Genomic DNA, 57,671 nt, shown 5'->3' on the forward strand with positions numbered 1-57,671 from the left:
GGAACGCCATACGGGTCGGGATGTTGGCCTTGATCAGGCCGGTGATGACGTCAACCGATGGCCGTTGGGTAGCGAGGATCAGGTGAATACCTGCCGCCCGCGCCTTCTGCGCGATACGGGCGATCAGTTCTTCGACCTTCTTGCCGACGATCATCATCATGTCGGCGAACTCGTCGACCACCACGACGATGGTCGGCAAGGTTTTCAGGGTTGGCGGCTCGTCATCCATGCTCTCACGACGGTACAACGGGTCATGAATGACCTCACCAGCCTCCTGGGCGTCCTTGATCTTGCGGTTGAAGCCGGCCAGGTTCCGTACGCCCATGGCCGCCATCAGCTTGTAGCGGCGCTCCATTTCGGCAACGCTCCAGCGCAGGGCGTTGGCTGCGTCCTTCATGTCGGTAACAACCGGGCAGAGCAGGTGCGGAATGCCTTCGTAGATCGACAGCTCGAGCATTTTCGGGTCGATCATGATCAAGCGGGCGTCTTCCGGGCCGGACTTGAACAGGATCGACAGGATCATGGCGTTGACCCCCACCGACTTACCCGAGCCGGTGGTACCGGCCACCAGCAAGTGCGGCATCTTGGCCAGGTCGGTGATCACCGGCTTGCCGCCGATGTCGTGACCCAGGGCCAATGCTACTGGCGACTTGGCGTCATCGTACTGGGACGACGACAGCACCTCGGAGAAGCGCACCATCTGCCGGTTCTCGTTGGGGATCTCGATACCGACGGTGGTCTTGCCGGGGATCACCTCGACCACCCGCACGCTGGTTACGGCCAGGGAACGGGCCAGATCCTTGGCCAGGTTGGCGATACGGCTGACCTTGACCCCGGCTGCCGGCTGGATCTCGTAACGGGTGATCACCGGGCCAGGATGGATCGAGTCAACCGAGACCTCGACACCAAACTCCTTGAGCTTGATTTCCAGCAGATGGCCAACACCGGCCAGGGATTCTGGCGAGTATTCGATTTTCTTTTCTTCTGCCGGATCGAGGATCGAGATCGGCGGCAGAGTGCCTTCGACGGCACTGTCGACGAACAGCGGCGTCTGTTTTTCCTTGAGGATGCGTTTGCTCGGCTCCGGCGCCTTGACCGGGGCTGGCATGATCACCGGCGCCGGCTGCTGCACGCGCTGGGCAACGTGCTTGGTCAGCGCGTCGTCACGCTCGATGATGCGTTCGCGCGCCTTGAGCTGCTCGCGCTTGTCGGCCACCACCGGCGCTACGACCGTGTCGACCTGCTCGTCGACCTCACGCAGCTGCGCCACCAAGCGCTTGCGCTCGTTGCGAGCTTCCCACCAGCGATTGGCCGCACCTTGCACCAGCTCGAACAGGTCGAGGGTGATCTTGCCGGTCATGTCCATGACCTTGAACCAGGACAGATCGGTGAACACCGTCAGGCCGAACAGGAACAGGGCAATGAACATCAGGGTGCTGCCCTGCACATTCAACAGGCTGCGGGCCAGGTCGCCGAGGCTCTCGCCCAGCGCGCCGCCGGCCGAGAACGGCAGGCTTGCCGACGGGTGGAAATGGATATGGGCCAGGGCTGCACCCGACAACACCAGAAACACCAGACCAATCAGCCGCCAGGAGAACAACCAGCCACTCCACTGCCACGGCTGATGGCGCTCACGGAAGATCTGCCAGGTCTTGATCCCCAGCAGCAACGGGAAGATATAGGCGAAGTAGCCCAGCACCATGAACAGAATGTCGGCGAAGTACGCGCCAGCGCGGCCAGCCGCGTTCTGCACCTGATCGACATTGCTGGTGTGGGTGAAGCCTGGGTCGGCGGTGTCGTAGGTCAGCAGCGCCATCCACAGGTACAGGCACAGCGCGCCGACGGCGATCAGCGCACCTTCCTTGAGGCGATAATGCAACTGCTGGCGCCACATCGGTACCGGCAGAGGGGGCGGAGTTGCGGTGGATTTCTTCAAAACGCGTCTATTCCTGCGCTTGCTGCGCGTCCAGTAGTGATCGACCCGATTCCGGTCAATGAACCCGTACTTTTAACATTACTGCCCGCCAGCCGCCATGGCGGCGCGCCGGATGGGCGCGAACGGTGAGCAAACTTTCATGGGTGCAATTTGAGCACGCATTGCCTTGCGTGACAAAGGCTTATGCTGTGTTTTTGCACAGGTGTGACAACAAAGCCTCGGGTTGGTGCCGATTGCCTGAAAAATCTGCTGGCAATTGCCTTGGCGAGCGTCAGCGCTGCGGGTTGGCGTTGGATTGACCTGCTGACGAGGGCGGGCCATGCTGTCAGCCCTCCCCTCCCCCACTGCACATGACGCCCATGCTGACCTGGCTGACCCGCGACTCGCTGACCTTTCCGCCCCTGACAAAGGCTCTGCAGGAGCCCAACGGATTACTTGCCGCTGGCGGTGACCTGAGCCCTGAGCGCTTGGTTCAGGCCTATCGGCATGGCTGCTTTCCGTGGTTTCAGGATGGTCAGCCCATTCTCTGGTGGTCACCCGACCCACGCACGGTGTTGTTCCCCGACGAGCTGCACGTGTCACGCTCGCTGGCCAAGCTGATCCGCCAGCAGCGTTACCAGGTCAGTTTCGATACTGACTTCGAAACGGTAATTGCCGCTTGTGCAGCGCCACGCGACTACACCGACGGCACCTGGATCACCGACCCCATGCGCACAGCCTACTGCGAGCTGCACCGGCGCGGCTTCGCCCATTCGGTGGAAGTACGCGAGAACGGCGAGCTGGTCGGCGGCCTGTACGGCCTGGCCATGGGCCGGCTGTTTTTTGGCGAGTCGATGTTCAGCCGCGCCGACAACGCCTCCAAAGTGGGCTTCGTTACCCTGGTCGAGCATCTGCGTGCGGCGGGTTTCGTCCTGATCGACTGCCAGATGCCAACCAACCACCTGCACAGCCTCGGCGCCCGCGAAATCAGCCGCGCCAGCTTTGCCGAGCACCTCGCACGCGACCTCGACCAGACCGTCGACATCAGCTGGGTTCGCTAGGCGAGTTTGCCCAGCTGGCTTACACTTAGGACTACGTCTTGCCGAGGGGTCGATCATGACAGAGTTGGCGCGGTTGAAGTTCTATGCCACTCAGCCCCACTCCTGCAGCTACCTGCCCGATGAGCAGGCCACCACGCTGTTCCTCGACCCTAGCCAGCCGATGGACGTCGATGTGTATGCCGACCTCTCCGAAATGGGCTTTCGCCGCAGTGGCGACCACCTGTATCGCCCGCATTGCCAGAACTGCAACGCCTGCGTACCGGCGCGCATCCCCGTCGCCCGCTTCATCCCCAATCGCCAGCAGCGGCGTATCCTCAAGCGCAACAGCGACCTGCAGGTAACTGCCGCCCGGCCATCGTTCAAGGAGGAATACTTCGACCTGTACCGGCGCTACATCGAGCAGCGCCACAGCGACGGCGACATGTATCCACCCAGTCGCGATCAGTTTTCCACCTTTCTGGTGCGCGATCTGCCATTCTGCTGGTTCTATGAGTTTCGCCTGAATGGGCGGCTGCTTGCGGTGGCGGTATGCGATATGCTGCCCAACGGGCTGTCGGCGGTGTACACCTTCTACGAGCCGGATGAAGAACGCCGCAGTCTGGGGCGCTTCGCCATTCTCTGGCAGATCAGCGATGCACTGCGCCAGAACCTTGAGGCGGTGTACCTTGGCTACTGGATCAAGAACTGCAAAAAGATGAGTTACAAGACCCAGTATCGCCCCATCGAACTGCTGATCAACCAACGTTGGGTCAGCCTCAATTGAAAGCATTGGCTTGAAATACTCTTTTCGGGCATAATCCACGCCACTTTTTTGCCCGGTGCAGTTGCGCGTCGGGCCTACACTGGATACCGAGGGCTTTACTGCATGTCGAAAGAAGACAGCTTCGAAATGGAAGGCACTGTCGTCGACACCCTGCCCAACACCATGTTCCGCGTGGAGTTGGAAAATGGGCACGTCGTAACCGCGCATATCTCCGGAAAAATGCGCAAGAACTACATCCGTATTCTCACTGGCGACAAGGTCCGCGTCGAGCTGACGCCTTACGACCTGAGCAAGGGCCGCATCACCTACCGCGCCCGTTAAGCTCCAGTCATGAAAAAGCCCGGCCAATGTGCCGGGCTTTTTTGTGGCCAAAGAAAAAGGGCCGCCGAGGCGGCCCACTCTGCTCGATCACGCCACTTCGGCAGTGGTCTCGAAGTCGAACACCAACTCGCCATCACGTAGCTCGATGTGCACCACGCCGCCATGCTCGGCCAGCTCACCGAACAGGATCTCTTCAGCCAAGGGCCGCTTGATCTTGTCCTGGATAAGCCGTGCCATCGGCCGGGCACCCATCTGCACGTCATAGCCGCTGGCAGCCAGCCAGCCACGTGCCTCATCACTGACCTCAAGCAGTACACGCTTGTCTTCCAGCTGAGCCTGCAGTTCGATAAGGAACTTGTCGACGATGCTTTTGATCGTCTCGTGGCTCAGGCGACCGAACTGGATGATGGTATCCAGGCGGTTGCGGAATTCCGGCGTGAAGCTCTTGCGAATGACTTCCATCGCATCCGACGCATGGTCCTGATGAGTGAAGCCAATCGAAGCCCGGGCGGCGGTTTCGGCGCCGGCGTTGGTGGTCATGATCAGAATCACGTTGCGGAAATCCGCCTTGCGCCCGTTGTTGTCGGTCAGGGTACCGTGGTCCATCACCTGCAGCAGCAGGTTGAAGACTTCCGGGTGGGCCTTCTCGATCTCGTCGAGCAGCAGTACGCAGTGCGGCTGCTTGGTGATCGCCTCGGTGAGCAAGCCACCTTGGTCGAAACCGACATAGCCTGGCGGCGCACCGATCAGGCGCGACACAGTGTGCCGTTCCATGTACTCGGACATGTCGAAGCGCACCAACTCAACGCCCAGCGCCTTGGCCAGCTGACGCGCAGCCTCGGTTTTGCCGACGCCGGTAGGGCCAGCGAACAGGAACGAGCCTACGGGCTTGTCCGGGGCCTTGAGGCCGGCTCGCGACAGCTTGATCGCAGTCGACAGCGAGTCGATCGCTGGATCCTGACCAAATACGGTCAGTTTCAGGTCGCGCTCCAGGTTACGCAGCAGCTCCTTGTCGGAACTGGACACGTGCTTTGGCGGAATCCGAGCGATTTTCGCGACGATATCTTCGACCTGCGCCACTTCGATGCGCTTGACCCGATTGGCCTCTGGCTGCAGACGCTGGTAGGCGCCCGCCTCGTCGATCACGTCGATGGCCTTGTCCGGCATATGCCGATCATTGATATAGCGCGCAGCGAGCTCGGCAGCGGCGCGCAGGGCCTCGTCGCTGTACTCGATGTGGTGATGCGACTCGAAGCGGCCTTTCAGCCCACGCAGGATACCCACGGTGTCTTCTACCGACGGCTCCGACACATCGACCTTCTGGAAGCGCCGCGCGAGGGCCCGGTCCTTCTCGAAGATGCCACGAAATTCCTGGAAGGTAGTCGAGCCGATGCAGCGGATATCACCTGATGAGAGCAGTGGCTTGAGCAGGTTGGACGCATCCATTACCCCGCCCGAGGCCGCGCCGGCACCGATGATGGTGTGGATCTCATCGATGAACAGGATGGCCTGCGGACGTTTTTTCAGCTCACCCAACAGCGCCTTGAAGCGCTTCTCGAAGTCGCCACGGTACTTCGTCCCAGCCAGCAGTGCGCCGAGATCGAGCGAATAGACCACGCTCTGCGCCAGCAGATCAGGCACCTGACCGTCGACGATACGTTTGGCCAGGCCTTCGGCGATGGCCGTCTTGCCGACGCCCGCTTCACCGACCAGCAACGGGTTGTTCTTGCGCCGGCGAGCGAGAATCTGCGCTACGCGCTCAACTTCTTGCTCACGGCCCACCAACGGATCGATACGCCCCTGACGCGCCTGCTCGTTGAGGTTGCTGGCGTAGGTATCCAGCGGATTGCTCGAGGACGACGTTTCGCCACCCTCTTCATCCTGCATGTCCTGGTCGCTGTCGGCACTCGGCCCATGGCCTGGCACCTTGGAAATACCGTGGGCAATGAAGTTGACCACGTCGATACGGGCCACGCTCTGCTGCTTGAGCAGAAACACGGCCTGACTTTCCTGCTCGCTGAAGATAGCCACCAGCACATTGGCGCCGGTCACTTCACGCTTGCCCGAACTCTGCACATGGAACACCGCGCGTTGCAGCACGCGCTGGAAGCCCAGGGTTGGCTGGGTTTCGCGGTCTTCGTCGTGCACCGGGATCAGGGGGGTAGTGGAGTCGATGAACTCTTGCAGGTCGTGCTTGAGCTTGTCGAGATTGGCGCCACAGGCGCGTAGAACGGTTGCGGCCGCCTCATTGTCAAGGAGTGCCAACAGCAGATGTTCGACGGTCATGAACTCATGACGCTTCGAACGGGCCTCCTTGAAGGCCAGATTGAGGGTGACTTCGAGCTCGCGGTTTAACATAGCTTCACCTCATACCCAAGTGGTCGGCGATTAACCGTCCTTCTCGATTTCACAGAGTAGCGGATGCTGGCTCTCCCGGGCGTATTGGTTGACCTGCGTCGCCTTCGTTTCGGCGATATCGCGGGTAAACAATCCGCATACTGCCCGCCCTTCGGTATGGACGGTAAGCATGATCTTGGTCGCCAGCTCGCGGTTCAAACTAAAGAACGTCTCGAGCACTTCGACGACGAAATCCATTGGCGTGTAGTCATCGTTGAATAAAACCACCTTGTACATGGGTGGCGCCTGCAGGATCGGCTTGGCTTCTTGAACAGCCAGACCGGAGCCATCGTCCTCGTTGGTCTGAGGACCATCCTGATTGAATGTTAGTCGAATCTGACTGTGTGCATGCATGGAAAGAATTTCATCACATCGACAAGTTAAGGTTGTGGGTTGACCGCATAGAGCTGGCGCCGGCGCAGGCGCCGCATGACCTTGACTATCGGCAAAACGGTGTTACAACCAATAGAACCCACCGTGGGCGATAAAGATCCGCGCAGTCAACCAGATTTTTCGCAAGGTTCGTATGCGGATACGTGGATGATACTCCAGTGATGGAGTCCTTTGCAGAGGGACATAGGGATGACAAGCGGTAAAGTCAAGTGGTTCAACAATGCCAAGGGCTATGGGTTCATCAACGAGGACGGCAAGACTGAAGACCTCTTTGCCCACTATTCGGCCATCGTAATGGACGGATACAAGACGCTGAAGGCCGGCCAGCTGGTCAAGTTCGAAATCATCCAGGGCCCCAAGGGCCTGCATGCGGTGAACATCAGCGACGCCAAAGCCGAGGTCACAAGTTCAGCAGATCCGGCGACTGAACGCACGAAGGCCACTGTCTGACCATTTGTCTGCCGCTGAGATGTGAACGGGCCGATCGCCTCTTGAACGAGGCGATCGGTTTTTTCGTGTCTACATGTGTTTGATCATCTCATCGCCAAATCCTGAGCTACCCACCAGCGTGGCGCCGTCCATCAGGCGCTCGAAATCATAGGTAACGGTTTTCGCCGCAATTGCGCCGTTGGTCCCTTTTATGATCAGGTCGGCAGCCTCGGTCCAGCCCATATGCCGCAGCATCATTTCGGCCGAGAGGATAACCGACCCCGGGTTGACCTTGTCCTGGCCGGCATACTTGGGCGCGGTACCGTGCGTCGCTTCGAACATTGCCACCGTATCCGACAGGTTCGCCCCAGGCGCGATGCCAATCCCGCCCACTTCTGCCGCCAGCGCATCGGACAGGTAGTCACCGTTCAGGTTGAGAGTGGCAATCACGTCATACTCTGCCGGGCGCAGCAGGATCTGCTGCAGCATGGCATCGGCGATCGCATCCTTGACCACCACGTTCTTGCCACTCTTGGGGTTGGTGAACTGCATCCACGGCCCGCCATCGAGCAATTCAGCGCCGAATTCTTCCTTGGCCACCTCGTAGCCCCAGTCCTTGAACGCGCCCTCGGTGAATTTCATGATGTTGCCCTTGTGGACCAGGGTCAGCGACTCGCGGTCATTGTCGACCACATACTGCAACGCCTTGCGCACCAGGCGCTTGGTGCCTTCCTTGGAGACCGGCTTGACGCCGATGCCGCAGTCCTGGTCGAAGCGAATCTTGGTGACGCCCATTTCCTCCTTGAGAAACTTGATCACTTTGATGGCTTCGGGCGAACCGGCCTTCCACTCGATGCCGGCATAAATGTCTTCGGAGTTTTCCCGGAAGATCACCATATCGACGTCTCCCGGCTTTTTCACCGGACTCGGCACACCCTCGAACCACACCACCGGGCGCAGACACACATACAGGTCAAGCTGTTGGCGCAGGGCCACGTTCAGCGAGCGGATGCCGCCGCCGACCGGCGTGGTCAGCGGGCCTTTGATCGACACCACGTATTCTTTGACTGCGTCGAGGGTCTCTTGCGGCAGCCAGGTGTCCTGGTCATACACCTGCGTAGCTTTTTCACCGGCATAGACCTCCATCCAGGCGATTTTGCGCTTGCCGGCGTAGGCCTTGTGCACCGCGGCATCGACTACCTTGATCATCACCGGGGAAACATCGACCCCGATGCCATCCCCTTCGATATAAGGAATGATCGGGTTGTCGGGCACATTGAGTGAATGGTCGGCATTGACGGTGATCCTGGCGCCGTCGGTCGGCACCGTGATTTTCTGGTATCCCATGCTTGCACTACTCCGGAGTCGGGTGTGGTTGGACATCATGCGATCCAATCAGCCTAAACCACATCTGCCGACCTGCAAGGCCGGGCTTGTACCTGCGGCAATGCACCACATTGCAGGTAAGTCTTTGGTCTTATAAATGCGCTGATACCACTTGGCCTTGCTGATTAGCCCAAAGGGTTTGGTATACTCCGGCCCTGACCGTAAGGTCATGGGGGCGAATCCCCGGAAATCGCGGCTTGCCCCCGGCCCTCGAAGGCCACAAAGTCTGGGCTGTTACCGCATCCCAGCCGCTTGACGCTCGACTGATGCATCCACCATCACCGCTCGTAGCCTCTCGACCTTTTGCCCATGGCGCGCCGTGGGCGATGCGCCTACCCAGCGCACCCCGAGACTCGAGTACGCTCAGCAAAACAGAGAGTTAACCCGCATGCCCACCCGCTCTAAGATCATCTATACCTTCACCGACGAAGCCCCTGCCCTCGCCACCTATTCGCTGCTGCCGATCGTCGAAGCGTTCACCGCCTCGGCTGACATCGCCGTCGAAACTCGCGACATCTCCCTGGCTGGCCGTATCCTTGCGGCATTCCCGGAGCAACTCGGCGCAGACAAGCAGGTAAGCGATCATCTGGCGGAGCTGGGCCAACTGGCCACCACCCCTGAAGCCAACATCATCAAGCTGCCGAACATCTCGGCCTCGGTGCCTCAGCTCAAGGCTGCGATCAAGGAACTGCAAGCCAAGGGTTACGCCGTCCCTGACTACGCCGACGAGCCTGCCAGCGCTGCCGAAAAAGAATCCCGCGCGCGCTACGACCGCATCAAGGGCAGCGCCGTGAACCCGGTACTGCGCGAAGGCAACTCCGACCGCCGCGCGCCGCTTTCGGTCAAGAACTACGCTCGCAAGCACCCGCACAAAATGGGCGCCTGGGCTTCCGATTCGAAATCGCACGTGGCCCACATGAGCCAAGGCGACTTCTACGGCAGCGAAAAAGCCGCACTGATCGAAGCTGACGACAGCCTGCGCATCGAACTGCTGGACAAGAACGGCGCTACTACCGTTCTGAAGGAAAAAACCGCTGTCAAAGCCGCAGAAGTGGTTGACTGCGCGACCATGAGCCGCAAGGCCCTGAAAGCCTTCATCGCCGAGCAGATCGCCGATGCCAAGGCCAGCGGCGTACTGCTTTCGGTGCACTTGAAAGCAACCATGATGAAGGTTTCCGACCCGATCATGTTCGGCGTCATCGTCGAAGAGTTCTACGGTGAAGTGCTGACCAAGCACGCTGCAGCGCTGGCTGACATCGGCTTCAATGCCAACAACGGCATCGGCGACCTGTACGCCCGCATCAAGGACCTGCCAGCTGACCAGCAAGCGCAGATCGAAGCCGACATCCAGGCCCTCTACGCCGTACGTCCAGCCCTGGCCATGGTCAACTCCGACAAAGGCATCACCAACCTGCACGTGCCGAGCGACGTAATCGTCGACGCCTCGATGCCGGCCATGATCCGTGACTCGGGCAAGATGTGGAACACTGCCGGCGAGCTGCAAGACGCCAAGGCCGTGATCCCGGACCGCTGCTACGCCGGTATCTACCAGGCTGCCATCGAAGACTGCAAGGTCAACGGCGCCTTCGACCCGACCACCATGGGCAGCGTACCGAACGTTGGCCTGATGGCGCAGAAAGCCGAAGAGTACGGCTCCCACGACAAGACCTTCGAAATCAAGGCCGATGGCGTCGTGCGCGTCGTTGATGGCAAAGGCAACGTGGTTCTGCAACAGAACGTCGAAGCCGGCGACATCTTCCGCATGTGCCAGACCAAAGACGCGCCGATCCAGGACTGGGTCAAGCTGGCCGTCAACCGTGCCCGCCTGAGCGGTACCCCAGCGGTGTTCTGGCTCGACCCGGAACGCGCCCACGACGGCGTGATGATCGAGAAAGTCCAGAAGTACCTGAAAGACCACGACACCACTGGCCTGGACATTCGCGTCCTGCCGCCGGTCGAGGCGATCAAGTTCTCCCTGGCCCGTATCCGCGAAGGCAAGGACACCATCTCGGTGACCGGCAACGTTCTGCGTGACTACCTGACGGACCTGTTCCCGATCATGGAGCTGGGCACCAGCGCCAAGATGCTGTCGATCGTGCCGCTGATGAACGGCGGCGGCCTGTTCGAAACCGGCGCTGGCGGTTCGGCACCCAAGCACGTGCAGCAGCTGGTCGAAGAGAACTTCCTGCGTTGGGATTCGCTGGGTGAATTCCTCGCTCTGGCGGCCTCGCTCGAGCACCTGGGCGACACCTACGCCAACCCACGTGCCAAGGTTCTGGCCAACACCCTGGACCAGGCTACCGGCAAGTTCCTCGACAACAACAAGTCGCCTTCGCGCAAGGTTGGCGGTATCGACAACCGCGGTAGCCACTTCTACCTGACCCTGTACTGGGCTCAGGCCCTGGCTGCGCAGAGCGACGACGCTGCGCTGCAAGCGCGCTTCGCCCCGCTGGCCAAGACCCTGACCGAGAACGAAGCGACCATCGTCGCCGAACTCAACGCCGTACAGGGCAAGCCAGTCGACATCGGTGGCTACTACGCCCCGGATGCCGAGCTGACCGCCAAGGTGATGCGTCCAAGCCAGACCCTCAACAACGCGATTGCTGCGCTGTAAGGTTCACTTGAAGTAACCCCACAAACCCCGGCCACGCACCGGGGTTTGTGCTTTTCAGGATTCCACTATGACCTGGCACCCCCACATCACCGTAGCCACCGTGGTCGAAGACCAGGGCCGCTTCCTCTTCGTCGAGGAATTCAAAGCCGGCCAGCACGTCTTCAACCAACCGGCCGGCCACCTCGAGCCCAACGAAACCCTGCAGCAGGCCGCCCTGCGCGAAACCCTCGAAGAAACCGCCTGGGACGTCGAACTGACCGGCGTGGTGGGCATCTACCTGTACACCGCCCCCAGTAACGGCGTCACCTACCAACGCATCTGCTTCGCTGCCCGCCCCGTCCGGCACCATCCGCAACGCGCCCTCGACAGCGATATAACCCACGCGCTGTGGATGACCCGCGCTGAGCTGCTGGCCGAGCCACAACGCTGGCGCAGCGAGCTGGTGCCGCGCTGCATCGACGACTACCTGGCAGGCCCGCTGCACAGCCTCGCCTTGCTGCGCGACTGACGCGCACGAGCGGGCCTGATAGAATCGACCTTTTTCCCTGATACACATCGGTAGCCATGACCAGCCCAGCACTCAAAGACCCCGCCAAGACCCGCGTCATCGTCGGCATGTCCGGCGGCGTCGACTCTTCCGTCTCCGCCCTTCTGCTGATCGAGCAGGGCTACCAGGTGGAAGGTCTGTTCATGAAAAACTGGGAAGAGGACGACGGCACCGACTACTGCACCGCCCGCGAAGACCTGGCCGACGCCCAGGCCGTGTGCGATCGCATTGGCATCAAGCTGCACACGGCCAACTTTGCCGCCGAGTACTGGGACAACGTGTTCGAGCACTTCCTTGAAGAGTACAAGGCTGGGCGCACGCCAAACCCGGACATCCTCTGCAACCGTGAGATCAAGTTCAAGGCCTTCCTCGACTACGCGCTGTCGCTCGGCGCCGACCTGATCGCCACCGGTCACTATGTACGCCGGCGCGACACCGGCGAGCTGACCGAGCTGCTCAAGGGCCTGGACCCGAACAAGGACCAGAGCTACTTCCTGCATGCCGTCGGCGGCAAGGAAATCGCCCGCACCCTGTTCCCGGTCGGCGAGCTGGAAAAACCCGAAGTGCGCGCCATCGCCGAGAAACATGGCCTGGCTACTGCCAAGAAAAAGGACTCCACCGGCATCTGCTTCATTGGCGAACGACGCTTCAGCGACTTCCTCAAGCAGTACCTGCCGGCCCAGCCGGGCAACATCGAAACCACCGAAGGTGAAGTCATCGGTCGCCACCATGGCCTGATGTACCACACCATCGGCCAGCGCCAGGGCCTGGGCATCGGCGGCCTCAAGGACGCCGGTGACGACCCGTGGTACGTGCTGGTCAAGGACCTCGCCCGCAACGTGCTGGTGGTCGGCCAGGGCAACGAGCACCCATGGTTGTTCTCCCGCGCCCTGCTCGCCTCGGACATCTTCTGGGTCAACCCGATCGACCTCGCCACCCCGCGCCGCCTCACGGCCAAGGTGCGCTATCGCCAGGGCGACCAGGGCTGCACCCTGGAACGCACCGAAAGCGGCTACCGCGCCGTGTTCGACGAGCCGCAACGTGCGGTCACCCCCGGCCAGTCGGTGGTGTTCTATGATGGCGAGGTGTGCCTGGGCGGCGGCGTGATCGAGACTGCTGAGCCGTGGAGCCCGCGCCCATGAGCAACCTGCACGAGCAGTTGATTGCCCTGGGCGGCGTGTTTCAGGCTGCAGTGCTGGTCGACAAGCTGGCACGCACCGGCCAGTCCAATGACGCCGAGCTTGGCTGCATGCTTGGCAGCCTGCTGGTGATGGATCCCAAGGACACCCTCGAGGTGTTCGGTGGTGATGACCTTAACCTGCGCGACGGTTACCGCGCGTTGGTAGGCGCACTCGAGCGCGAGCCCAGCAGCCTGCAGCGCGAGCCGCTGCGCTATGCCCTGTCGATGCTCGGCCTCGAGCGCCAGCTGGCCAAGCGTGGCGACCTGCTGGAAACCATCGGCAACCGCCTGCCGCAAATCCAGGGGCAGGCCGATCACTTCGGCCTGACCCACGAGAATGTCATCGCTTCCAGTGGCGCCTTGTATCAGGACACCCTGAGCACCTTGCGCCAGCGCATTCAGGTGCATGGCGACATGCGCTTCCTGCAGCAAGCCAGCAACGCCTCGAAGATCCGCGCACTGCTGCTGGCCGGGATCCGCGCCGCACGCCTGTGGCGCCAGCTTGGCGGGCACCGCTGGCAGCTGGTATTCAGCCGGCGCAAATTGCTCAACGAGCTGTACGGCATGATGCGCACCAATTCCTGAATGCCGCGCATCCCCGCCTGGCGCGGTCCGTGTAGGAGCGGCCTGTGTCGCGAGAGGTGCGCGAAGCGTGCCCAGCAATTCTAGGGTGCGGCACAAATCTTGGGGCCGCTGCGCAGCCCTTTCGCGACACGAGGCCGCTCCTACAGCGACCGCGATAAGCTTTGAAACGGCTCGACCTTTGGTCAGCCACCCGACCTCGGCGCATTTTTCATGTATGATATGCGCCCTCCAAAAGCCTGACTGTCCGAGAACACCCCATGCAGCTTTCCTCGCTCACTGCGGTTTCCCCTGTAGACGGCCGCTACGCCGGCAAAACCCAGGCCTTGCGCCCTATTTTCAGCGAATACGGCCTGATCCGTTTCCGCGCCCTGGTCGAAGTGCGCTGGCTGCAACGCCTGGCCGCCCACCCGCAAATCGGTGAAGTGCCGGCATTCTCGGCCGAGGCCAACGCCGTTCTCGATACCCTGGCCAGTGATTTCCAGCTGGCCCACGCCGAGCGCGTCAAGGAAATCGAACGCACCACCAACCACGACGTCAAGGCCATCGAGTACCTGCTCAAGGAGCAGGCTGCACAACTGCCTGAGCTGGCCAACGTCAGCGAGTTCATCCACTTCGCCTGCACCAGCGAGGACATCAACAACCTGTCCCACGCGCTGATGCTGCGCGCGGGCCGTGATGACGTGCTGCTGCCGCTGATGCGCCAGATCGCCGAAGCGATCCGCGCGCTCGCCCACCAGCATGCCGACGTGCCGATGCTGTCGCGCACCCACGGCCAGCCAGCCTCGCCGACCACCCTGGGCAAAGAGATGGCCAACGTCGTCTACCGCCTCGAGCGCCAAATTGCGCAAGTCGCTGCCGTGCCGCTGATGGGCAAGGTCAACGGCGCCGTCGGTAACTACAACGCGCACCTGTCGGCCTACCCGCAGATCGACTGGGAAGAAAACGCCCGCGCCTTCATCGAAGACGAGCTGGGCCTGCAGTTCAACCCGTACACCACCCAGATCGAGCCGCACGACTACATTGCCGAGCTGTTCGACGCGATCGCCCGCTTCAACACCATCCTGATCGACTTCGACCGGGACATCTGGGGCTACATCTCGCTGGGCTACTTCAAGCAGCGCACCGTTGCCGGTGAAATCGGCTCGTCGACCATGCCGCACAAGGTCAACCCGATCGACTTCGAAAACTCCGAAGGCAACCTCGGTATCGCCAACGCCCTGTTCCAGCACCTGGCCAGCAAACTGCCGGTTTCGCGCTGGCAGCGTGACCTGACCGACTCCACCGTGCTGCGCAACCTGGGTGTGGGCTTCGCTCACAGCGTTATCGCCTATGAAGCCAGCCTGAAGGGCATCAGCAAGCTGGAAGTCAACACTCAGCGCATCGCTGCTGACCTGGACGCCTGCTGGGAAGTGCTCGCCGAGCCGATCCAGACCGTCATGCGTCGTTTCAACATCGAAAACCCCTACGAGAAGCTCAAAGAGCTGACCCGTGGCAAAGGCATCACCCCTGAGGCGCTGCTGACCTTCATCGATGGCCTGGACATGCCAGCCGATGCCAAGGCCGAGCTCAAGCAGCTGACTCCTGCGACCTACATAGGTAACGCAGTCGCGCAGGCCAAACGTATCTAAGATTACGCCTGCGTCTGACGCCCGGCCTAGCCGGGCGTTTTTATTCCCGGACGAAAATTACGTTTTTTCAATAGGTTGAACATGAATTCTGATACTCCACTTCAGCTGCTTGGCGGTTTGACTGCTCGCGAGTTCCTGCGTGACTACTGGCAGAAGAAGCCATTGCTGGTGCGCCAGGCGTTCACCGACTTCGAAAGCCCGATCGACCCTGACGAGCTGGCTGGCCTGGCCCTGGAAGAGGAAGTCGAATCGCGCCTGGTCCTCGAACACGGCGAACGCCCGTGGGAGTTGCGTCGCGGCCCGTTCACCGAGGACGACTTCGCCACCCTGCCAGAGCGCGACTGGACCCTGCTGGTGCAAGCGGTCGACCAGTTCGTGCCAGAAGTGGCCGAACTGCTGGAGAGCTTCCGCTTCCTGCCGAGCTGGCGCATCGACGATGTGATGATCAGCTATGCCGCGCCCGGCGGCAGCGTCGGCCCGCACTTCGACAACTACGACGTGTTCCTGCTGCAGGGCTACGGTACCCGCAACTGGAAAGTCGGCCAGATGTGCGACAGCGACAGCAAGCTGCTCGAGCACGCCGACCTGCGCATCCTGGCTGACTTCGAGCAGACCGACGAGTGGCGCCTGGAGCCGGGTGACATGCTCTACCTGCCACCACGCCTGGCCCACTTCGGCGTTGCCGAAGACAACTGCCTGACCTACTCGGTCGGTTTCCGCGCGCCAAGCGCTGCTGAAGTGCTGACCCACTTCACCGACTTCCTCAGCCAGTTCCTGCCGGACGAAGAGCGCTACAGCGACGCCGACGCCCAGCCGGTCAGCGACCCGCACCAGATCCAGCACGACGCTCTGGACCGCCTCAAGGCCCTGCTGGCCGAGCACATGGGTGACGAGCGCCTGCTGCTGACCTGGTTTGGCCAGTTCATGACCGAGCCACGCTACCCTGAGCAGGTCGCCGGCGAGCCGCTCAAGGAAGAAGAGCTGATCGACAGCCTGGAACAAGGCGCTATTCTTATCCGTAATCCAAGCGCACGCCTGGCCTGGTCGGAGGTCGATGACAATTTGCTGCTGTTCGCCAGCGGCCAGAGCCGTCTGCTTTCGGGCCACCTGCGCGATCTGCTGAAAATGATCTGCGCCGCCGATGCGCTGCACATCGAAAACCTCGGCCAGTGGCTCAAGGATGAAGAAGGTCTGACCCTGGTCTGCCAGCTGGTCGAACAAGGAAGTCTGGGTTTTGCCAATGAATAGAATCAGCGTTCGGCTTGCCGATTGGATCAAGGACAACAGTGACATCCGCCACATCCGCGATGCGGTGTTCGTTGCCGAGCAGCACATTCCGCCTGAGCTGGAATTTGACGCCGAAGACCCCCAGGCCGTGCATTTCCTGGCCCTTGAGGGTGACTACCCGATCGGCACCGCGCGCCTGCTGGCAGACGGCACCATCGGCCGCATCTCGGTACTCAAGGACTGGCGCGGGCTGAAAGTGGGCGACGCACTGATGCATGCGGTGATCGCCGAAGCCCAGGCTCGCGACCTCAAGCAACAGACCCTGAGCGCCCAGGTGCATGCCACGCCGTTCTATGAGCGGCTGGGTTTCAAGGTGGTCAGCGAGGAGTTCCTCGAGGCCGGCATCCCCCACGTGGAGATGGTGCGCGAGTCCTGCGACCTCTCCTGAGCAACCTCAGGGCCGCTTGAACCGGCCCTGTTTCGCAGCGGGCTGCAATGGCCCGCTGCGTGCTCTGCAACATTGGTTCACCAGCCAGCTGTATATGCATACAGATAAAACTTGCCTGGCGGCGCTTCTTTGTCCATCCTGACGCTCATCGTCTGCCCATGAAGCGTTCTCGGCCATGCGCCTGTTTCTCTGCGAAAAACCCTCCCAGGCCAAAGATATCGCCAAAGTGCTCGGCGCCACCCGCCGCGGTGACGGCTGCTGGCAAGGCACTGACGTGTGCGTGACCTGGTGCATCGGCCACCTGCTCGAAACCGCCCCGCCCGACAGTTACGACGCCCGCTACAAGCGCTGGAGCCTGGACGACCTGCCGATCATCCCGGGCCAGTGGAAAATGCTGGTCAAGCCAAAAACCGCCAGCCAGTTCAAGGCAGTCAAACGCCTGCTTGGCGAAGCGCGCGAACTGGTCATCGCCACCGACGCCGACCGCGAAGGCGAGATGATCGCCCGTGAGCTGGTCGAGCACTGCCGGTACCGCGGCCCGATCCAGCGCCTGTGGCTGTCGGCGCTGGACGATGCCTCGATCCGCAAGGCTCTGGCCAAGCTGCTGCCCGGCAGCGAGACCTTCAGCCTGTACCATTCAGCTCTGGGCCGTTCGCGTGCCGACTGGCTGATCGGCATGAACATGAGTCGGCTGTTCACCCTGCTCGGGCGTCAATCCGGTTATCAAGGCGTGTTGCCCGTCGGCCGTGTGCAAACCCCGACCCTGCGCCTGGTGGTAGACCGCGATCGCAGCATCGCTGACTTCGTGCCAGTTCCGTTCTGGGCCATCGACGTGCAGCTTGAGCATGCCGGCAGCCTGTTCAACGCACAGTGGCGCGCGCCTGAAGACGCCTGCGATGATCAGGCCCGCTGCCTTAACCAGAGCCTGGCCCAGCAAGCCGCCGCCGATATCGCTGCGGCTGGCAGTGCGCAGGTCAGCAAGCTGGTCACCGAGCGCGTGCGCGAAGCCGCACCACTGCCGTTCGATCTGGGCACCCTGCAGGAAATCTGCTCGAAGAAGTTCGGCTACGGCGCCCAGGAAACCCTCGACATCGCCCAGGCCTTGTACGAAACCCACAAACTGATCACCTACCCGCGCAGCGACTGCGGCTTTCTGCCAATGAGCCAGCACGCCGAGGCGCCGGCCATTCTCGCTGCATTGCAGCGCGCCGATGCCAGCCTGGCGCCGCTGCAAGCGCACCTGCAGCCGCAACGCCGCTCGCGCGCCTGGAACGACGCCAAGGTCAGCGCCCACCACGGCATCATCCCCACTGCCGCCGCCAGTGACCCGACGCGCCTGCCGCCCAAATACAAGGCCGTCTACACCCTGATCCGCGCGCGTTACCTGGCGCAATTTCTGCCCAACCATGAATACGACCGCACCCAGGCTGATTTCGATTGCGCTGGCCACGCCCTGCGCGCCGTCGGCAAGCAGATCGTCGAACCCGGCTGGCGCCGCGCCCTGCCAGAGGCGCTGACGCCGGCCAAGGGCCGTGAAGCGCCGCCGGCGCAGGTGCTGCCAGCCTTGCAGCAAGGCCAGGTCTGCGCAGTGCGCAACGTCCAGCTCAAGGACCTGTGGACCCAGCCGCCGAAGCCTTTCACCGAAGGCGACCTGATCAAGGCGATGAAAAACGTCGCCAAGCTGGTGGATGACCCCAAGCTTAAGCAAAAGCTCAAGGACACCACCGGCATCGGCACCGAGGCCACCCGCGCCAGCATCATCCAGGGCCTGCTCGACCGCGGTTATCTGGTCAAGAACGGCAAGGCCCTGGCCGCCACCCCAGCCGCGTTCAGCCTGATTGACGCCGTCCCACGGGCCATTGCCGACCCGGGCACCACGGCGATCTGGGAGCAGGCTTTGGACATGGTTCAGAGCGGCGAAATGACCCTCGAGGAATTCGTTGCCCGCCAATCGGCCTGGATGGGCAAGCTGGTGGAGCGCTGTAGCGGCATGCGCATGACCATCAGCGGCCCGCTGGCACCCGCCGGTGGCAAGAAGGCGCCCTGGAGCAAGAAGCGCCGCTCGGGCACCAAGGCCAAAGCGGCCGACGGCAAGCCCAAGGCGGCCAAGCCGAGGGTTGCCAGGCGCAAGGCCACTACCTGAGCCTCCGACCTGGCCTCAGGTGCCGCTCTTGAGTCGGCTGAAGGCTCGGGTCAGTTCGCGGTTGAATTGCTTGCCATTGTCGTTCTTGCTGTACAACCGCGCGCGCACCTCGGCCGGCGGATAGGTGCCGGGGGCGTTGCGGATCTGCGCATCGACCAGGTTGTCGGCGGCACTGATCGCATTGGCGTAGTGAATGGTGTCGGTGATCGGTGCGATCACCTCGGGGCGCATCAGGTAGTCCATCAAGGCCCAGGCCGCCTGCGGGTGCGGTGCGTCCTTGGGCACCACCAGCGCGTCGAGCCAGATCAACGTGCCCTCCTTGGGGATTCGGTAATCGAGGCTGTAGGTTTTGCCCGCCTGCTGCGCCTGGCCCTGGGCGATAGCCACGTTGCCGTTCCACGACATCGCCACGCAGGTCTCGCCGTTGGCCAGGTCGCTGATGTTGCGGTCATTGTCGAAGTAGCGGATGTACGGGCGGATCTTGCGCAGTTGTGCCTCGGCCAGCTTGAGGTCCTCGAGGCGCTGCTGATTGATGTCCAGGCCCATGTAGCGCATCACTGCGGCAAACACTTCGTTGGGGTCATTGAGCAGGCTCACCCCGCAATCGGCGAATTTCGCTACCACCGCCGGGTCGAACAGCATCGCCCAGCTGTCCAGCGGCGCATCGCTCAGGCGTGCGGTCACGGCCTGCTGCTGAAAACCGACCCCGGTGGTGCCCCAGGCGTAGGTCCCGGCATAGCGGTTGCCGGGGTCGAACACGGCCATGTGCTGACGAAACTCCTCGCCCACACCCTGCAGATGGGGCAGCCGGCTTTTATCCAGCGGCTGCAACGCGCCGCTGGCAATGGCCCGGCTCAGGTGCTGACCGGCGCTGAGCACCAGGTCATAGCCGCTGCGCCCGGTCAGCAGTTTGGTTTCGGCGGTTTCCAGCGAATCGAAGTGGTCGGCGACCACGCGGATGCCGGTTTCCTTCTCGAAATTGCTCAGCGTGTCTGGCGCCAAGTACTCGCCCCAGATGTACAGGTTGACGGTGTGCTGCGCCGCATCGGCGGCGTGCCCCGCCGCCGCGCTGCCGGCCAGCGCCAACCCAAGTGCCAGCACAGAGGCTTTCATCAGCGAGGCCCTCCGGCGTATTGCGGCATGGTGATGCAGGCAACGTTGCCGCCGCCGAGCAGAATCTCGCGCGAGTTTTCGATGCCGATGATGCGCTTGCCCGGGAACAGCTCTGCCAGGGTCGCCTGGGCCACACTGTCATTGCGGTCGCCGAACAACGGCACGACGATGGCCGAGTTGCCGGCGTAGTAGTTGATGTAAGACGCACAGATCCGCGTGCCGGCTTCGCGCACATGCGTGCCGTCGACCTGATCCAGCCCGGCGGCTTCGGCAGCGGTCCACTGCAGCACATCGGGTTGGGGCAGCTTGTGCACCTTGAGCTCACGGCCGCGGCTGTCGCGGGTGCTGCGCAGGATGTCGTAGGCTTCCTGGTATATCTCCCACTGCGGGTCATCGCGGTTGTCGGTCCATTGCAGCACCACCTCGCCGGGCCGTACAAAGCAGGCCAGGTCGTCGACATGGCCGTCGGTTTCATCGAACTTGCAGCCACGTGGCAGCCAGATCACCTGCTCGGCACCAAGGTAATCCTGCAGGCGCCGGGTCACTTCTGCTTTGCCCAGATGAGCGTTGCGATTGCGGTTGAGCAGGCATTGCTCGGTGGTCAGCAGGCTGCCTTGGCCGTCACTCTGGATGCCGCCGAGTTCTGCGATCAACGGCGCACGGTAGCGGTCCAGGTTTTCGATCTCGAGGACCTTGCGAGCGATCTGGTCGTCCTTGTCCCATGGGTAGTAGAGGCCACCGTCGAGGCCGCCATAGGCGTTGAATTCGAAGTCGACGCCGCGTACCTCGCCGCTGTCATCGTTGACCACGAAGCACGGTCCGCTGTCGCGAAACCAGGTGTCATTGCAAGTCATCTCCACTACCCGCACCGCCTCCGGTAGCAAGCGTCGGGCATTGGCGTATTGCGCGGCGGAGGCACACACAGTGACCGGCTCGCTGCTGGCAATCGCCTTGACGATCTCGACCCACACCTGCTGCGCCGGCTTGGCGCCATTGCGCCACACGTCCGGCCGCTCCGGCCAACCGAGCCAGCAGCCGGCCTTTGCTTCGAACTCGCCGGGCAAGCGGAAACCATCGGCCTTGGGGGTAGTGCTGAGCGAACGTGCCATGGGTCAACCTCGTCGTGACTGGGTGGGATGAGCCGAAGCTACGCCGCCAGCGGACGCACATCCAACGATGAAAACTCAGCGATTGGTGAATTGAATTCACGGTTCGCTGATCTGTTCGATGAACCAGTCAACGAAGTCGCCCACTGCACCGCGCTCCAGCCGCAAGCGTTCGCAGACCAGCGCGTACTGCCCCTGCGCGGTCACACTGGCGCTGAACGGGCGCACCAGCCGGCCACTTTGCAGGTCGGCCTGGCAGGTCAGGTTGTCGCCCATGGCTACGCCCTGGCCGAGCAGCGCCGCCTCCAGCGCCAACGCCGCATGGGGGAAGTACAGCTGGCGGTTGGGCTGGCCGTCTTCGGCGTGGGTGGACAGCCACGAGGTCCAGGTCTTGCCGTCCTGGTCGTCGTGCAACAGACAGTGGCGCAACAGGTCGCGCGGGCGCTTCATGGCGCTCTGGTTGAACAGGCCGGGGCTGCATACTGGAAAGAACTGCAGCAGCGGCAACGGCCGCACGAAGTGCGTGCTGGCGTCCAGCGCGCTGGTGCCGTAGGTGATCGCCAGGTCAACGTCCAGCGCTGGCGCCCCGGCATTGATCGGCTGTTCGAGTAGATGCAGGGTGATATGCGGGTAGCGGCTACTGAAGTCAGCCAGGCGATTGATCAGCCATTTCTGCGCCAGCTCTGCCGTAACCGCAACCCGCAGCACTGCCTGCGAAGCCGGGTCACGCAGCTCGTCACAGGCCTTGCCGATCAACTCGAACGCCTGTTGCAACTGCTGCAGCAGGCGCTCGGCTTCAGCACTCGGGCGCACCTGGCGGCCGACCCGCTCGAACAACGCCACGCCCAGTTGCGCTTCTAACTGGCGAATCTGGTGGCTGACTGCGCTGTCGGTGACGCACAGCTCGGCGGCGGCCCGGCCGAAATGGCCATGGCGAGCGGCGCACTCGAACGTGCGCAAGGCGGTCAGCGAGGGCAGACGGCGCATGGTTGAAGTCCTGACAGGCGGCTGATGGGCATCGCCAGCATCAGCCAGGCGTTGCAATAAATACAAGCTTGCTGGCGAAACCAGCACCAGCTGCTAGATTTTTCAGGCTGAATCACAGCGCCGTCTAGAGCTCGCAATGACCCCCACTACCCTGCTGGACGAAGTCCGCGCGTTTCGCAGCCAACACCCCGAAGTGCGCTATGTCGACCTGATCAGCCTGGACATCCCCGGGCATTTCTACGGTAAACGCTACCCCATCGACATGCTCGAAAAGCTCGCCGCCGGCAGCCCGCTGAAGCTGCCGCAGAACTGCGTGCTGCTCGGTGCCCAGGGTGGCTTGTTCCCGATTGGCGATTACTGCTTCAACGATGGCGACCCGGATGCACTGCGCCGGCTGATCCCCGGTACGCTCAAGCCGGTCAGCTGGGAAAAGCAGCCACTCGGGCAGATGCTGATCAGCTCCGACGGCACCGATGCGCCCATAGAGTTCGAGCCGCGCGAGGTCCTCGCCCGGGTGCTGCAGCGTCTGCAGGCGCGGGGCATTCGCCCGGTGGTTGCATTCGAGCTGGAGTTTTACCTGTTCGACCGCGCGCTGCAGGACGGCCTGCCGCAGTTTCCCCGCGACCCGGTCAGTGGCGATCGCGATGACCAGCCCAACCTGCATATCGAGCGGTTGTCGCGCTTCTGCGAAGTGCTGCACGACATGGTCGAAACCGCCAACGCCCAAGGCGTCGATGCCAACGTCATCACCGCAGAGCTCGGCCCGGGTCAGTTCGAGATCAACTTCGGCCACTGCGACGACGGCCTGCGCGCCGCCGACTGGGCCGCCCTGTTCTGCCGCAGCAGCCGCGGTGTGGCGCGCAAGCACGGCCTGCGCGCCAGCTTCATGAGCAAGCCCTACCTGCAGGCACCCGGCAGTGGCATGCACGTGCATGTCAGCCTTTACGACAGCAGCGGCAACAACGTGCTCGCCGCCGACCAGCAGCGGCCGTTGCGCCATGCCGTGGCCGGCTGCCTGGCGCTGCTGCCGCAGTGCATGCCGATCTTTGCCGGCAACCACAATGCGTTTCGCCGCTATGGCGCCATGGTCAACGCCGCCAGCCGCGCCAGCTGGGGCTTTGAAGATCGTGACGCGTGCATTCGCATCCCCGAGTCGGACTCACGCAACCTGCGCATCGAGCATCGCCTGGCCGGTGCCGACGCCAATCCGTACCTGGTGCTGGCGGCAATCCTCTGTGGCATGGAGCAAGGTCTGGCGGCCCGACAAGAGCCGATTGCCCCGCTCAATGATGATCGCACCAGCGGCATCGACTTTCCCAAGGACATGCTTAGCGCGGTGGCCGCGATGCAAGCGCATCCTGCGGTCAGTGCCGGGCTCGGTGAGGAGTTTGTGAAGGTGTACTGCGAAAACAAACGCCAGGACCACCTGGCCTTCATGAATGAAGTCAGCGCACGCGAGTATCACTGGTTCCTGTAGCGGGCGGCTAAACCGCCTCGATACTGGCCACACCCGACGCTGGCGTTTACCATGGCAGCCTTTGCCGCGGCCTTTTGCCGCGCACTGCCGCTAAGCCCGAATCCTCATGCCTTTCGAACTCTCCGTTGAACCGCTGACGCTGCTGATCCTGACACTGGTTGCCTTTGTTGCCGGCTTTATCGACGCCATTGCCGGCGGCGGTGGTCTGTTGACTACCCCTGCGCTGCTGACCGCGGGCATGCCGCCGCATCTGGTGCTGGGCACCAACAAACTCAGCTCGACCTTCGGCTCGGCCACCGCCGGCTTCACCTACTACCGGCGCAAGCTGTTCCACCCGGCGCAGTGGCGTCCGGCGCTGTTCGGCACCCTGGTAGGTGCCCTGCTCGGCGCGGTGATCGCCCATTACCTGCCGGCGGAGTGGCTGAACAAGATGCTGCCGGTGGTGGTGTTTGCCTGTGGCATCTACCTGTTGTTCGGTGGCACGCCAAAGGCGCCGCTGGACGCCGATGCGCCGATCAAGAAAACCTGGCAGTTGCCTCAGGGCTTCACCCTGGGCTTCTACGATGGCGTCGCCGGGCCAGGCACCGGTGCGTTCTGGACAGTCAGCACGCTGCTGCTGTATCCGATCGATCTGGTCCGCGCCAGTGGTGTGGCGCGGAGCATGAACTTCGTCAGCAACGCGGCGGCGCTGACGGTGTTCATCGCCTCTGGTCAGGTCGACTATATCGTGGGCCTGGCCATGGGCCTGGCGGTGATGGTCGGGGCGTTCTTTGGCGCACGCACGGCAATCAGCGGCGGCAGCAAGTTCATCCGCCCGGTATTCATCACTGTGGTCCTGGCGCTGACCGTGCGCCTAGCCTGGCAGCACTGGTTCGGCCAGGCCTAAGCGGCGCGCCACATACAGATCGATCAAGTGCCGGGCAATCGAACGCCCGGCCGGCAGTGGCGGCAGGGCATGCACGTTGAACCACTGCGCATCCTCGATCTCGTCCGGCTGCATGACGATCTCGCCACCGGCGTACTCGGCGTGAAAACCGAGCATCATCGAGTGCGGGAACGGCCAGCACTGGCTGCCGACGTACTGGATGTTCTTCACCTCTACCGCCACCTCTTCACGCACTTCACGCACCAGGCAGTCCTCAGCCGACTCGCCCGGCTCGGCAAACCCGGCCAGGGTGCTGTACACGCCAGTGACAAAGCGCGGTGAGCGCGCCAGCAGAATCTCGTCGCCGCGGGTGACCAGCACGATCATGCTGGGCGAAATGCGCGGGTAGCTGCGCAGGTCGCAGCGGGCACAGTGCATGGCCCGCTCCCAGTGGATCTGGGTCATGGCCTGGCCGCAGCTGCCGCAAAAGCGATGCTCACGCGCCCAGGTGCCGATCTGCGCCGCGTAGCCAAGCAGCTTGTAGATATCGAAGTCGCCTTCGAGCATGAACTGGCGCAGGCCACGCCAACCGCAACCGCTCACATCAGCAGTGCTACGCAGCTCCAGCAGGAACACCGGCTCACCGTCGAAGTGACCGATGCCGTGCTCGCAGAGGATGTCCAGGTCCTGGCGCTTGAGCCATTCACGCGGGAACAGCACGCCGTTATCGTCCAGCAGAAACCCGTCCGGGCCGCGGGCCACGGCCAGCCCTCCGGCGACATTGGGGTCGAGTACTGCGCTAGTCCAGCGTGCTGACATGGTGGGCTTTCCTTCAAGCGCGTCCACCGCCTCGGTCAGTCGGCGAACGTCGGTTTCTGTTTGCTCATGTGAGCCGCGACGGCGACCCGCAAGTCTTCGGACTGCAGCATGGCGGCGTTCCAGGTCGCAATGTACTCAAGGCCATCGGCGATACTGTGCTCGCGCATGTAATTGAGCATCTGCTTGCTGCCGGCCACGGCAATGGGGGATTTTCCCGCAATTTCACGGGCAATGGCAAAGACTCCGTCGAGCAGCGCCGCGTGATCGGGGTAAACCCGGTTGACCAGGCCGATCTGGTGCGCCTCCTGCGCCTCGACATGGCGCCCGGTGTAGGCCATTTCGCGCATCACGCCATCAGCGATGATCCGCGGCAGGCGCTGCAGGGTGCCGACGTCGGCGGCCATGCCCATGTCGATTTCCTTGATCGAAAACTGCGCGTCGCTGCTGCAATAACGCATGTCACAGGCCGAGATCAGGTCGATGGCGCCGCCCAGGCAGTAGCCCTGGATCGCTGCCAGCACCGGTTTGCGGCAGTTGTCGACGGCGGTGAACGACGCCTGCATGTTGAGGATGGTCTTGCGTAGCAAGCGCGCATTGCGGCCGACGTCCTTGCCCAGCTGGTTGGCCAGCGAGGCCAGCATCATCAAGTCGATGCCGGACGAGAAGTGCTTGCCGGCGCCGCTGATGACCACTGCGCGGACCGCATCGGTGTCATCGATCCACTGGAAGATCTCGATGATTTCCTGCCAGAACGCCGCGTTCATCGCGTTGATTTTTTCCGGGCGGTTGATCTGCACGTGAGCGATGTTTTCGGTCAGTTCGACTGTGAACGCGGTGTAGTCGGTCATCGGTGGCACTCTGGTGGCAAATGGGGTCTGCGCCGGACTATAGCGCACCTGTTGGTCATCTGCTTAAGGTCTGCTGGATTCTGAATACTGCGCCTGGTTTGAGGACGTCCGGGGCTGCTTTGCAGCCCTTTCGCGACACAAGGCCGCTCCTACAGTTGCGCAATGAGCGTGCTTTGCGGCACCGTGCGCGACTGCAGAATCATAAGGATACAAATTCATGGAACGCTCCCTGCCGAGCACCCTCGCCCATTCGTTTCTTGGCCAGTCGCCGCGCTGGTACAAGGCGGTAATCTGCCTGTTCCTGTTGCTCAACCCGCTGGTGCTGGCCACTCTAGGCCCGGTAGCGACGGGCTGGCTGCTGGTGATCCAGTTCATCTTCACCTTAGGGATGGCACTCAAGTGCTACCCGCTGATGCCAGGCGGGCTGCTGCTGATCGAGGCGTTGTTGCTCAAGCTGACCACCGCCCAGGCGCTGTACGACGAACTACTGCACAACTTCCCGGTGATTCTGCTGCTGATGTTCATGGTCGCCGGCATTCACTTCATGAAGGAACTGCTGCTGTTCCTGTTTTCGAAGATCCTGCTCGGGGTGCACAGCAAGACCGTGCTGGCGCTGCTGTTCTGCGTACTGTCAGCGTTCCTCTCGGCGTTTCTCGATGCACTGACGGTAACGGCAGTGATTATCAGTGCCGCAGTCGGCTTTTATGCGGTGTATCACCGGGTCGCTTCCGGTGCCAATCCACGTGAAGACTCGGAGTTGGGCAGCGACCAGCAGGTCGCCCAGCTGCACCGCGAAGACCTTGACCAGTTCCGCACCTTTCTGCGTAGCCTGCTCATGCACGGCGCTGTCGGCACCGCGCTGGGCGGCGTCTGCACGCTGGTCGGCGAGCCGCAGAACCTGCTGATCGGGCATGAGCTGGGGTGGCACTTCGCTGACTTCTTCTTCAAGGTCGCGCCGGTATCGCTGCCGGTGCTGGGTGCCGGCCTGCTGACCTGCGTCGTGCTGGAAAAGCTACGCCTGTTCGGCTACGGCACCCTGATGCCGACGCGCGTGCGCCAGGTGCTGGCCACCCACGCGGCCGAGGACGATGCCGCACGCACGCCGGCCCAGCGCCTGGCACTGTGGGTGCAAGGGCTGGCGGCGCTGCTGTTGATTGTCTGCCTGGGCCTGCACATTGCCGAAGTCGGCTTGATCGGCCTGATGGTGATAGTGCTGATCACGGCCTTCACCGGTATCACCGATGAGCACCGTCTGGGCCGTGCCTTCCAGGACGCCATGCCATTCACCGCGCTACTGGTGGTGTTTTTTGCGGTAGTGGCGGTGATCCACCAGCAGCAGCTGTTCAGCCCGTTGATCGCAGCGGTGTTGGCCCTGCCGCCCGAGCAACAACCGGGCATGCTCTATCTGGCCAACGGCTTGCTCTCGGCAATCAGCGATAACGTGTTCGTTGCCACCATCTACATCACCGAAGTGAAGCAGGCGTTCATCGACGGACGCATGAGCCGCGAGCACTTCGAGACCCTGGCGGTGGCGATCAATACCGGCACCAACCTGCCCAGCGTGGCCACGCCCAATGGCCAGGCAGCGTTTCTGTTTCTGCTGACCTCGGCGATCGCGCCGCTGGTGCGCCTGTCGTACGGGCGCATGGTGTGGATGGCGCTGCCCTACACCGTGGTCATGGGCGGCCTGGGCTGGTATGCGGTGACCTACTGGTTGTAACCGGCAGTGTTCAGGCGCTCTGCCGCCGCATGGCCAGGATCGCAGCGCCAAAGCCGATGAAGGTAGTGCCCACCACCCGGCTGACCCAGCGAGCAAACTGCGGCCGGGTCAGCACGCCTTTGGCCCGTGCTGCGAGGCTGGCGTAGACCGCCAGCGACAGCAGCGACAACGCCATGAAGATCGCGGTCAGGATCAAGAACTGCGGCAGCAATGCCGCGCCCTGATCGATGAACTGGGGAAACAAGGCGGTGAAAAACATGGTCGCCTTGGGGTTGGTCGCTGCGGTCAGAAACGCCGACTTGTATAGTTTCAGCCGCGTCGGCCTGAGCACCTTCACCGGTGCTGCGCCCGCCTCCGCCAGCATCGGATTCTTCTTCAGCAGCTGCTTGCCGCCGAGATAGAACAGGTAGGCTGCACCGAGAATCTTCACCGCGTTGAACAGCACTTCCGAGCTGGCCAGCAGCGCGCCCAAGCCGAGCATCGCCGCAGCCGACAGGCAGAACAGCCCGCTGACATTGCCCAGCGATGACCAGATCGCCGAACGTGCGCCGTACAGAATACTGTTGTTGATCGCCATCAACGAGGCCGGCCCTGGGCTGGCAATGGCGATCGCGGCGACCAGGGTGTAGGCAAGTAGCGAGTGGCTGTCCATGGCGTGTAACCCGATAAGCAAGTGAGGTGCTGCAGCGCTTGACTGTGCACAAGAGGCTCCGATGCTAAAGCACTCACTCACCCCGCATAAGTTACAGATGACCCTGAATCAGGCCATACAGAGCCCTCGCAGCATTCAAGCAATCTGCTCGCCCTTGGGCAGTGCGCGCTGCAGATCCTGCGCCGAGGGCTGCCCAGGATGCAGCGTCACCGGCACCGACTTGGCCGCCGGCACTTTGCTGCGTTCGGCGTGATGCCACAGCGGGATCAATGCGTTGCACTCGGGGTAATACGCCGCCGCGCAACCTGCGGGGATGTCGTAGGCGATGATCTGCATCGGCCCGACTTCGCGGCGCACGTCAGGCTCGACGGCGGTGCGCAGGTTGACCCAGTCGCCCGGGGCAAAACCCAGCCGAGTGACGTCGCTGTGGTTCATGAACACCACGCTGCGAGTGCCATGCACGCCGCGAAAGCGGTCATCGTAGCCATAGATGGTGGTGTTGAACTGATCGTTGCTGCGCAGCGTCATCAACTGCAGTACATCACGCCGCTCAGGGCTGACGGATACGTCATCATCCTCATCCAGGCGCCCGGCCGTGACGAACTGCGCCTTGCCCGATTCGGTCTGCCACTGGCGCTCGCAGGCCGGCAGCGGCCGATGGAAACCACCGCGCTGCCACATGCGGGTTTCCATGTCGTGGAAGATCTGCGGATACACCGCTGCGATCGCCTCGCGTACCAGCGCGTAGTCACGGCGCCAGGCGTCCCAGGGGATGTTCGCCTGCCCCGCGGTCAGGGTCGCTTCGGCCAGCCCGGCAATGATCGCTACTTCGGCGCGCAGGTGCTCGCTGGCCGGCTCCGCGGTGCCGCGCCAGCCATGCAGGCAGCCGGTACTGTCTTCGGTGCTGTAGCTTTGCGCCACACCGTCCTGGCGGTCGATCTCGATACGCCCCAGACACGGCAGCAACCAGCCATCGCGCCCCGGCAGCAAGTGGGTGCGGTTGAGCTTGGTGGCGACCTGCACGTTCAACTGAAGGTTGGCCCAGGCCGGCTCCATTCGCGAGGTGTCCGGGATAGCCCGGAGGAAGTTACCGCCCAGACCGATGAAGGCTTTCACCGAGCCCGCGAGGATGCCCTCACAGGTATCCACGGTAGCCAGCCCCATCTGCTCGGGCACCTTGAAGGCGAACAGCGCTTCAATCTTGTCCACCGGCACTTTGGCCGGGTCTTCGGTGATCCCTACTGTGCGCTGGCCCTGCACGTTGGAATGGCCACGCACCGGGCACACACCGGCGCCGGGCTTGCCGATATTGCCGCGTAGCAGCAACAGGTTGACCAGCATCTGCACGTTGGCCACGCCATGACGATGCTGGGTCATGCCCATGCCGAACACCAGCATCACCCGCTCACTGCGGGCATATACCGTGGCGGCGGCTTCCATCGCCGCGCGGGCCAGCCCCGAGCGCTGCTCGAGCGTAGCCCAGCTGTAGCTGTCGACCTGTTCGACAAAGCTGGCAAATCCCTCGGTATGTTCGGCGATGAAGGCATGATCGAGCACCGCCGGCCGGCCCTCGACATGTGCCACGCGGTCCATCTCCAGCAGCGTCTTGCTGATGCCAAGCACCGCCGCCAGATCGCCGCCGATGGCCACTTGATGATACTGGCTGCTGATCACCGTAGAGTCTGGGCCAAGCATCTGGCGCGGTGACTGCGGGTTGACGAAGCGCTCCAGGCCGCGCTCGCGCAGCGGGTTGAAGGTGATGATCGGCACCCCACGCCTGCGCGCATGCTGTAGTGGGTGAAGCATGCGTGGGCTGTTGCTGCCGACGTTCTGGCCGAAGAAGAAGATGCAGTCGGTCTGCTCGAAGTCTTCCAGGGTAACGGTGCCGACCGGCACGCCAATGCTCTCCTGCAAGCCAACCGAGGTGCTCTCGTGGCACATGTTGGAGCTGTCCGGCAGGTTGTTGCTGCCGTAGGCACGGGCAAACAGCTGGTACATGAACGAGGCTTCCAGCGAAGCCCGCCCCGAGGCATAGAACACCACTTGCTCGGGCGACAGCCTGCGCAGGGTCTGGCCGATTTCACGGTAGGCCTGCTCCCAGCTCACCGGCAGATAGCGATCACTGGCACGGTCATAGCGCAGCGGCTCGGTCAGGCGCCCATGCTGTTCAAGGTCGTGGTCACTCCAGCTGCGCAATTCGCTGAGGGTATGCCGTGCGAAGAACTCAGGTTTGGTGCGTAACGAAGTCAGCTCCCAGGCAGTAGCCTTGGCGCCGTTTTCACAGAACTCCAGCGCATGCGGATTACCCGGTTTGGCCCAGGCGCAACTGACGCAGGCAAAGCCGTCCGGTTTGTTCTGCTTGAACAGCGCCTTGGGTGACTTGTCCAAGGCCTGCTCACGCCAGAGGATGGTCATCACTGAGTGCGCCGACCCCCAACCTCCCGCCGCCGAGTGATAGGGCTTGAAGCGGGCGTGCGGATGAATAAGCGACGACATGGCGTGCCTCGGCTGGCTGGATCAGAGGATTTGTCTAGATATTACGAGGCGAGACTGAGGGCTAAAGTTCAGGGCGGTTGCGGCGGGTCGACGCCAACGGTCGATCCGGCTACTGTGGGCGGCCGAGTTCCCTCACGCAAAGGATTGAAGCTGTGATCACCTGCCACCTGAAATACGTTATCGACCCCTATCAGATACCTGCATTCGAGGCCTACGCGCGGCTATGGATCGGCCTGGTCAATCGCATGGGCGGCACCCATCACGGTTATCTGCTGCCCGCCGAGGGCGCGAGCAATATCGCTTACTGCCAGTTCAGCTTCCCCAGCCTTGCCGCCTACGAGCAGTACCGCAAGGACTCTGAGAGCGACCCTGAGTGCCAGGCCGCATTTGCCCTGGCAACCGAACAGCGCTTTATCCTCAGCTACGAGCGCAGCTTCATGCGCCCCGTGTTCGAGTAAGTGCATCAGGGCAGCGTCTGCTGCCCCTTGCACATGTGCCCCGCTAGGCCGCCAGGCGCCCGCTGGCAATCGCTTCCGAGGCCGCCAGCATCGCGCGCAACAACACCGCGCAACCAGCGCCAAGATCTTCCGGCGTGGCGTTCTCGATTTCGTTGTGGCTGATGCCGTTTTCGCACGGCACAAAGATCATCCCGGCCGGCCCCAGCTCAGCGAGAAAGATCGCGTCATGCCCTGCCCCGCTGACGATATCCATGTGCGACAGCCCCAGCGCACCTGCAGCACTGCGGACTGCCTCGACACAGGTCTTGTCGAAGTACAGCGCAGGGAAATCCGCAGTCGGCGTCAGCTCGAAACTCAGCCCATGTTTGGCACAGGTCGCCTCGATCACCGCTTGCACTTCAGCGATCATCGCTTGCAACCGATCGGCTTCAAGGTGACGGAAATCCAGGGTCATGCGTACTTCGCCGGGGATCACGTTGCGTGAGCCGGGATACGCCTGCAGACAGCCGACCGTACCGCAGGCATGCGGTTGATGGCTGTGCGCGGTGCGGTTGACCGCTTCGACCACCGCCGCCGCGCCGACCAGAGCGTCCTTGCGCAGGTGCATCGGCGTCGGCCCGGCATGCGCCTCGACCCCGCGCAGGGTCAGGTCGAACCACTTCTGGCCAAGCGCGCCGAGCACCACGCCAATGGTCTTGGCCTGATCCTCAAGGATCGGCCCCTGCTCGATATGCGCCTCGAAATAGGCGCCCACCGGATGGCCGAGTACCGCGCGCGGGCCGGCGTAGCCGATCCCGTCCAACGCCTCGCCGACGCTGACGCCTTGCGCATCGGTCTTGGCCAGCGTCTCTTCCAGAGTGAACTTGCCGGCGAACACCCCGGAACCCATCATGCACGGCGCAAAGCGGGAGCCTTCTTCGTTGGTCCACACCACCACTTCCAGCGGTGCTTCGGTTTCCACGCCGAGGTCGTTCAGGGTGCGGATCACCTCCAGCCCGGCCATGACACCGAAGCAGCCGTCGAACTTGCCGCCAGTGGGTTGAGTGTCGATATGGCTGCCGGTCATCACCGGCGCCAGCGCAGGATTACGCCCGGGCCGGCGGGCAAAGATATTGCCGACCGCGTCGATGCTGACGCTGCAACCAGCGGCCTCGCACCACTGCACGAACAGGTCGCGCGCCTGGCGGTCGAGGTCGGTCAGGGCCAGCCGACAGACGCCGCCCTTGGCCGTGGCACCGAGGCGCGCCAGTTCCATCAATGATTGCCACAAGCGCTGGCTGTCGACATGGCTGTGGCTGGATTGCAGGACATCCTTGGCAGGGGTCATGGGCATATCTCCTCAGGCAAATGAGTGGCTGCGTGGTTGTGCGTGCGGCTTTATGGCAACGGCTTGGCCAGGCGCACCGGGCTGCGTGCGGCCAGCGGGCCGAGCACGTAGTACAGCGCCGCACCCAGCAGCGAACCGGTGAACCAGCCATAGTCGTAGAACCAGCTGAAGCTGCTGTTGCCGATCGACATCACCGTCAGCGCCACTGGCAGGGCAAAGGCCACAAAACCGGCCCAGTTCCAGGCCGGATAGGCGTCATCGCGGTACAGCCCGGCCAGGTCCAGTTGCTGTCGGCGGATCAGGAAGTAGTCCACCACCATGATCCCGGCGATCGGCCCGAGCAGGCTCGAATAGCCCAGCAGCCAGTTGGAGTACACGCTCTCAAGGCTCAGGTCGGAGACGATCCAGCCCAGTTTCTTCAGCAGCTCGTGGCCCATCAGCAGCAGGCCGATGACACCGGTCAGCAGCACTGCGCGGGTGCGCCCGATCAGGCGCGGGGCGATGTTCTGAAAGTCGTTGGTCGGCGAGACGATGTTGGCCGCAGTATTGGTCGACAAGGTGGCAATCACGATCAAGGCCATGGCCAGCGCGACCCAGCCTGGGCTCTGGATGCGGCCGATCAGGCTGACCGGGTCGGATATGGTTTCCCCGACCAGCGACGCCGAGGCCGCGGTCAGCACCACGCCCAGTGAAGCGAACAGGAACATGGTCAGCGGCAGGCCAAAGATCTGCCCGAGAATCTGGTCTTTCTGGCTCTTGGCGTAGCGGCTGAAGTCGGGGATGTTCAGCGACAAGGTCGCCCAGAAGCCGACCATCGCCGTCAGCCCGGCGCAGAAGTAACTGACCACGCTGGCGCCTTCCGGGCGTTTTGGCGGCTGCGCCAGCAGTTCGGTCATCGACATATGCGGCAAGGCCCAGAACAGCAGACCAAAGCCGACCGCCACCAGCAGCGGCGCCGAGAGCGTCTCCAGCCACTTGATCGACTCCGCCCCGCGCAGCACTACCCACAGGTTGAGCACCCAGAAGATCATGAAGCCGATCACCTCACCGGTGCCGGCCAGGGCCTTCCAGCCATCGAAGATCGAGCTGAGAAACAGGTGGATGGCCAGGCCGCCGAACATGGTCTGGATACCAAACCAGCCACAGGCCACCACCGCCCGGATCAGGCACGGCACGTTCGAGCCGATGATGCCGAATGACGAACGCAGCAGCACCGGGAACGGGATGCCGTACTTGGTGCCGGGGAAGGCATTCAGGGTCAGTGGGATCAACACGATCAGGTTGGCCAGCAGGATCGCCAGCAGCGCTTCGCCCACACTCAGGCCGAAATACGCCGTGAGCACACCGCCCAGGGTGTAGGTCGGCACGCAGATGGACATGCCCACCCACAGCGCGGTGATGTGCCACTTGTTCCAGGTGCGCTGGTGCACCTTGGTCGGTGCCATGTCGTGGTTGTAGCGCGGGCTGTCGAGGACGTCGGAGCCTTCGGACAACTCGCACAAGCCGTCCTTTTCGATCACTTGCGATCTGCTCTGTTGCATGGGGCCTTCTCCAGGTTTTTCTAATTGTTTGCTCATCGGGCTAATGCGATGGCCGGAGTACCACCAGCAGTACTGCACCTGCGGCCCGGCCTGGCTGCGGGCGCACTCAATAAACGTGCCGAGTCGGCCAAAGGCTGTCTCGCTTGCCGCCGCCGGCCGCAGGTAACGTGCTGTTGTGCAAAGCATTCAAGTCATTCTTCGGTGTTGCCCTCGGTGGTGGCGGCCGGTGAACGTCAAAGCCGATTCACGGCAGCGGGTTTCAAACTGGTGCAGGCAATTTATTTTCACTTTGGCGTGCCTGTGTATCGCCGGATTTAAACATCTGATTTCGCATGAGAAATCTTGACCAAATTGGCATCTTGTCAAGTGCGTCAAAATGGTGAGGCGCCTCACCATTTTGGTGAATTTTGATTTTTATCCTTATAAATCAACTGCTTAATAACGATATATGCTTATAAAAATATTTCTTGAACAATAGTAGATCAACAACTAGATTTCATTCTTGTCAGGTCTGACAGGATTGAAAATATCCTCCAGCTACTGGCAGCACGATAATTTCAAGAACCGGCCAAGACCGGTCAGCCTGCGAGGAAGACGGCATGTCCCTGATGATCCGTGGTGCCACCGTGGTCACCCACGAAGAGAGCTACCCCGCCGATGTCCTGTGTGTCGATGGCCGTATTCAGGCCATTGGGCAAAACCTCGATGTACCCGCCGGCTGCGAGATCCTCGATGGCAGTGGCCAGTACCTGATGCCTGGTGGCATTGACCCGCACACCCATATGCAATTGCCGTTCATGGGCACCGTGGCCAGCGATGACTTTTTCACCGGCACCGCTGCAGGTCTGGCCGGTGGCACCACCTCGATCATCGACTTCGTCATCCCCAACCCGCAGCAGTCGCTGCTCGAGGCTTTTCATACCTGGCGCGGCTGGGCCGAGAAGTCGGCGAGTGACTATGGTTTTCATGTCGCCATCACCTGGTGGAGCGAACAGGTTGCCGAAGAGATGGGCGAGCTGGTGGCCAAGCATGGGGTCAACAGCTTCAAGCATTTCATGGCCTACAAGAACGCGATCATGGCGGCCGACGATACTCTGGTCGCCAGCTTCGAGCGCTGCCTGCAACTGGGCGCGGTGCCGACCGTGCATGCCGAAAACGGCGAGCTGGTCTATCACCTTCAGCAAAAGCTGCTGGCCCAGGGCATGACCGGCCCCGAGGCACACCCGCTGTCACGCCCGCCGCAGGTAGAAGGTGAAGCCGCCAGCCGTGCCATCCGCATCGCCGAGACGCTGGGTACGCCGGTGTATCTGGTGCACGTCTCGACCCGCGAAGCACTCGACGAAATCACCTACGCCCGGGCCAAGGGCCAGCCGGTCTACGGCGAAGTGCTGCCCGGCCACCTGCTGATCGACGACAGCGTGTATCGCCACCCGGACTGGTCCACAGCCGCCGGCTATGTGATGAGCCCGCCGTTCCGCCCGCGCGAGCACCAGGAAGCGCTGTGGCGCGGCTTGCAATCGGGCAACCTGCACACCACTGCAACCGATCACTGCTGCTTCTGCGCCGACCAGAAAGGCGCCGGGCGCAATGACTTCAGTCGCATCCCCAATGGCACCGCCGGCATCGAAGACCGCATGGCCGTGCTCTGGGACGCCGGCGTAAACAGTGGCCGGTTGTCGATGCACGAGTTTGTTGCGCTGACCTCGACCAACACCGCGAAGATCTTCAACCTGTTCCCGCGCAAGGGCGCGATTCGCGTCGGCGCCGATGCCGACCTGGTGCTGTGGGACCCGCAAGGCACACGGACGATTTCGGCCAAGACCCACCATCAACGGGTCGACTTCAATATCTTCGAAGGTCGCACCTTGCGCGGTATCCCCAGCCACACCATCAGCCAGGGCCGACTGGTCTGGGCTGACGGTGACCTGCGCGCCGAAATGGGCGCCGGGCGCTACCTGGAACGGCCCGCCTACCCCTCGGTATTCGAAGTGCTCAGCCGCCGCGCCGAGCACCAGCGCCCGACGCCCGTCGAGCGCTGATTCAGCCTGCAAGGCGCACCGGCCCGGGAGAGGCCGGGCGCAGCCGTATTGCTGTTGTCTGCCATCAACCCAGACCGGCCAGGCGAGTAACCGCCGCCTGTACCGACAAAAAAAAGAGAGAGGCTCCAACCGTGATCGATGCCCTGAAGCACTTGCCGCGCCCGCGTGCCGGCGCCGAACAACTGGCCGATAACTTCGGCGATCTCGCCCCCCCCCTCACCGCCCGCCAGGCTGCCGTGGAAAGCGCCCGCTGCCTGTACTGCTTCGATGCACCGTGCATCAACGCATGCCCCAGCGATATCGACATCCCGTCGTTCATCCACCGAATCAGCGACGACAACCTGCAGGGTGCCGCCGAGAAGATCCTCTCGGCGAACATCCTCGGCGGCAGCTGCGCGCGGGTCTGTCCGACCGAGATCCTCTGCCAGCAAGCCTGCGTGCGCAACAACGCCCAGGAATGCGCACCGGTCCTGATCGGCTTGCTGCAACGCTACGCAGTAGACAATGCCAATTTCAGTGAACACCCGTTCAAGCGCTCACCTGCCAGCGGCAAGCGCATTGCCGTGGTCGGCGCCGGCCCTGCCGGGCTGTCGTGCGCGCACCGGCTGGCCATGCACGGGCATGACGTGGTGGTCTACGAAGCACAAGAGAAGGCCGGTGGCCTCAATGAATACGGCATCGCCCGCTACAAGCTGGTGGACGACTACGCCCAGCGCGAGGTCGATTTCTTGCTCGGCATCGGCGGCATCGAGATTCGCCATGGTCAGCGCCTGGGCGCCAACCTCAGCCTCACCGAGCTGCATCAGCAATATGATTCGGTGTTCCTCGGTGTGGGCCTGAATGCTGTGCGCCAGCTGGGTCTGGCGGACGAAGAGGCGCCAGGCCTGCTCGCAGCCACCGAGTACATCCGCGAGCTGCGCCAGGCTGATGATCTCAGCCAACTGCCGCTGGCAGAGCGCTGCCTGGTGATCGGCGCGGGCAACACGGCGATCGATATGGCCGTGCAGATGAGCCGCCTCGGCGCTCGCGACGTCAACCTGGTGTATCGCCGCGGCCATGCCGACATGGGCGCCACCGAGCATGAACAGGATATCGCCAAGGCCAACCAGGTCCGCTTGCACACCTGGGCGCGCCCCGATGCGGTGTTGCTGGATGACATGGGTCGCGTGCGTGGCATGCGCTTCATACGTACCGAGATGGCCGACGGTCGCCTGCGCGACACCGGCGAAAGCTTCGAGCTGGCTGCCGATGCCATCTTCAAGGCCATCGGCCAACGCTTCGACGACACCAGCCTGAGCGACCCACTGGCGGCGCAACTGGCCCGCGACGGCGAGCGCATTCGCGTCGACCAGTGCCTGCGCACCAGCCTACCCGGCGTGTATGCCGGCGGTGACTGCACGGCGCTCGGCCAGGACCTCACCGTACAGGCAGTGCAACACGGCAAACTGGCCGCTGAAGCCATCCATGCCCAACTCATGCTCAATGTGGAGGCCGCATAAATGGCCGATCTGTCCATCGTATTCGCTGGCATCAAGGCGCCCAACCCGTTTTGGCTGGCCTCCGCACCACCCACCGACAAGGCCTACAACGTGGTCCGCGCGTTCGAGGCTGGCTGGGGCGGTGTGGTCTGGAAAACCCTCGGCGAAGACCCGGCCGCAGTCAACGTGTCGTCGCGCTACTCGGCGCACTTCGGCGCCAACCGGCTGGTGCAGGGCATCAACAATATCGAACTGATCACCGACCGCTCCCTGGAGATCAACCTGCGCGAGATCACCCAGGTGAAGAAGGACTGGCCGGATCGCGCGCTGATCGTGTCGCTGATGGTGCCCTGTGAAGAGGAGTCGTGGAAGTTCATCCTGCCGCTGGTCGAAGCCACCGGTGCCGACGGCATCGAGCTCAACTTCGGCTGCCCCCACGGCATGCCCGAGCGCGGCATGGGCGCGGCGGTCGGCCAGGTGCCCGAATACGTCGAGATGGTCACCCGCTGGTGCAAGACCTACTGCTCGCTGCCGGTGATCGTCAAGCTGACGCCGAACATCACCGACATCCGCCAGTCGGCGCGCGCGGCCCATCGCGGAGGCGCCGATGCGGTGTCGCTGATCAACACCATCAACTCGATCACCAGCGTCGATCTGGACCGCATGGTCGCCCACCCTATCGTTGGCGATCAGAGCACCCACGGCGGCTACTGCGGCTCGGCGGTCAAGCCGATCGCGCTGAACATGGTTGCGGAAATTGCACGCGATCCGCAGACCCGCGGCTTGCCGATCTGCGGCATCGGTGGCATTGGCAACTGGCGTGATGCTGCCGAGTTCATCGCCCTGGGCAGTGGCGCAGTACAGGTGTGCACGGCGGCGATGCTGCATGGTTTTCGGATTGTCGAGGACATGCAGGACGGCTTGTCGCGCTGGATGGATCAGCATGGCCATCAAAGCCTGGAAGCGTTCCGCGGTCAGGCGGTGGCGCACACGACTGACTGGAAGTACCTGGACATCAACTATCAGGTCATCGCCAAGATCGATCAGGATGCCTGCATCGGTTGTGGCCGCTGCCATATTGCCTGCGAAGACACCTCGCACCAGGCCATCGACAGCACGGTCAAGGCGGATGGCACGCACATCTACAGCGTGATCGATCAGGAGTGTGTGGGCTGTAACCTGTGCCAGATCACCTGCCCGGTCGAGAACTGTATCGAGATGGTCCCGCAGGACACCGGCAAGCCGTATCTGAACTGGACCCAGGACCCGCGCAACCCCTACCGCGAAGCCAGCTGAGGGCTGAACAGCGGCTATACAGTGCGCCGGGCTCAAGCCCGGCGCAGCTGTTTCAGGGCTCCAGGCCGATCCCGCGCAGGATCACCCCGGTTACGGTCTGGATGGCGCGCTCAAAGGCCATGTCCGACAGCGGCTCACCACCGTTGAGCAACGTCACCTGATAGCCAAAGTCGGCGTAGTGCTGGGTGGCGGCCCAGATCATGTACAGCAAGGCAGACGGCTCGACCGGCAGAATCTGCCCTTCTTCGACCCAGCGACGGATCTTGTTCTCCTTCGACTGCGCCCACGGCACCAAGCTTTCGTCCAGACTGGTGCCGAGCAGCGGCGCGCCGTGAAGCATCTCTTCAGCCCAGATCTTTGAGCCCAGCGAGCGCGAGCGCGAGTGGCTCATCTTGGCCCGGATGTAACTGGTCAGCACCACCCGCGGGTCGTCGAAACGCTCGAAGCACAGGGCGTCCTGCTTCCAAACCTCGAGCAGGTCCTGCAGCACGGCGCGGTACAGGTCGTCTTTGGTGTTGAAGTAGTAATGCAGGTTGGACCGCGGCAGCTCGGCCTGCTCGGCGATATCACCCATCGACGTCGCGCCGAAGCCCTTCTCGGCGAAAACCTTTTCGGCAGCGTGCAGAATCTTTTCGACGTTACGGCGGCGGATCTCGATCTTGTGGTTGGCCATGGCCTGTCCAAAACGACTGAAACCCGTCAAGGCTAACAGTTTTGCCGGCGTTACTCACTCGGCAAGCGGCGCCCTGCGCTGCAGGCGTTGCAGCAGGCAACGGCCAGCTGCAAGCGCCCAGACCAACAGCGCGATCACGCTGACGCTGAACAGCATGCCCGAGACGCCGCTCTGGCTGATCAGCTTGCCGGCGAAGAACGGGAAGCCGAATACGCCGATGAAATACGCCAGGCTGAACAGCAGCAACGCCTGCGCGGTCAGGTGCGGCGGCGCTTCATTGGCTGCCAGGCCATTGATCACCGAGTAATTCAGGCCGTAGCCGATGCCCAGCACGCCGGCAGCCAGCACATAGCTGAAGCTGTCATGCACCCAGCTGGCAAAGCCCAGCACGGCGATCAGCATGAGTGTGGTCAAGGCCAGCGAGGCCGGCAGCGGACTGCGTTTGACCACCCAACCGGCGATCAACAACCGGCAGGTGATGGCGGCGCCCATGAAACCGATGAAAAACAGCGAATAGTCCAGACCAAGACTGGCCGCGTAACTGGTCTGGAAACTGCCCATGCCGCCAAAGATCGCCCCACCCAGGCCGACCATCACGATCGACAACGCCGAGCGCGAGCGCAGCACCTCGGCCGCCGAGCGCAGGCTGATCTGTACCGGCTCGCTGGGGCGCTGCTGGGCGATGGCAGTGGCCGCGCCCAAGCGCCAGAAGTAGCCACCGCCCAGCGCTGCGGTCAACGCGGCAGTGATGAACGCGGCCTGGACCGGCAGCCCCGCCAGCGCCGCCAACTTGCCCGCCAACGGGCCGCTGCCGATGCCGGCCAGCATGCTCCCGGACAACAGCGCAAAGCAGTGCGTGCGCCGCGCCGGCGCGACCATCGCCGCGACCATGATCGGCCCCACGGTGTAGAACACGCCCCAGCCGATGCCAAGCAGTGCACCGCAGGCCATCAGCATCAGGCCCAGTCCCGGCGCCGTGGCGAAGCCCAGTGACGCGAGCACAAGGCACAGTGCACCCAGCGCAATACAGCGGGCCGCGCCCAAGCGCTGCAGCACGTGGCCGGATACCAGCACCGCGATCAGAGTACTGACCATGGCCACCGCGAATACCTGACCAGCATCGTGCTCGTTACCGCCGAACGAGCGCACCAGCAGCGACACCAGAAAGGTCGCGCCATAGGCAATCGAGAGCAGGAAGCTGGCAAAGCAAAAGGCGCCGAATCGAGGGGTGGCGGGTGAGTTCATCGGCGCGATCCGTGGGCGAATGGGAGTTGCTTTCTAACACGGCCGGAGGCTGCCTTAGGCATGCCAATGCCGGAGTTGAGTTAACCAGGATTGCATCTTTCAGTCTGGATCACCCCGCTCGCTAGAGATCGCGAGCCATCAGCCACTGCTCCTTGTCCCAGGCCTCAAAGCGCTCCAATACATGCCAGCCGCGCTTGGCGTAGTAAGCGCTCTGGTCGTGGGTGTGCAGGTACAGGCGAGGGATGCCCAGTGAGCTGGCGTGAGCGCAGATCGCTTCGATCAACTGCGCCGCCAGGCCCCTGCCGCGAGCCTCGGGCTCGACCAGTACACATGCCAGCCAAGGGCCGAGGTCTGGTCGCTCAGGCAGGTCAGCGGCTGCCAGGCAGGCGCCGCCCAGCAAGCGCCCTTGCTCGAGCGCGACCAGGCATTTCCAGTCACCATTGCGCTGGCCCTCGGCAAACTCCGCTTGCCAGTCGGCCAGCGGCTGCGTTGCATACTCGTAGCTGAATTGCTGGTGAAGCCGTTGCGCCATATCGGCGCAGTGGTGCATGTGCTGTTCGAGCCAGTGCAGCGAATGCATGAGCAAATCCTTTACAGGCAGATCCCTGAAGACCGCATTCAACCACAACGCGCCCGCGCCGGGCACTGTGCCTTGTGCAGGTTCAACGCGGTGTTGATGATGCCGATATGGCTGAACGCCTGTGGGAAGTTGCCGAGCATGCGCTGTGCTGTCGGCTCATATTGCTCGGCCAGCAGGCCGAGGTCGTTGCACAGCCCGAGCAGGCGCTTATACAACGCTTCGGCCTGTTCGTGACGGCCCTGCAACACGTACACATCAGCCAACCAGAACGAACACACCAGGAACGTCCCCTCGCCCGCCGACAGCCCATCGCCGCCGCTCTCACTGTCGTAACGCAGCAGCAAGCCATCCTTCAACAGCCGGCTTTCGATCTGCTCAAGCGTGCGCACAAAACGTGGATCGTCGGCGGGCAAAAATCCGGTCAGGGCAATCTGCAGCAGGCTGGCGTCCATTTCACTGGAACCATAGGCCTGAACGAAATACTCGCCACTCGGGTCCAGCCCGTTGGCACAGACTTCACGGTGGATCTCATCCGCTACCCTGCGGTAATGCTGGCCGCGCTCAACCTCTTCCTCGGTGGTTTCTGCCAGGCTGGCGGCACGATCAAAGGCGACCCAGGCCATGACCTTGGAGTGCACAAAGTGCTGAGTGCCGCCGCGCACTTCCCAGATACCCTCATCGGGCTCGCGCCAAATGCTCTCCACATACGGCAGAATCAACCGCGCAATGGCCGCGCTGCGGGGATGGCGCGGCAGACCGCCCTTGATCGCCTGGGTCATGGCATCGGCAACTTCGCCATAAATATCCAGCTGATGCTGCCCGGCCGCAGCGTTGCCGACCCGTACCGGCTGAGAGTGCTCATAGCCCGCCAGCCACGGCAGGTCGTACTCCTGCAGATCGCGCTCACCGGCCAGCCCGTACATGATCTGCATCTGCTCCGGATTGCCCGCCACCGAACGCAGCAGCCATTCGCGCCAGGCTTGCGCCTCGTCGAAGTAGCCCAGGTTCATGAATGCCAGCAAGGTCATGGTCGCATCGCGCAGCCAACAATATCGGTAGTCCCAGTTGCGCTCACCACCGACCCGTTCTGGCAGCGAGGTGGTCACCGCCGCGACGATGCCGCCAGTTGGCGCATAGGTCATCGCTTTGAGCGTAATCAGTGAACGCCGCACCTGAGCGCTATAGCGGCCAACGTCGGGGCAGCGGCCGGCAAAGGCCTGCCACTCGTTGAGGGTATGGGCAAATGCCTCGTCCAGGTCGCAGTCAGGCTGCACCGGCAGATGCGAAGGCTGATGGCGCAGGCTGAACACATGGCGCTCGCCGGCAGTTACGCGAAAGCGCACACCGGTATGGTGATCCCAGGCATGAGTGGCGACGCTGCTGGAAAGAATCAGGCGGTCGGGCCCAGCCACCGCGCTGAGGGTCAGTGGGTCGATCTTTTCCACCCACGGCACGCTGCGGCCATAATCAAAACGCAGCACCAGATCCATCTCGAAGCTGGTTTCGCCAGCCAGGCCCTCGACGATGCGAATCACCGAGTTGGTGTCACCCAGCGGCATCAAATCAAGCACCCGCGCCCGACCGCTGGCGGTGCTGTACACCGTCTCCAGAATCAGGCTGTCTTCAAGGTACTGGCGCGTGCTGCTCTCAACCGGATCGGAGGGCGCCAGGCGCCAGCGGCCGTTCTCTTCGTTGCCGAGCAAGGCGGCAAACACCGCCGGGGCGTCGAAGCGCGGCAGGCATAGCCAGTCGATCGAGCCGTCGCGGCTGACCAAGGCGGCGCTACGGCAGTTGCCGAGCAGAGCGTAGTCTTCGATCGGGGCTGGCATTGAAACTCCTTGGCATGGGTTGAACAGGTTTGGCGGGTTAAATCACCGAAAAGTTCTACCGACCCGGCAACATCAGCCCAGGCTATGCCACTCGCGCTTGTCACGGCTGAGCAGCTCGTTGCCCGCTTCCGGGCCATCCTCGCCGGCAGGATATTCATGCACCTTGCTCTCGCTGGCCCAGGCATCGAGAAACGGCTGTACGGCACGCCAGCCGTTTTCGATGTTGTCAGCGCGCTGGAACAGCGTCTGGTCACCGGTCAGGCAGTCGTAGATCAGCGTCTCGTAGCCGGTGGCCGGCGGCATCTTGAAGAAGTCCTTGTAGGCAAAGCCGAGCTCGACATTCTCCATGATCATCTCCGGCCCCGGGCGCTTGGCCTGCAGGTCGAACCACATACCTTCATTGGGCTGGATCTGGATTTTCAGGTAGTTGGCCTTGGGCCGCTCCAGCTCCGATTCACGAAACTGTGCGTACGGCGCTGGCTTGAAGCAGATGGCGATCTCGGTGTCACGCACACTCATGCGCTTGCCGGTACGCAGGTAAAACGGCACCCCAGCCCAACGCCAGTTGTCGATCATCACCTTCAAGGCGACATAGGTTTCGGTCTGGCTGTCAGGGGCTACGTTGGCTTCTTCGCGGTATCCCGGCACGCGCTTGCGGCCCTGCTTGCCGACGCTGTACTGGCCGCGCACCGAGTTCTTCAGGGCCATCTTGGTCGACCAGGGACGGATGGCGCCGATCACCTTGGCCTTTTCGCCGCGCACCGCATCGGCGCCGAATGCAGCTGGTGGCTCCATGGCGACCATGGCCAACAGCTGGAACAGATGATTGGGGACCATGTCGCGCAGCGCCCCGGTGTTGTCGTAGAACGCACCACGGGTCTCGACGCCGACGGTCTCGGCAGCGGTGATCTGCACGTGGTCGATGTAGTGATTGTTCCAGAACGATTCAAACAGGCCATTGGAGAAGCGGCTGACCAGAATGTTCTGTACGGTCTCTTTGCCCAGATAATGGTCGATGCGGTAGATCTGTCGTTCATGCATGACCTTGAGCAGGCAGGCGTTGAGCGCTTCGGCGCTGGCCAGGTCGGTGCCAAACGGTTTTTCGATCACCACCCGGCGGAAGCCCCCTGCCGACTCATCGAGCAAGCCCGCCTCGCCCAGCCGCTGCGCGACCTCAGGGAAGAATCGCGGCGAGGTGGCCAGATAAAAGATGGCGTTGCCATGGCGGGTGCCCTCGACGCGCTTGGCCAGGGCCTGATAAGTGGCCGGGTCGAGGAAATCACCGGTCTGGTAATCCAGCCGCTTGGCCAGCCGCGCCCAGACCTTTTCATCGAGATTTTTGGGCGCGCCCTCGCCCTGCTCGCGGTTGGCCATGAAACTGTGCAGGCGCTCGGCAAACTCCTCTGCGCTGGCGGCGTTGTGGTCAACGCCGACGATACGCAAATTGCGATCGAGCAGGCCGTCGCGGCTGAGGTTGTACAGCGCCGGCATCAGCAGGCGCTTGACCAGATCACCATTGGCGCCGAACAGGAACAACGTGCACGGCGGTGCTGCGGGTATCTTCGTTTGGCTCATGGGCGCTTGTTCTCGACATGCCCACCAAAGCCCAGGCGCATGGCCGACAGGACCTTGTCGCCGAAGGTGCCCTGCTGCTGGCGTGAACGGAAGCGGGCAAACAGCGCGCTGGACAATACCGGTACCGGCACGGCCTGCTCGACGGCAGCGTCGATGGTCCAGCGGCCTTCACCACTGTCCGACACCGAACCACTGAACTGAGCCAAGGCCGGGTCGGCGACCAGCGCGTCGGCGGTCAGGTCGAGCAGCCACGAGGTGACCACGCTGCCACGGCGCCAGACTTCGGCGATTTCTGCCACGTTCAAGTCAAAGCGCTCGGCCTCGGGCAATTCATCACCGCCCTTGCTGCGCAGCAGGTCGAAGCCTTCGGCATAGGCCTGCATCAAGCCGTATTCGATGCCGTTGTGGATCATCTTCACGTAGTGGCCGGAGCCTGCCGGGCCGGCATGGATGTAACCGTGCTCGGCACGTGCGTGCTCACCTTCGCGGCCCTGGGTGCGCGGGATCTCGCCAACACCCGGGGCCAGTGCGCTGAACAGCGGCTCCAGGCGCTCAAACACGTCTTTCTCGCCGCCAATCATCATGCAATAGCCGCGATCCAGGCCCCAGACGCCGCCGGAGGTGCCGACATCCAGATAATGCAGGCCACGCTGGGACAGCTCGGCCGCGCGGCGCATGTCGTCTTTGTAGAAGGTATTGCCGCCGTCGATGATCGCATCGCCTGGCTCGAGCAGGTCGGCCAGCTGGCGGATGGTCTGCTCGGTCGGCTCGCCGGCTGGCAGCATCACCCACACGGCGCGCGGAGCTTTGAGTTTTTGAATCATTGCGCCCAGGTCGTGGGCACCCTGGGCGCCTTCATTTTCCAGGGCGGTGACCGCGTCGCGATTGCGGTCATGGACCACGGTACGATGCCCGGCACGCATCAGCCGTCTTGCAATATTGCCGCCCATGCGGCCCAGCCCGACGATTCCCAATTGCATGTGGCGTCGCTCCCCTCAGAAATAGATAACAAGGCGTTTCAGGTTTTCAGATTAGTCCAGCTCATCGGCAAAGGGTTCAGCGACGAACGGCCTGACAACCATAAACAAAAAAGTTCCCAAGCTCGCAGAAAGAATTCAGAATGCGCGCCGTATGAGCGGCTACGCTTAGAATGTCACTAGCCAATTGCGAGGTGTGCAATGGGTACCTTGATGCAAAACACTCCTGTCCAGACCCTTTTTGTTTCCGTTCGCCGTGATGAACTGCGTCGTCTGAAGGAAGAGCGTGACCTGCTGTTGCAACAGGTCGCACAGTTGAGCCTGCAGCTTGAGCAGGGCAAAAACAGCGAAAAGTCCCTCATTAGCTGAGACCCTTTACCTACATTTATCGCACGTAGTTGTTTCTACCTTGGAAGCCTCGCAGGCCCACCCGGCGGCCTGCTTCCAAGGAGTTTCAGCATGAACCGCCCCCGCCTTTACCTATCTGTAGCTTTCCTGTGCCTGCCTGCATACGCGACCGCGGCAACCAAAGAGTGCCAGCCCGTTGCCGACGATGACGTGCTGTCGCTGTTCAGCCAATGGAATGCCAGCTTGCAGAGCGGTGATCCCGCGGCCGTGGCCAGGCTGTATGCAGTAGACGCGCTGTTGCTACCCACGGTGTCCAGTCTGCCGCGGCTGAGCACTGCCGAGCGTGTTGACTACTTCAAGCATTTCCTTGCTGACCGCCCATCCGGCAGGCTCGATAGTCACCATGTCAGCATCGGTTGCAACCAGGCGTCACTGGCCGGGCTGTACACATTCGATTTTGCGGCGACCGGCAAGCAAGTGGCCGCTCGCTATACCTTTACCTACGACTGGACCGGCAGCGAGTGGCTGATCAGCCATCATCATTCCTCGCTGCTGCCTGCTGACTGAAGCTTGTACCAGGCTTGGCAGGGCACGGCAGGCGGGCGCCAAAAGAGCTGCGCAGCAGACAATAAATAAGTTGAATTGGGAACCATTCGCTTTTATCTTGCGCCCGGTCCTCAATTCAACTGTGCCTGTCTGCCAGGGGCGTCGCATGTCGCTGCATGAAACAGATTCGATCATCCCTCTTGATGTTCTCTACGGTACCCAGCGCAGCTGGCTGCAGGCATGGCTGCGGCGTTCGCTGGGCTGCTCGCAGCAGGCTGCAGACCTGGCGCAGGACACGTTCGTGCGTTTGCTGGTGCGTAACCAGCCAATCAGCGACCGCGCCCCGCGGGCATTGCTGGCGCGCATCGCCCGCGGCCTGGTGATCGATCACTGGCGCCGCGATGCACTGGAACGCGCCTACCTTGAGACCCTGGCCCTGCAGCCAGAGGCCAGTTTCCCATCCCCTGCAGTCCGCCATGAGGCACTGCAATGTCTGGAGCGCATCGCGCAAATGCTCGACGGCCTCAAGCCGGCCGTGCGTGAGGCATTCCTGCTTTACCAACTGAGCGGCCTGACCCACGTGCAAGTAGCCGAGCAGTTGGGTATTTCCAGCCGTACGGCCGAGCGACACGTAGCCAGCGCCCTGCTCCACTGCTATCGGGTGTGCTTCGAGGACGCCCTGTGAGCGCCTGCGCGGAGCGGTTGCCGGAGGCGATCGTGTGCAAGGCCATCGAGTGGCAGATGCGCCTGCGCGATCAGCCGCACCACCCCGAGTTGCAGGCGCAGCTAATGGCGTGGCGGCAGCGCGATGGCCGGCATGAGTTGGCCTGGCTGCGCTTGGGCCAGTTGGCTGGTCAGTTTGACCCTGGGCGGTTACCGGATGCAGCGCAGACCTCGGCCGTGTTACGGCGGGCCGAGGTAGATGTGGGCCGACGGCGGATGCTGTCGTTGCTTGGGGTGGGTTTGGCGGTTGGCAGTGGCGCGTTGCTGTTGAGCCATACCGCACCTGGCTGGCGGAGTGACTTTGCCACGGCTACCGGGGAGCGTCGACGGGTGCCGATGGCCGCTGGTGGTGAGGTGCTGTTGAACACTGACAGTGCAGTGGATATCGAAGCTGGGCGGGTGCTGCTGCGTTCGGGTGAAGTGTTGCTGGATGGGCCTAGCTGGGTTGTCGGTTGCCGCTTCGCCAGTTGTGAAGGGCGCGGAGCGCGGGCGGTGGTGCGGGAGCGGGCTGGGTTCACTGAGGTGCATGTGGCGCGCGGACAAGTGATGGTGCGCGGGGCTGGCGGGGTGCAGCAGTTGGCTGCGGGGGATGGGGTGGCGGTAGATGGCGGAGGGGTCAGGCCGTTGGTAGGCGTGGGGCTCGATCCGTTTGGTTGGAGTCGGGGGGTGTTGGTTGCCAGTGATGTGGGGCTTGGGGAGTTTTTGGCCGAGGCTGGGCGGTATCGGGCTGGGTGGCTTGGGTGTGATGCGGGGATTGCCGGACTGCGATTGAGTGGGGTGTTTCGTTTGGATGACCCTGAGGGGTTGTTGGGCAATATCGAGCGGTTGTTGCCGGTCAGGGTGGTGGAGCGGACGCGGTGGTGGGTTCGGGTTGTGGCGGTTTGATCTGTGGTTTGTGGTTTGCTGCTTGTTTTGTGAGCTTATCCATTTTCTATTGTGGCAGTGCGGGCCCCTTTCGCCCTTACGGCGAGTCACTTTTTTGGCAAACGCCCCAAAAAAGTAACCAAAAAAGGGCTCGCTCCCACATACGGCCCCTGCGCTGCGCTCCGGGGTCCCCTCACTCCGGCATAGCTCTCGGGAGGACCGCGCTGTACGGCCCATCCTGGGCCGCAGCGCTTGCCGGCCATCCATGGCCGGCACCTCCCTTCGCAATGCCTGCGTTCGGCCTCCTGAGGTCGCTGGTAGATCAAGATCAAGAGCACGCCTCGCTGCGCTGGCGCAGGTCAAAAGCGAAGGTCAAAAGCTGGGGCCGTTTTGCGGCCCCGCCCTTGATCTGCGCCAGCGCAGCGAGGCGTGCTCTTGATCTTGATCTTGATCTTGATCTTGACCTTGACCTTGATCTTGACCTTGACCTTGATCTTGACCTTGATCTTGATCTTGACCTTGATCTTGATCTTGATCTTGCTCTTGATCCACCGGCGACTCAGGAGGCCGAGCGCAGGTCTTGCGAAGGGAGGTGCCGGCCATGGATGGCCGGCAAGCGCTGCGGCCCAGGATGGGCCGTACAGCGCGGTCCTCCCGGGAGCAAGACCGAAGCGAGGGAACCCCGCAGCGCAGCGGAGGGGCCGGATGTGGAGCCAAGCATTTTTTTGGTTACTTTTTTGGGGCGTTTGCCAAAAAAGTGACTCGCCGTAAGGGCGAAAGGGGCCCTAACAGCCACCACAGAAAACGGATAAGCCCACGAGACAGAGGACAAACCACAAATAACCGAAGCCGCCAGAAAAAACTGTCGGACTTCCCCACCTCATCCGGTTAGCAAAGATATCCCCTTCAACGGACCACCCCAATGCCACCCCACAGCAGCAACCTCCCCACCGCCCTGGCCCTGGCCCTGACCCTCTTGGCCAGCAGCGCCAGCGCCGCCGAAAAAACCGCGCCAGCCATCCCCCCAGGCCCGCTGGCCCAAGCCCTGAGCACCTTCGCCGAACGCTCGGGCATCACCCTCTCCTTCTCCCCACAAACCGTTCAAAACCTCACAACCCAAGGCACCCAGCCAGGCGGCACGCTCGACGAAGCCCTCGCCCGCCTGCTCCAGGGCACCAACCTTAGCCCGCACAAAACCCAATCCGGCTACGTCATCCTGCCCACCGCGACCGACACCAGCCTGCAACTCGATCCCACCAACATCGACGCCAACGCAAGCCAAAGCGCCTTCGCCCCGGTCAGCGGCTACTACGCCAGCAACGCCAGCAGCGCAACCAAGACCGACCGCCCGATCCTCGAAACCGCGCAAAGCGTCAGTGTCGTCACCGCCGCGCAGATCGCCGACCGCAAGGTCGACCGCGTCGAAGACGCCGTCGCCTACACCGCCGGCGTGCGTGTGGGCAGCTCGGGTCTGGACCCGCGCTTTGACATGATCAGCGTGCGCGGTTTCGAAACCACCATGTCCGCCGACTTCCTCGACGGCCTGCGCCAACCCGGCAGCGGCTGGCTGTCGCTGTACCAGACCGAAGCCTACAACCTGGAACGCATCGAAGTGGTCAAAGGCCCTGCTTCGGTGCTGTACGGCCAGATCAGCCCCGGCGGCATGGTCAACAGGGTCAGCAAACGCCCGAGCCTGGACGCACGCAACGAAGTGCAGATCCAGGCCGGCAACTATAACCACCAACAAGGCCAGTTCGACCTCGGCGGGCGCCTGGACGAACAAGGCGACCTGCTCTACCGCGTGGTCGGCGTCTACCGCGATGCAGAAAACTACATCGAGCAACTGAACAACGACGTGCGCCTGATCGCGCCCTCGCTGAGCTGGCAGATCGACCCCGACACCCGTCTCACCCTGCTCGCCCAATACCAGGAGCGTGAAACCGCCGGTTCACCGATGCTCTACCAGCAAGGCGAGCACCTGAGCAACTTCTGGCAGGGCGATGAATACTTCGACAAACTCGAACAGCGCCAGTGGACCCTGGGTTACGAGTTCGAGCACATCCTCAACGACACCTTCACCTTCCAGCAGAACCTGCGCTACGGCCAGGTCGACACCACCAACCAGTACATGCAGCCCTTCCAGGAGCGTGGCTCGGTGCTCGATCGACAAGCCGTCGGCGTCTACGAAAACATGACCTCGCTGTCGACCGACACCCGCCTGGTCAGCCGCTTCGACACCGGCAACCTGCGTCACACCCTGGTCAGCGGCTGGGACTATGCGCTGCTTGAAACCGACCTGCTGTACGCCATGGGCCCCGGGCCTTCGATCGATCGCTACGCGCCCGACTACCATCAGCCGGTTGCGCGCCCGAACACGGCCTGGGCCGACGAGGACGGCCTGGAGCACCGCAGCGGCCTGTACCTGCAAGACCAGATCGAGATCGACCGCTGGCGCCTGTCGGCCGGGCTGCGCCGTGACAAGGTAGATGTACGCCGCAGCAATCACCTCGCCGGCAGCAAGCGCAAGGACGACGACGCGGCCACCACCGGCTCGATCGGCGCGCTGTACCTGTTCGACAACGGTGTCGCGCCCTACTTCAGCTATGCCACCTCGTTTTTGCCACAGAGCAGCAGCCAGCCCGATGGGAGCCCCTACAAGGCCACCGAAGGCGAGCAATATGAGTTGGGCGTGAAGTACCAACCACCGGGCAGCTCGACCCTGCTCACCGCCTCGCTGTACCACCTGACCCAGCAAAACGTACTGACCCGCGACCTGGCCGACCCGACCCGCAGCATCGCCACCGGTGAGCAGACCTCAAAGGGCCTGGAGCTGGAAGCGGTATCCGACCTGAGCGAGCGCCTCAAGCTGACTGCCAGCTACAGCTACAACGATGCCGAGGTGACCAAGAGCAACGACGGCAACCAGGGCAAGCAACCGCTCAACGTGCCACGCCATCTGGCCTCGATGTGGCTCGACTACCGCTTGCCGTTCGGCCTCGGCCTGGGCGCGGGTGCGCGCTACACCGGCAGCAACTTCGGCGATGCCGCCAACACCCAGAAGAACGAGGGCTACACCCTGGTCGACGCTGGCGTGCACTACGACTTTGCCGGCGACCTGGACGGCGTGCGCCTGGGCTTCAATGCGCGCAACCTGCTCGACAAGCGCTACATCAATTGCCAGCAGGGTTACTGCTATCGCGGCGAGGCACGCAGCCTGGTCACCAGCCTCAGCTATCGCTGGTAAGGAGAACACTGATGACGCGCACACTGTGGATTTACCTGAGCGCCCTGTTGTTTGCCGGGCTGGCACACGCCGCGCCGGTGACACTGGACGGCACCGAACAATGGACGATGAAAAGCGCCGAAGGCCGCGAGTACCGGATCATGGTCAGCCTGCCGGAAGGCGATGTGCCGTGGACCGGTGGCTACCCGGTGATCTACCTGCTCGACGGCAACGCGTACTTCCCGGCCTTCCACGCCGCCAAGCGCGCGCAGGAGCGCTTGCGCGGCTCGATTCTGGTGGCGATCGGTTATCCCAGTGACACCCCGCTGGACTTCGAGCGCCGCGCCTTCGACCTGTCTCCGCCGCAACCGGCCGAACGCAACGTGCCGCCGCAGGGCGGCCAGGACGTGTTTCTGGATTTCATCGAAAAGCGGCTGATGCCTGAGGTCAACAGCCGCTTCAAGGTCGATCAAGACCAACGCAGCCTGGTCGGGCACTCGTTTGGTGGCATGTTCGCGGTGTATACCCTGTTCACCCGCCCGGCGCTGTTTCAGCATGCCGTGGCGATCAGCCCCAGCCTGTGGTGGCGTGACCGCTACTTGCTGGAACACGAGCGCACGTTCACCCAGCGTGCCCATGCCGGTCAGATCGACCTCACCCACAGCAGCCTGAGCCTGCTGATTGGTGATCGCGAGATGCCCCAGGAGATCCAGGACGCGCGCTCGCTGCAGTTGCGTCTGGAACAGCTGTCGCAGTACGGCCTGCGCAGTGATTTCCAGATCGAGCCAGGCGAAGACCATATGTCGGCGCCATTTCGTGTTGCCCCGCGCGTGCTCGACGAACTGATGAGCACACGTCGCTACTGACCGACCGACATCACCCCAAAGCGGCGCACCAACACGGTGCGCCAGATCCAAGGCGCACCCCGCTGGCGCATCGCATCCATGACATGAAACTGTCGTAAATGGTCGAGATCTTCGCCATTTACACCTCGCTACAGACGCCAACGTTTGCGTCTGGCCCGCCTCATAACGAAAGTGACCGGCGGGTCACCTTTTTATCACCTACTCTCCTACACTCAAATTCCGGCCCGCCATTTGCTCTGTCTTGAAGTGACGCAAATAAGTCGAACTTTTCAAAACGGCGGTGGGTCAGCAAGTAAGTAGGCCAGGCGAGGGAAAAAACCAGCCCTGGTCAAGCCATCCCAGACCGATCGACCGCCTTTGGCAAGTATGCCGATTGCGCAGTGCCCGCGCGCACGATCACGAGCATGGATAGCACTACACCGTTTAGACCAGAGAGAACCCAACACGAAGCAATGCGACGGGTGCCAGCCACCCGACCAGATTAGGGATGGAGAGAAGAATGATCAGTGCCGCTGTCGAGCCACACGCAAGTACTTTCAACCCGAACAACCGCGAGCCGCTGCAGATGGAGCGCGGGACGGCAGGCAAGGCACCTGGTGCCGAGCGCCAGAACAACCCGAACAAGCGCAAGGTTCTCTTTGTTACTTCGGAATTCGCCGACCTGGTCAAGACCGGCGGCCTGGGCGACGTTTCGGCCGCACTGCCGCGTGCCATGGCTCACCTGCATGATGTACGGGTGCTGATCCCCGGCTACCCGCAGGTGGTCGACAGCGACTACCCGATCCATATCGTTGGCGAACTCGGCGGCCACGCTGCTCTGCCGCCGTGCAAGATCGGCCGTATGGACCTGCCCGATGGCCTGGTCATCTATGTGCTGATCTGCCCGGAACTGTATGAGCGTGAAGGCTCGCCCTACGGCGCCAACAACGGGCGCGATTGGCCGGACAACCATATTCGCTTCGCCCGCCTCGGCTTGGCCGCAGCAGAAATCGCTGCTGGCGAGGGCCTGGCACACTGGACCCCGGAGCTGGTCCACGCCCACGACTGGCCGGCTGGCCTGGCACCGGCGTACATGCACTGGCGCGGTCTGAAGACACCGACTCTGTTCACCATCCACAACCTGGCCTATCAGGGCGTGTACAACCGTGGCTGCAGCCCGGAGCTGGCGATCCCTGATCATGCCATGCAGCAGGAAGGCATGGAGTTCTACGGCAAGCTGTCGTTCCTCAAGGCCGGCCTGGCTTATTCCAGCCACATCACCACGGTCAGCGCCACTTACGCCAAGGAAATCACCACCCCCGAGTTCGGTTGTGGCCTGGACGGCTTCCTTGCCAGCAAGGCGCAACAGGGCTTGCTTGGCGGCATTCCCAACGGCATCGACGAAAGCTGGGATTCGGCGACCGACAAGCACCTGGTGCACAACTTCAGCATCAACGACTGGGACGGCAAGGCGCGCAATGCCGCGCAGGTCCGCGAGCTGTTCGAACTCGAGCCATCCGACGGCCCGCTGTTCGCGGTGGTCTCGCGCCTGGTGTTCCAGAAAGGTCTGGACCTGACCTTGGCCGTTGCCGACTTCATCGTCGAGCAAGGCGGCCAGATCGCGATCATCGGCCGCGGCGAGCCGGAAGAAGAACAGGCCATGCGCGAGCTTGCCCTGCGTCACCCAGGCCGGATCGGCGTGCGCATTGGCTTCAACGAGACCGACGCCCGGCGCATGTTCGCCGGCAGCGATTTCCTGCTGATGCCATCGCGTTACGAACCCTGCGGCTTGAGCCAGATGTACGCCCAGCGCTTCGGTTCGCTGCCGGTGGCGCGCAATACCGGCGGCCTGGCCGACACCATCGACAATGGCGTCACCGGTTTCCTGTTCAACGAATCCACCGTAGACAGCTATCGCGAGGCGCTGAGCCGCGCCTTCTATATCTATGGCAAGAAAGACCTGCTGCATGCCATGCGCTGCCTGTCGATGACCCAGCCATTCAACTGGTGTCAGGCGGTCGAACCCTATGCGCACCTTTATGAAGATCTGGTCAAACAGGTCCAGCTGAGCAATTACTGATCGGAGCTTCGAAGATGCACAGACATGGCGCACATATGTTGGACGCCACGTCCGCGCGCTTCGCCCTCTGGGCGCCGGATGCGCGCAGCGTGAGCCTGCAACTGCAAGACCAACCTGAAATCGATATGCAGCGTGACAGCGATGGCTGGTTCAGCATCGATGTCGCCTGCCCGCCCGGCAGCCGTTATCGCTATCGGGTCAACGCTGAACTGGAAGTGGCCGACCCGGCCTCGCGCTATCAGCCCGAGGGCGTACATGGCCCCAGCCAACTGGTCGACCTTGCTGCCTACCCCTGGCTGCACCCGTGGCAGGGCCGGCCTTGGCATGAAGCAGTTATCCAGGAAGTGCACGTCGGCCTGCTGGATGGCTATGCCGGGGTCGCCGGGCAACTGCCGCGGCTGGCTGAGCTGGGCGTAACTGCCATCGAATTGATGCCCTTGGGGCAGTTCCCAGGCGAGCGTAATTGGGGCTACGACGGCGTGCTGCCGTTCGCTGCGCAGCACACTTACGGCAGCCCGCAGCAGTTATGTGCACTGGTTGATAAAGCCCACGGCCACGGCCTGATGGTGATGGTCGATGTGGTCTACAACCACTTCGGCCCGGACGGCAACTACCTGCACGCCTACGCTGACCCGTTCTTCCGTGAAGACCGGCAGACGCCATGGGGCGCCGCGATTGATTTTCGCAAGCCCGAGGTGCGCGAGTACTTTATCCAGAACGCTCTGATGTGGCTGTGTGACTACCGCATTGACGGCCTGCGCCTGGATGCGGTGCATGCTATCGACCAACCGGATTTCCTGGTCGAGCTGGCCGCCCGGGTGCGTGCTGCAGTAGAACCGGACCGACAGGTCTGGCTGGTACTGGAAAACGAGCACAATCAGGCCGACCTGCTCGAACAGGGCTTCGACGCGCAGTGGAACGACGATGGCCACAACGCCTTGCACGTGCTGCTGACCGACGAAGTGGAAGGGTATTACGAAGACTACAAGGACCGTCCAGTTGAAAAGCTCGCTCGCTGCCTGAGCGAGGGGTTCGTGTTCCAGGGGCAGAACACTCGCCACGGCACCCCGCGTGGTGAACCCAGCGGGCATCTGCCGCCGACCTCGTTCGTGCTGTTTTTGCAGAACCACGACCAGATCGGCAACCGCGCCATGGGCGAGCGCCTGACACGCCTCTGTCCGCCGCAGGCGCTGCGTGCCGCAACCGGGCTGTTGCTGCTGTCGCCGATGATCCCGTTGCTGTTCATGGGCGATGAAGAAGGCAGCTGCCAGCCGTTCGTGTTCTTCACCGACTTCCATGACGAACTGGCCGATGCAGTACGTGAGGGGCGCCGCGGCGAGTTTGCCCATTTCGCCGCATTTGCCAACCCCGATACCCGCGCCAAGATCCCCGACCCGAACGCCGCCGCGACCTTCAACGCCTCACGGCTTGATGGCCAGCAGGTACTGGCCGGCTGGCACGGCTTATACCAGCAACTGCTGCAACTGCGCGCTCGGCATATCGTCCCGCATTTGCCCGGCACCCGCGCACTGGGCTGCGAAGTGCTCGGCGACAAGGCCGTCAGCGCGCGCTGGCAGTTGGGCAACGGCAGCGAGCTGCGCATCGACCTCAATCTGGGCGGCACTGCCGTCAACGCCAACCTGCCCACCGCCCGCTGGCGCCTGTTCGACACCGGCGCCGATGCCCACCCTGACACTTCCCTGACCGCGCACAGTTGCGTGGTCAGCCTGATCCCTTCTGGCCTGGAACCTTCATGAGCGACTCGCCCCTGCACCAATTGGCCGCTCGGGCCGGCCTGGCCCGAGACTGGATAGACGCCAACAACCGCCCGCAACAGGTCAGTGACGAGGTCCTGCGCCAGGTCCTGGCCGGCCTCGGCCACCCTGCTGACGATGATGCCGCGAGCACTGCCAGCCTGCGTGATCTGGAACACGCCGAAGACGGCGAGCACCTGCCGCCGCTGTTGACCTGCGAGGTCGACCAGGCGCTGTCGCTGATACATTACTTCCCGGCGGGCAGCGCTGTGCAGTGCGTGCTGGAAAACGGCGACCCGCTCGAGCTGCAACTGGACGAGCAGGCGCGGCTGCCGGGCACCCTGCCGCTTGGTTACCATCAACTGCAGATCGAGCAGAGCGAGTTCACCGTGGCGGTTTGCCCGCCGCGCTGTTACAGCCTTGAACAAGCCGTTGACGAGCCGCCTGCGCGGCTGTGGGGCCTGGCCGCTCAGTTGTACAGCCTGCGCCGGGAAGGTGGCGGCGGTTACGGCGATTGCATGGCCTTGGAGCAACTCGCCCGCAGCGCTGCCGAGCGCGGTGCCGACGCCATCGCGATCAGCCCCATCCATGCCTTGAGCCTGGCCGATCAGCAGCATTTCAGCCCCTACTCGCCTTCCAGCCGGCTGCAGCTCAACAGCCTCTACGCCAGCCCCGCCACGGTGCTCGGTGAGCGTGCGGTGCGCCTAGCTGTGGAATCCTGCCTGTTGCAGCCAACCCTCGATGCACTGGAGCAGGAGCCGCTGGTCAACTGGCCGGTGGCCGCCGACGCGCAACAGCGCGTACTGGAAGCCCTCTACAAAGACTTCAATCAGGGCAATCATCCGCTACGTGAGGACTTTGACAGTTTCTGCGCCGCCGCCGGCGAGCCGCTCACGCTGCACTGCCGTTTTGAGCTGCTGCAGGCCGAAGCCGTCGCTCAGGGCATGAGCGGCGACTGGCGTAACTGGCCGCCAGCCTGGCAAGACCCTCACCACCCTGAAGTCGAAGCGCTGGCCGCCGCACATCCGTCGCGGGTCGAATACCATGCCTTCTGCCAGTGGCTGACCGAGCGCAGCCTGCAACGCGCGCAACAAGCGGCAGTTGCCGGCGGCATGGCCATCGGCCTGATCGCCGATCTCGCCGTGGGTGC

The 57,671-nt window shown here is 62.8% G+C and carries 48 protein-coding genes (2 of these 48 cut by a window edge); 29 read left to right on the top strand and 19 right to left on the bottom strand.

Annotated features, from left to right (window positions below; translation table 11 throughout):
• Positions 1–1,894, bottom strand: the 5' portion of a protein-coding gene (ftsK, locus tag IDM28_RS14590) for a DNA translocase FtsK (RefSeq protein ID WP_178080833.1). Its footprint begins 473 nt before the window's first position; 1,894 of the gene's 2,367 nt are visible here — the first part of the coding sequence; its start codon is at positions 1,892–1,894; its stop codon lies off the left edge, out of view.
• A 401-nt stretch (positions 1,895–2,295) separates the two neighbouring features.
• Between ftsK and aat the strand changes: the two genes are divergently transcribed.
• The 3 genes from aat to infA all read left to right on the top strand — a co-directional run bounded on the left by aat (position 2,296) and on the right by infA (position 4,060).
• On the top strand, positions 2,296–2,976 hold the full coding sequence (aat, locus tag IDM28_RS14595) for a leucyl/phenylalanyl-tRNA--protein transferase (protein WP_188036304.1): 681 nt from the start codon (positions 2,296–2,298) through the stop codon (positions 2,974–2,976).
• 55 nt (positions 2,977–3,031) lie between these two features.
• A complete protein-coding gene (locus IDM28_RS14600; protein ID WP_101320835.1) occupies positions 3,032–3,739 on the top strand; it encodes an arginyltransferase in 708 nt (235 codons plus the stop codon).
• 102 nt (positions 3,740–3,841) lie between these two features.
• A complete protein-coding gene (infA, locus tag IDM28_RS14605; RefSeq protein WP_002553999.1) occupies positions 3,842–4,060 on the top strand; it encodes a translation initiation factor IF-1 in 219 nt (72 codons plus the stop codon).
• A gap of 87 nt (positions 4,061–4,147) precedes the next feature.
• Here infA and clpA read toward each other — a convergent pair whose 3' ends face one another.
• Positions 4,148–6,418, bottom strand: a complete 2,271-nt coding sequence (gene clpA, locus IDM28_RS14610; protein WP_101320837.1) for an ATP-dependent Clp protease ATP-binding subunit ClpA — start codon at positions 6,416–6,418, stop codon at positions 4,148–4,150.
• 30 nt (positions 6,419–6,448) lie between these two features.
• Complete coding sequence (gene clpS, locus IDM28_RS14615; protein ID WP_101320839.1) at positions 6,449–6,811, bottom strand: ATP-dependent Clp protease adapter ClpS; 363 nt, start codon at positions 6,809–6,811, stop codon at positions 6,449–6,451.
• Positions 6,812–7,039: 228 nt separating this feature from the next.
• Between clpS and cspD the strand changes: the two genes are divergently transcribed.
• Positions 7,040–7,300 (top strand): cold shock domain-containing protein CspD, encoded by a 261-nt coding sequence (gene cspD / locus IDM28_RS14620; RefSeq protein WP_178080777.1) that lies wholly within the window; start codon positions 7,040–7,042, stop codon positions 7,298–7,300.
• Between the two features lie 69 nt (positions 7,301–7,369).
• On the opposite strand, the gene icd is transcribed toward cspD, so the two are convergent.
• A complete protein-coding gene (gene icd, locus IDM28_RS14625) occupies positions 7,370–8,626 on the bottom strand; it encodes an NADP-dependent isocitrate dehydrogenase (protein ID WP_101320841.1) in 1,257 nt (418 codons plus the stop codon).
• A gap of 427 nt (positions 8,627–9,053) precedes the next feature.
• Between icd and IDM28_RS14630 the strand changes: the two genes are divergently transcribed.
• The 8 genes from IDM28_RS14630 (at position 9,054) to IDM28_RS14665 (ending at position 19,037) form a co-directional block, all read left to right on the top strand.
• Complete coding sequence (locus tag IDM28_RS14630) at positions 9,054–11,279, top strand: NADP-dependent isocitrate dehydrogenase (protein WP_101320843.1); 2,226 nt, start codon at positions 9,054–9,056, stop codon at positions 11,277–11,279.
• A gap of 67 nt (positions 11,280–11,346) precedes the next feature.
• The gene (locus IDM28_RS14635) at positions 11,347–11,787 is read left to right on the top strand and encodes an NUDIX hydrolase (RefSeq protein WP_188036305.1); all 441 of its coding nucleotides are present in this window, start codon (positions 11,347–11,349) and stop codon (positions 11,785–11,787) included.
• 56 nt (positions 11,788–11,843) lie between these two features.
• Positions 11,844–12,968, top strand: a complete 1,125-nt coding sequence (gene mnmA / locus IDM28_RS14640; protein ID WP_101320847.1) for a tRNA 2-thiouridine(34) synthase MnmA — start codon at positions 11,844–11,846, stop codon at positions 12,966–12,968.
• The gene (gene hflD / locus IDM28_RS14645; protein WP_101320849.1) at positions 12,965–13,591 is read left to right on the top strand and encodes a high frequency lysogenization protein HflD; all 627 of its coding nucleotides are present in this window, start codon (positions 12,965–12,967) and stop codon (positions 13,589–13,591) included. Before mnmA ends, hflD begins: the two co-directional genes overlap by 4 nt.
• Before the next feature lie 257 nt (positions 13,592–13,848).
• A complete protein-coding gene (purB, locus tag IDM28_RS14650) occupies positions 13,849–15,219 on the top strand; it encodes an adenylosuccinate lyase (protein ID WP_101320851.1) in 1,371 nt (456 codons plus the stop codon).
• A gap of 81 nt (positions 15,220–15,300) precedes the next feature.
• Complete coding sequence (locus IDM28_RS14655) at positions 15,301–16,467, top strand: cupin domain-containing protein (RefSeq protein WP_150569895.1); 1,167 nt, start codon at positions 15,301–15,303, stop codon at positions 16,465–16,467.
• Complete coding sequence (locus IDM28_RS14660) at positions 16,460–16,894, top strand: GNAT family N-acetyltransferase (protein ID WP_101320856.1); 435 nt, start codon at positions 16,460–16,462, stop codon at positions 16,892–16,894. The genes IDM28_RS14655 and IDM28_RS14660 overlap by 8 nt, the downstream gene beginning before the upstream one ends.
• 175 nt (positions 16,895–17,069) lie before the next feature.
• Positions 17,070–19,037 (top strand): DNA topoisomerase III, encoded by a 1,968-nt coding sequence (locus IDM28_RS14665; protein ID WP_188036306.1) that lies wholly within the window; start codon positions 17,070–17,072, stop codon positions 19,035–19,037.
• A 15-nt stretch (positions 19,038–19,052) separates the two neighbouring features.
• On the opposite strand, the gene IDM28_RS14670 is transcribed toward IDM28_RS14665, so the two are convergent.
• The 3 genes from IDM28_RS14670 to IDM28_RS14680 form a co-directional block, all read right to left on the bottom strand.
• Positions 19,053–20,150 carry an extracellular solute-binding protein gene (locus IDM28_RS14670; protein ID WP_188036307.1) on the bottom strand — a complete coding sequence of 366 codons (1,098 nt, stop codon included), beginning with the start codon at positions 20,148–20,150 and terminating at the stop codon, positions 19,053–19,055.
• Positions 20,150–21,259, bottom strand: a complete 1,110-nt coding sequence (gene aguA, locus IDM28_RS14675; RefSeq protein ID WP_188036308.1) for an agmatine deiminase — start codon at positions 21,257–21,259, stop codon at positions 20,150–20,152. The genes IDM28_RS14670 and aguA overlap by 1 nt, the downstream gene beginning before the upstream one ends.
• Before the next feature lie 96 nt (positions 21,260–21,355).
• Positions 21,356–22,243 (bottom strand): LysR substrate-binding domain-containing protein, encoded by an 888-nt coding sequence (locus IDM28_RS14680; protein ID WP_188036309.1) that lies wholly within the window; start codon positions 22,241–22,243, stop codon positions 21,356–21,358.
• A gap of 136 nt (positions 22,244–22,379) precedes the next feature.
• Between IDM28_RS14680 and IDM28_RS14685 the strand changes: the two genes are divergently transcribed.
• Both IDM28_RS14685 and IDM28_RS14690 read left to right on the top strand, forming a co-directional pair.
• On the top strand, positions 22,380–23,720 hold the full coding sequence (locus IDM28_RS14685; protein WP_188036310.1) for a glutamine synthetase family protein: 1,341 nt from the start codon (positions 22,380–22,382) through the stop codon (positions 23,718–23,720).
• 106 nt (positions 23,721–23,826) lie between these two features.
• A complete protein-coding gene (locus tag IDM28_RS14690; RefSeq protein WP_101320867.1) occupies positions 23,827–24,606 on the top strand; it encodes a TSUP family transporter in 780 nt (259 codons plus the stop codon).
• Here the strand turns inward: IDM28_RS14690 and nudC are convergent.
• Positions 24,574–25,404, bottom strand: coding sequence for an NAD(+) diphosphatase (nudC, locus tag IDM28_RS14695; RefSeq protein ID WP_150569890.1), 831 nt, complete (start codon positions 25,402–25,404; stop codon positions 24,574–24,576). The genes IDM28_RS14690 and nudC overlap by 33 nt on opposite strands.
• A 35-nt stretch (positions 25,405–25,439) precedes the next feature.
• Complete coding sequence (locus tag IDM28_RS14700) at positions 25,440–26,252, bottom strand: crotonase/enoyl-CoA hydratase family protein (protein WP_101320871.1); 813 nt, start codon at positions 26,250–26,252, stop codon at positions 25,440–25,442.
• 217 nt (positions 26,253–26,469) lie between these two features.
• Here IDM28_RS14700 and nhaB point away from each other — a divergent pair, with 217 nt between their 5' ends.
• Positions 26,470–27,972 carry a sodium/proton antiporter NhaB gene (gene nhaB / locus IDM28_RS14705; RefSeq protein WP_188036311.1) on the top strand — a complete coding sequence of 501 codons (1,503 nt, stop codon included), beginning with the start codon at positions 26,470–26,472 and terminating at the stop codon, positions 27,970–27,972.
• A gap of 10 nt (positions 27,973–27,982) precedes the next feature.
• Here the strand turns inward: nhaB and IDM28_RS14710 are convergent, their stop codons facing one another.
• Both IDM28_RS14710 and IDM28_RS14715 read right to left on the bottom strand, forming a co-directional pair.
• Entirely contained in the window at positions 27,983–28,624 is a 642-nt protein-coding gene (locus IDM28_RS14710; RefSeq protein WP_101320875.1) for a LysE family translocator, read from the bottom strand.
• Between the two features lie 135 nt (positions 28,625–28,759).
• Complete coding sequence (locus IDM28_RS14715; RefSeq protein WP_188036312.1) at positions 28,760–31,120, bottom strand: FdhF/YdeP family oxidoreductase; 2,361 nt, start codon at positions 31,118–31,120, stop codon at positions 28,760–28,762.
• A gap of 152 nt (positions 31,121–31,272) precedes the next feature.
• On the opposite strand from IDM28_RS14715, the gene IDM28_RS14720 reads away from it, so the two are divergent.
• Positions 31,273–31,578, top strand: coding sequence for an NIPSNAP family protein (locus IDM28_RS14720; RefSeq protein WP_101320879.1), 306 nt, complete (start codon positions 31,273–31,275; stop codon positions 31,576–31,578).
• 43 nt (positions 31,579–31,621) lie between these two features.
• Here IDM28_RS14720 and IDM28_RS14725 read toward each other — a convergent pair whose 3' ends face one another.
• Positions 31,622–32,905 (bottom strand): Zn-dependent hydrolase, encoded by a 1,284-nt coding sequence (locus IDM28_RS14725; RefSeq protein ID WP_188036313.1) that lies wholly within the window; start codon positions 32,903–32,905, stop codon positions 31,622–31,624.
• 50 nt (positions 32,906–32,955) lie between these two features.
• Positions 32,956–34,446, bottom strand: a complete 1,491-nt coding sequence (locus IDM28_RS14730; RefSeq protein WP_188036314.1) for an NCS1 family nucleobase:cation symporter-1 — start codon at positions 34,444–34,446, stop codon at positions 32,956–32,958.
• Positions 34,447–35,045: 599 nt separating this feature from the next.
• Between IDM28_RS14730 and hydA the strand changes: the two genes are divergently transcribed.
• The 3 genes from hydA (at position 35,046) to preA (ending at position 39,259) form a co-directional block, all read left to right on the top strand.
• Positions 35,046–36,485: a dihydropyrimidinase gene (hydA, locus tag IDM28_RS14735; protein WP_188036315.1), complete on the top strand. Its 1,440-nt coding sequence runs from the start codon at positions 35,046–35,048 to the stop codon at positions 36,483–36,485.
• Positions 36,486–36,616: 131 nt separating this feature from the next.
• Positions 36,617–37,984: an NAD(P)-dependent oxidoreductase gene (locus IDM28_RS14740; protein ID WP_188036316.1), complete on the top strand. Its 1,368-nt coding sequence runs from the start codon at positions 36,617–36,619 to the stop codon at positions 37,982–37,984.
• Entirely contained in the window at positions 37,985–39,259 is a 1,275-nt protein-coding gene (gene preA, locus IDM28_RS14745) for an NAD-dependent dihydropyrimidine dehydrogenase subunit PreA (protein ID WP_101320890.1), read from the top strand.
• Positions 39,260–39,311: 52 nt separating this feature from the next.
• Here the strand turns inward: preA and IDM28_RS14750 are convergent, their stop codons facing one another.
• The 6 genes from IDM28_RS14750 to gnd form a co-directional block, all read right to left on the bottom strand.
• Entirely contained in the window at positions 39,312–39,932 is a 621-nt protein-coding gene (locus IDM28_RS14750; RefSeq protein WP_188036317.1) for a TetR/AcrR family transcriptional regulator, read from the bottom strand.
• A 54-nt stretch (positions 39,933–39,986) separates the two neighbouring features.
• Entirely contained in the window at positions 39,987–41,177 is a 1,191-nt protein-coding gene (locus tag IDM28_RS14755) for an MFS transporter (protein ID WP_188036318.1), read from the bottom strand.
• A gap of 121 nt (positions 41,178–41,298) precedes the next feature.
• Complete coding sequence (locus IDM28_RS14760) at positions 41,299–41,757, bottom strand: GNAT family N-acetyltransferase (protein ID WP_188036319.1); 459 nt, start codon at positions 41,755–41,757, stop codon at positions 41,299–41,301.
• 38 nt (positions 41,758–41,795) lie between these two features.
• A complete protein-coding gene (locus IDM28_RS14765) occupies positions 41,796–43,586 on the bottom strand; it encodes a glycoside hydrolase family 15 protein (RefSeq protein WP_188036320.1) in 1,791 nt (596 codons plus the stop codon).
• A 72-nt stretch (positions 43,587–43,658) separates the two neighbouring features.
• Positions 43,659–45,161, bottom strand: a complete 1,503-nt coding sequence (zwf, locus tag IDM28_RS14770; RefSeq protein WP_150569879.1) for a glucose-6-phosphate dehydrogenase — start codon at positions 45,159–45,161, stop codon at positions 43,659–43,661.
• Entirely contained in the window at positions 45,158–46,141 is a 984-nt protein-coding gene (gnd, locus tag IDM28_RS14775) for a phosphogluconate dehydrogenase (NAD(+)-dependent, decarboxylating) (RefSeq protein WP_188036321.1), read from the bottom strand. Before gnd ends, zwf begins: the two co-directional genes overlap by 4 nt.
• Before the next feature lie 198 nt (positions 46,142–46,339).
• Here gnd and IDM28_RS14780 point away from each other — a divergent pair, with 198 nt between their 5' ends.
• From IDM28_RS14780 to malQ, 10 genes are all read left to right on the top strand, one after another.
• Positions 46,340–46,507, top strand: a complete 168-nt coding sequence (locus tag IDM28_RS14780; protein ID WP_178080778.1) for a DUF6026 family protein — start codon at positions 46,340–46,342, stop codon at positions 46,505–46,507.
• 90 nt (positions 46,508–46,597) lie between these two features.
• The gene (locus tag IDM28_RS14785) at positions 46,598–47,053 is read left to right on the top strand and encodes a DUF4440 domain-containing protein (RefSeq protein WP_188036322.1); all 456 of its coding nucleotides are present in this window, start codon (positions 46,598–46,600) and stop codon (positions 47,051–47,053) included.
• Positions 47,054–47,198: 145 nt separating this feature from the next.
• Entirely contained in the window at positions 47,199–47,717 is a 519-nt protein-coding gene (locus IDM28_RS14790; protein ID WP_101320907.1) for a sigma-70 family RNA polymerase sigma factor, read from the top strand.
• The gene (locus tag IDM28_RS14795; protein ID WP_188036323.1) at positions 47,714–48,640 is read left to right on the top strand and encodes a DUF4880 domain-containing protein; all 927 of its coding nucleotides are present in this window, start codon (positions 47,714–47,716) and stop codon (positions 48,638–48,640) included. Before IDM28_RS14790 ends, IDM28_RS14795 begins: the two co-directional genes overlap by 4 nt.
• Positions 48,641–48,906: 266 nt before the next feature.
• Complete coding sequence (locus IDM28_RS14800; protein ID WP_188036324.1) at positions 48,907–49,380, top strand: hypothetical protein; 474 nt, start codon at positions 48,907–48,909, stop codon at positions 49,378–49,380.
• Between the two features lie 161 nt (positions 49,381–49,541).
• Positions 49,542–51,863: a TonB-dependent siderophore receptor gene (locus IDM28_RS14805; RefSeq protein ID WP_188036325.1), complete on the top strand. Its 2,322-nt coding sequence runs from the start codon at positions 49,542–49,544 to the stop codon at positions 51,861–51,863.
• Between the two features lie 11 nt (positions 51,864–51,874).
• Positions 51,875–52,708, top strand: coding sequence for an alpha/beta hydrolase (locus tag IDM28_RS14810; RefSeq protein ID WP_188036326.1), 834 nt, complete (start codon positions 51,875–51,877; stop codon positions 52,706–52,708).
• Positions 52,709–53,207: 499 nt separating this feature from the next.
• Positions 53,208–54,767: a glycogen synthase GlgA gene (gene glgA / locus IDM28_RS14815; RefSeq protein ID WP_101320916.1), complete on the top strand. Its 1,560-nt coding sequence runs from the start codon at positions 53,208–53,210 to the stop codon at positions 54,765–54,767.
• 14 nt (positions 54,768–54,781) lie between these two features.
• Positions 54,782–56,524, top strand: coding sequence for a malto-oligosyltrehalose trehalohydrolase (treZ, locus tag IDM28_RS14820; RefSeq protein ID WP_188036327.1), 1,743 nt, complete (start codon positions 54,782–54,784; stop codon positions 56,522–56,524).
• Positions 56,521–57,671: the 5' portion of a 4-alpha-glucanotransferase gene (gene malQ, locus IDM28_RS14825; protein ID WP_188036328.1), read on the top strand. The gene runs 919 nt beyond the window's last position; the window shows 1,151 of its 2,070 coding nt (coding positions 1–1,151); its start codon is at positions 56,521–56,523; the stop codon falls past the right edge of the window. Before treZ ends, malQ begins: the two co-directional genes overlap by 4 nt.

Origin of the sequence: Pseudomonas sp. EZ-C24 (assembly GCF_014525325.1) — a bacterium.
GTDB classification, from domain to species: Bacteria; Pseudomonadota; Gammaproteobacteria; order Pseudomonadales; family Pseudomonadaceae; genus Aquipseudomonas; species Aquipseudomonas shirazensis.

Excerpts from the sequence above, each read along its gene's own strand:
- aat (WP_188036304.1), top strand. The coding sequence starts at position 2,296 with ATGCTGACCTGGCTGACCCGCGACTCGCTGACCTTTCCGCCCCTGACA.
- IDM28_RS14600 (WP_101320835.1), top strand. The coding sequence starts at position 3,032 with ATGACAGAGTTGGCGCGGTTGAAGTTCTATGCCACTCAGCCCCACTCC.
- infA (WP_002553999.1), top strand. The coding sequence starts at position 3,842 with ATGTCGAAAGAAGACAGCTTCGAAATGGAAGGCACTGTCGTCGACACC.
- clpA (WP_101320837.1), bottom strand. The coding sequence starts at position 6,418 with ATGTTAAACCGCGAGCTCGAAGTCACCCTCAATCTGGCCTTCAAGGAG.
- clpS (WP_101320839.1), bottom strand. The coding sequence starts at position 6,811 with ATGCATGCACACAGTCAGATTCGACTAACATTCAATCAGGATGGTCCT.
- cspD (WP_178080777.1), top strand. The coding sequence starts at position 7,040 with ATGACAAGCGGTAAAGTCAAGTGGTTCAACAATGCCAAGGGCTATGGG.
- icd (WP_101320841.1), bottom strand. The coding sequence starts at position 8,626 with ATGGGATACCAGAAAATCACGGTGCCGACCGACGGCGCCAGGATCACC.
- IDM28_RS14630 (WP_101320843.1), top strand. The coding sequence starts at position 9,054 with ATGCCCACCCGCTCTAAGATCATCTATACCTTCACCGACGAAGCCCCT.
- IDM28_RS14635 (WP_188036305.1), top strand. The coding sequence starts at position 11,347 with ATGACCTGGCACCCCCACATCACCGTAGCCACCGTGGTCGAAGACCAG.
- mnmA (WP_101320847.1), top strand. The coding sequence starts at position 11,844 with ATGACCAGCCCAGCACTCAAAGACCCCGCCAAGACCCGCGTCATCGTC.
- hflD (WP_101320849.1), top strand. The coding sequence starts at position 12,965 with ATGAGCAACCTGCACGAGCAGTTGATTGCCCTGGGCGGCGTGTTTCAG.
- purB (WP_101320851.1), top strand. The coding sequence starts at position 13,849 with ATGCAGCTTTCCTCGCTCACTGCGGTTTCCCCTGTAGACGGCCGCTAC.
- IDM28_RS14655 (WP_150569895.1), top strand. The coding sequence starts at position 15,301 with ATGAATTCTGATACTCCACTTCAGCTGCTTGGCGGTTTGACTGCTCGC.
- IDM28_RS14660 (WP_101320856.1), top strand. The coding sequence starts at position 16,460 with ATGAATAGAATCAGCGTTCGGCTTGCCGATTGGATCAAGGACAACAGT.
- IDM28_RS14665 (WP_188036306.1), top strand. The coding sequence starts at position 17,070 with ATGCGCCTGTTTCTCTGCGAAAAACCCTCCCAGGCCAAAGATATCGCC.
- IDM28_RS14670 (WP_188036307.1), bottom strand. The coding sequence starts at position 20,150 with ATGAAAGCCTCTGTGCTGGCACTTGGGTTGGCGCTGGCCGGCAGCGCG.
- aguA (WP_188036308.1), bottom strand. The coding sequence starts at position 21,259 with ATGGCACGTTCGCTCAGCACTACCCCCAAGGCCGATGGTTTCCGCTTG.
- IDM28_RS14680 (WP_188036309.1), bottom strand. The coding sequence starts at position 22,243 with ATGCGCCGTCTGCCCTCGCTGACCGCCTTGCGCACGTTCGAGTGCGCC.
- IDM28_RS14685 (WP_188036310.1), top strand. The coding sequence starts at position 22,380 with ATGACCCCCACTACCCTGCTGGACGAAGTCCGCGCGTTTCGCAGCCAA.
- IDM28_RS14690 (WP_101320867.1), top strand. The coding sequence starts at position 23,827 with ATGCCTTTCGAACTCTCCGTTGAACCGCTGACGCTGCTGATCCTGACA.
- nudC (WP_150569890.1), bottom strand. The coding sequence starts at position 25,404 with ATGTCAGCACGCTGGACTAGCGCAGTACTCGACCCCAATGTCGCCGGA.
- IDM28_RS14700 (WP_101320871.1), bottom strand. The coding sequence starts at position 26,252 with ATGACCGACTACACCGCGTTCACAGTCGAACTGACCGAAAACATCGCT.
- nhaB (WP_188036311.1), top strand. The coding sequence starts at position 26,470 with ATGGAACGCTCCCTGCCGAGCACCCTCGCCCATTCGTTTCTTGGCCAG.
- IDM28_RS14710 (WP_101320875.1), bottom strand. The coding sequence starts at position 28,624 with ATGGACAGCCACTCGCTACTTGCCTACACCCTGGTCGCCGCGATCGCC.
- IDM28_RS14715 (WP_188036312.1), bottom strand. The coding sequence starts at position 31,120 with ATGTCGTCGCTTATTCATCCGCACGCCCGCTTCAAGCCCTATCACTCG.
- IDM28_RS14725 (WP_188036313.1), bottom strand. The coding sequence starts at position 32,905 with ATGACCCCTGCCAAGGATGTCCTGCAATCCAGCCACAGCCATGTCGAC.
- IDM28_RS14730 (WP_188036314.1), bottom strand. The coding sequence starts at position 34,446 with ATGCAACAGAGCAGATCGCAAGTGATCGAAAAGGACGGCTTGTGCGAG.
- hydA (WP_188036315.1), top strand. The coding sequence starts at position 35,046 with ATGTCCCTGATGATCCGTGGTGCCACCGTGGTCACCCACGAAGAGAGC.
- preA (WP_101320890.1), top strand. The coding sequence starts at position 37,985 with ATGGCCGATCTGTCCATCGTATTCGCTGGCATCAAGGCGCCCAACCCG.
- IDM28_RS14750 (WP_188036317.1), bottom strand. The coding sequence starts at position 39,932 with ATGGCCAACCACAAGATCGAGATCCGCCGCCGTAACGTCGAAAAGATT.
- IDM28_RS14755 (WP_188036318.1), bottom strand. The coding sequence starts at position 41,177 with ATGAACTCACCCGCCACCCCTCGATTCGGCGCCTTTTGCTTTGCCAGC.
- IDM28_RS14760 (WP_188036319.1), bottom strand. The coding sequence starts at position 41,757 with ATGCATTCGCTGCACTGGCTCGAACAGCACATGCACCACTGCGCCGAT.
- IDM28_RS14765 (WP_188036320.1), bottom strand. The coding sequence starts at position 43,586 with ATGCCAGCCCCGATCGAAGACTACGCTCTGCTCGGCAACTGCCGTAGC.
- zwf (WP_150569879.1), bottom strand. The coding sequence starts at position 45,161 with ATGAGCCAAACGAAGATACCCGCAGCACCGCCGTGCACGTTGTTCCTG.
- gnd (WP_188036321.1), bottom strand. The coding sequence starts at position 46,141 with ATGCAATTGGGAATCGTCGGGCTGGGCCGCATGGGCGGCAATATTGCA.
- IDM28_RS14780 (WP_178080778.1), top strand. The coding sequence starts at position 46,340 with ATGGGTACCTTGATGCAAAACACTCCTGTCCAGACCCTTTTTGTTTCC.
- IDM28_RS14785 (WP_188036322.1), top strand. The coding sequence starts at position 46,598 with ATGAACCGCCCCCGCCTTTACCTATCTGTAGCTTTCCTGTGCCTGCCT.
- IDM28_RS14790 (WP_101320907.1), top strand. The coding sequence starts at position 47,199 with ATGTCGCTGCATGAAACAGATTCGATCATCCCTCTTGATGTTCTCTAC.
- IDM28_RS14800 (WP_188036324.1), top strand. The coding sequence starts at position 48,907 with ATGCCTGCGTTCGGCCTCCTGAGGTCGCTGGTAGATCAAGATCAAGAG.
- IDM28_RS14805 (WP_188036325.1), top strand. The coding sequence starts at position 49,542 with ATGCCACCCCACAGCAGCAACCTCCCCACCGCCCTGGCCCTGGCCCTG.
- IDM28_RS14810 (WP_188036326.1), top strand. The coding sequence starts at position 51,875 with ATGACGCGCACACTGTGGATTTACCTGAGCGCCCTGTTGTTTGCCGGG.
- glgA (WP_101320916.1), top strand. The coding sequence starts at position 53,208 with ATGATCAGTGCCGCTGTCGAGCCACACGCAAGTACTTTCAACCCGAAC.
- treZ (WP_188036327.1), top strand. The coding sequence starts at position 54,782 with ATGCACAGACATGGCGCACATATGTTGGACGCCACGTCCGCGCGCTTC.